At 67.0% G+C, this 55,790-nt stretch carries 55 protein-coding genes (1 of these 55 running past the window's edge); 33 read left to right on the top strand and 22 right to left on the bottom strand.

Annotation, left to right across the window (positions count from 1 at the left end; translation table 11 throughout):
* Nucleotides 1-883, top strand: partial view of a hypothetical protein gene (locus tag H6A21_RS00275; RefSeq protein WP_204559595.1) — the 3' portion only. Its footprint begins 383 nt before the window's first position; 883 of the gene's 1,266 nt are visible here — the last part of the coding sequence; the start codon falls outside the window, past its left edge; it ends in the stop codon at nucleotides 881-883.
* Between the two features lie 437 nt (nucleotides 884-1,320).
* On the opposite strand, the gene ilvC is transcribed toward H6A21_RS00275, so the two are convergent.
* The 5 genes from ilvC to H6A21_RS00250 form a co-directional block, all read right to left on the bottom strand.
* Nucleotides 1,321-2,316, bottom strand: coding sequence for a ketol-acid reductoisomerase (ilvC, locus tag H6A21_RS00270; protein WP_204559594.1), 996 nt, complete (start codon nucleotides 2,314-2,316; stop codon nucleotides 1,321-1,323).
* A gap of 103 nt (nucleotides 2,317-2,419) precedes the next feature.
* Nucleotides 2,420-2,905, bottom strand: coding sequence for an acetolactate synthase small subunit (ilvN, locus tag H6A21_RS00265; protein ID WP_204559593.1), 486 nt, complete (start codon nucleotides 2,903-2,905; stop codon nucleotides 2,420-2,422).
* Nucleotides 2,902-4,986 (bottom strand): biosynthetic-type acetolactate synthase large subunit, encoded by a 2,085-nt coding sequence (gene ilvB / locus H6A21_RS00260; protein ID WP_342636014.1) that lies wholly within the window; start codon nucleotides 4,984-4,986, stop codon nucleotides 2,902-2,904. Before ilvB ends, ilvN begins: the two co-directional genes overlap by 4 nt.
* Nucleotides 4,983-6,647, bottom strand: coding sequence for a dihydroxy-acid dehydratase (ilvD, locus tag H6A21_RS00255; protein WP_204559592.1), 1,665 nt, complete (start codon nucleotides 6,645-6,647; stop codon nucleotides 4,983-4,985). The genes ilvB and ilvD overlap by 4 nt, the downstream gene beginning before the upstream one ends.
* A gap of 385 nt (nucleotides 6,648-7,032) precedes the next feature.
* The gene (locus H6A21_RS00250; protein ID WP_239462522.1) at nucleotides 7,033-7,830 is read right to left on the bottom strand and encodes an ABC transporter ATP-binding protein; all 798 of its coding nucleotides are present in this window, start codon (nucleotides 7,828-7,830) and stop codon (nucleotides 7,033-7,035) included.
* A gap of 283 nt (nucleotides 7,831-8,113) precedes the next feature.
* On the opposite strand from H6A21_RS00250, the gene ilvA reads away from it, so the two are divergent.
* From ilvA to H6A21_RS00200, 10 genes are all read left to right on the top strand, one after another.
* Nucleotides 8,114-9,334 carry a threonine ammonia-lyase gene (gene ilvA / locus H6A21_RS00245; RefSeq protein ID WP_204559590.1) on the top strand — a complete coding sequence of 407 codons (1,221 nt, stop codon included), beginning with the start codon at nucleotides 8,114-8,116 and terminating at the stop codon, nucleotides 9,332-9,334.
* A gap of 140 nt (nucleotides 9,335-9,474) precedes the next feature.
* Nucleotides 9,475-9,948, top strand: a complete 474-nt coding sequence (locus H6A21_RS00240; RefSeq protein ID WP_204559589.1) for a universal stress protein — start codon at nucleotides 9,475-9,477, stop codon at nucleotides 9,946-9,948.
* A gap of 217 nt (nucleotides 9,949-10,165) precedes the next feature.
* Nucleotides 10,166-10,525, top strand: coding sequence for a desulfoferrodoxin family protein (locus H6A21_RS00235; RefSeq protein ID WP_204559588.1), 360 nt, complete (start codon nucleotides 10,166-10,168; stop codon nucleotides 10,523-10,525).
* Nucleotides 10,526-10,720: 195 nt separating this feature from the next.
* Nucleotides 10,721-12,706, top strand: a complete 1,986-nt coding sequence (locus H6A21_RS00230) for a nitrilase-related carbon-nitrogen hydrolase (protein WP_204559587.1) — start codon at nucleotides 10,721-10,723, stop codon at nucleotides 12,704-12,706.
* Nucleotides 12,707-12,838: 132 nt separating this feature from the next.
* A complete protein-coding gene (ruvC, locus tag H6A21_RS00225; protein ID WP_204559586.1) occupies nucleotides 12,839-13,363 on the top strand; it encodes a crossover junction endodeoxyribonuclease RuvC in 525 nt (174 codons plus the stop codon).
* Complete coding sequence (gene ruvA, locus H6A21_RS00220; RefSeq protein WP_204559585.1) at nucleotides 13,360-13,977, top strand: Holliday junction branch migration protein RuvA; 618 nt, start codon at nucleotides 13,360-13,362, stop codon at nucleotides 13,975-13,977. Before ruvC ends, ruvA begins: the two co-directional genes overlap by 4 nt.
* A complete protein-coding gene (gene ruvB / locus H6A21_RS00215; RefSeq protein WP_204559705.1) occupies nucleotides 13,977-15,053 on the top strand; it encodes a Holliday junction branch migration DNA helicase RuvB in 1,077 nt (358 codons plus the stop codon). Before ruvA ends, ruvB begins: the two co-directional genes overlap by 1 nt.
* Before the next feature lie 147 nt (nucleotides 15,054-15,200).
* Nucleotides 15,201-16,868 (top strand): formate--tetrahydrofolate ligase, encoded by a 1,668-nt coding sequence (locus tag H6A21_RS00210; RefSeq protein WP_204559584.1) that lies wholly within the window; start codon nucleotides 15,201-15,203, stop codon nucleotides 16,866-16,868.
* A 243-nt stretch (nucleotides 16,869-17,111) separates the two neighbouring features.
* A complete protein-coding gene (gene folD, locus H6A21_RS00205; protein WP_204559583.1) occupies nucleotides 17,112-17,969 on the top strand; it encodes a bifunctional methylenetetrahydrofolate dehydrogenase/methenyltetrahydrofolate cyclohydrolase FolD in 858 nt (285 codons plus the stop codon).
* 187 nt (nucleotides 17,970-18,156) lie between these two features.
* Complete coding sequence (locus H6A21_RS00200) at nucleotides 18,157-19,788, top strand: C69 family dipeptidase (RefSeq protein ID WP_204559582.1); 1,632 nt, start codon at nucleotides 18,157-18,159, stop codon at nucleotides 19,786-19,788.
* 3 nt (nucleotides 19,789-19,791) lie between these two features.
* Here the strand turns inward: H6A21_RS00200 and H6A21_RS00195 are convergent, their stop codons facing one another.
* A complete protein-coding gene (locus tag H6A21_RS00195; protein ID WP_204559581.1) occupies nucleotides 19,792-21,456 on the bottom strand; it encodes a helix-turn-helix transcriptional regulator in 1,665 nt (554 codons plus the stop codon).
* 543 nt (nucleotides 21,457-21,999) lie between these two features.
* On the opposite strand from H6A21_RS00195, the gene H6A21_RS00190 reads away from it, so the two are divergent.
* Both H6A21_RS00190 and H6A21_RS00185 read left to right on the top strand, forming a co-directional pair.
* Entirely contained in the window at nucleotides 22,000-22,479 is a 480-nt protein-coding gene (locus H6A21_RS00190) for a hypothetical protein (RefSeq protein ID WP_204559580.1), read from the top strand.
* A gap of 7 nt (nucleotides 22,480-22,486) precedes the next feature.
* Nucleotides 22,487-24,265 (top strand): ABC1 kinase family protein, encoded by a 1,779-nt coding sequence (locus tag H6A21_RS00185; protein WP_204559579.1) that lies wholly within the window; start codon nucleotides 22,487-22,489, stop codon nucleotides 24,263-24,265.
* Nucleotides 24,266-24,277: 12 nt separating this feature from the next.
* On the opposite strand, the gene H6A21_RS00180 is transcribed toward H6A21_RS00185, so the two are convergent.
* From H6A21_RS00180 to H6A21_RS00170, 3 genes are all read right to left on the bottom strand, one after another.
* Nucleotides 24,278-25,468, bottom strand: coding sequence for a helix-turn-helix domain-containing protein (locus H6A21_RS00180; protein WP_204559578.1), 1,191 nt, complete (start codon nucleotides 25,466-25,468; stop codon nucleotides 24,278-24,280).
* 243 nt (nucleotides 25,469-25,711) lie between these two features.
* Nucleotides 25,712-26,665: a tRNA dihydrouridine synthase gene (locus H6A21_RS00175; RefSeq protein ID WP_204559577.1), complete on the bottom strand. Its 954-nt coding sequence runs from the start codon at nucleotides 26,663-26,665 to the stop codon at nucleotides 25,712-25,714.
* 414 nt (nucleotides 26,666-27,079) lie between these two features.
* A complete protein-coding gene (locus H6A21_RS00170; RefSeq protein WP_204559576.1) occupies nucleotides 27,080-27,652 on the bottom strand; it encodes a GNAT family N-acetyltransferase in 573 nt (190 codons plus the stop codon).
* Nucleotides 27,653-27,953: 301 nt separating this feature from the next.
* On the opposite strand from H6A21_RS00170, the gene H6A21_RS00165 reads away from it, so the two are divergent.
* The gene (locus H6A21_RS00165) at nucleotides 27,954-28,796 is read left to right on the top strand and encodes a putative RNA methyltransferase (RefSeq protein WP_204559575.1); all 843 of its coding nucleotides are present in this window, start codon (nucleotides 27,954-27,956) and stop codon (nucleotides 28,794-28,796) included.
* 122 nt (nucleotides 28,797-28,918) lie between these two features.
* Here the strand turns inward: H6A21_RS00165 and H6A21_RS00160 are convergent, their stop codons facing one another.
* Complete coding sequence (locus H6A21_RS00160) at nucleotides 28,919-30,982, bottom strand: class I tRNA ligase family protein (protein ID WP_204559574.1); 2,064 nt, start codon at nucleotides 30,980-30,982, stop codon at nucleotides 28,919-28,921.
* 438 nt (nucleotides 30,983-31,420) lie between these two features.
* Between H6A21_RS00160 and H6A21_RS00155 the strand changes: the two genes are divergently transcribed.
* The 3 genes from H6A21_RS00155 (at nucleotide 31,421) to H6A21_RS00145 (ending at nucleotide 33,303) form a co-directional block, all read left to right on the top strand.
* Nucleotides 31,421-32,074: a DUF3267 domain-containing protein gene (locus H6A21_RS00155; RefSeq protein ID WP_204559573.1), complete on the top strand. Its 654-nt coding sequence runs from the start codon at nucleotides 31,421-31,423 to the stop codon at nucleotides 32,072-32,074.
* The gene (locus H6A21_RS00150) at nucleotides 32,071-32,655 is read left to right on the top strand and encodes an epoxyqueuosine reductase QueH (RefSeq protein ID WP_204559572.1); all 585 of its coding nucleotides are present in this window, start codon (nucleotides 32,071-32,073) and stop codon (nucleotides 32,653-32,655) included. Before H6A21_RS00155 ends, H6A21_RS00150 begins: the two co-directional genes overlap by 4 nt.
* Nucleotides 32,656-32,826: 171 nt before the next feature.
* On the top strand, nucleotides 32,827-33,303 hold the full coding sequence (locus H6A21_RS00145; protein ID WP_204559571.1) for a hypothetical protein: 477 nt from the start codon (nucleotides 32,827-32,829) through the stop codon (nucleotides 33,301-33,303).
* A 74-nt stretch (nucleotides 33,304-33,377) separates the two neighbouring features.
* On the opposite strand, the gene H6A21_RS00140 is transcribed toward H6A21_RS00145, so the two are convergent.
* Nucleotides 33,378-33,872, bottom strand: a complete 495-nt coding sequence (locus tag H6A21_RS00140; protein ID WP_204559570.1) for a hypothetical protein — start codon at nucleotides 33,870-33,872, stop codon at nucleotides 33,378-33,380.
* 4 nt (nucleotides 33,873-33,876) lie between these two features.
* Nucleotides 33,877-34,086 carry a helix-turn-helix domain-containing protein gene (locus tag H6A21_RS00135; protein ID WP_204559569.1) on the bottom strand — a complete coding sequence of 70 codons (210 nt, stop codon included), beginning with the start codon at nucleotides 34,084-34,086 and terminating at the stop codon, nucleotides 33,877-33,879.
* Between the two features lie 271 nt (nucleotides 34,087-34,357).
* Between H6A21_RS00135 and H6A21_RS00130 the strand changes: the two genes are divergently transcribed.
* Both H6A21_RS00130 and H6A21_RS00125 read left to right on the top strand, forming a co-directional pair.
* Nucleotides 34,358-34,819: a hypothetical protein gene (locus H6A21_RS00130; RefSeq protein ID WP_204559568.1), complete on the top strand. Its 462-nt coding sequence runs from the start codon at nucleotides 34,358-34,360 to the stop codon at nucleotides 34,817-34,819.
* A gap of 113 nt (nucleotides 34,820-34,932) precedes the next feature.
* Entirely contained in the window at nucleotides 34,933-35,598 is a 666-nt protein-coding gene (locus tag H6A21_RS00125; protein WP_204559567.1) for an alpha/beta hydrolase-fold protein, read from the top strand.
* Nucleotides 35,599-35,872: 274 nt separating this feature from the next.
* On the opposite strand, the gene H6A21_RS00120 is transcribed toward H6A21_RS00125, so the two are convergent.
* Complete coding sequence (locus H6A21_RS00120; protein WP_204559566.1) at nucleotides 35,873-36,223, bottom strand: DUF2200 domain-containing protein; 351 nt, start codon at nucleotides 36,221-36,223, stop codon at nucleotides 35,873-35,875.
* 236 nt (nucleotides 36,224-36,459) lie between these two features.
* Between H6A21_RS00120 and H6A21_RS00115 the strand changes: the two genes are divergently transcribed.
* Together H6A21_RS00115 and H6A21_RS00110 are read left to right on the top strand one after the other, a co-directional pair.
* A complete protein-coding gene (locus H6A21_RS00115; protein ID WP_204559565.1) occupies nucleotides 36,460-37,176 on the top strand; it encodes a TetR/AcrR family transcriptional regulator in 717 nt (238 codons plus the stop codon).
* A gap of 102 nt (nucleotides 37,177-37,278) precedes the next feature.
* Nucleotides 37,279-38,544 carry an MFS transporter gene (locus H6A21_RS00110; RefSeq protein WP_204559564.1) on the top strand — a complete coding sequence of 422 codons (1,266 nt, stop codon included), beginning with the start codon at nucleotides 37,279-37,281 and terminating at the stop codon, nucleotides 38,542-38,544.
* A 12-nt stretch (nucleotides 38,545-38,556) separates the two neighbouring features.
* On the opposite strand, the gene H6A21_RS00105 is transcribed toward H6A21_RS00110, so the two are convergent.
* From H6A21_RS00105 to H6A21_RS00080, 6 genes are all read right to left on the bottom strand, one after another.
* Nucleotides 38,557-39,282: an ABC-2 transporter permease gene (locus H6A21_RS00105; RefSeq protein ID WP_204559563.1), complete on the bottom strand. Its 726-nt coding sequence runs from the start codon at nucleotides 39,280-39,282 to the stop codon at nucleotides 38,557-38,559.
* Nucleotides 39,283-40,206 (bottom strand): ABC transporter ATP-binding protein, encoded by a 924-nt coding sequence (locus H6A21_RS00100; RefSeq protein ID WP_204559562.1) that lies wholly within the window; start codon nucleotides 40,204-40,206, stop codon nucleotides 39,283-39,285.
* A gap of 39 nt (nucleotides 40,207-40,245) precedes the next feature.
* The gene (locus H6A21_RS00095) at nucleotides 40,246-40,614 is read right to left on the bottom strand and encodes a GntR family transcriptional regulator (RefSeq protein ID WP_204559561.1); all 369 of its coding nucleotides are present in this window, start codon (nucleotides 40,612-40,614) and stop codon (nucleotides 40,246-40,248) included.
* A gap of 246 nt (nucleotides 40,615-40,860) precedes the next feature.
* Nucleotides 40,861-41,352, bottom strand: coding sequence for a GNAT family N-acetyltransferase (locus H6A21_RS00090; protein WP_204559560.1), 492 nt, complete (start codon nucleotides 41,350-41,352; stop codon nucleotides 40,861-40,863).
* 88 nt (nucleotides 41,353-41,440) lie between these two features.
* Nucleotides 41,441-41,860 (bottom strand): hypothetical protein, encoded by a 420-nt coding sequence (locus H6A21_RS00085; RefSeq protein WP_204559559.1) that lies wholly within the window; start codon nucleotides 41,858-41,860, stop codon nucleotides 41,441-41,443.
* A 228-nt stretch (nucleotides 41,861-42,088) separates the two neighbouring features.
* A complete protein-coding gene (locus H6A21_RS00080) occupies nucleotides 42,089-42,544 on the bottom strand; it encodes an MATE family efflux transporter (protein WP_204559558.1) in 456 nt (151 codons plus the stop codon).
* Between the two features lie 26 nt (nucleotides 42,545-42,570).
* On the opposite strand from H6A21_RS00080, the gene H6A21_RS00075 reads away from it, so the two are divergent.
* The 6 genes from H6A21_RS00075 (at nucleotide 42,571) to H6A21_RS00050 (ending at nucleotide 48,133) form a co-directional block, all read left to right on the top strand.
* Nucleotides 42,571-42,831, top strand: a complete 261-nt coding sequence (locus H6A21_RS00075) for a hypothetical protein (protein WP_204559557.1) — start codon at nucleotides 42,571-42,573, stop codon at nucleotides 42,829-42,831.
* Nucleotides 42,832-42,873: 42 nt separating this feature from the next.
* Entirely contained in the window at nucleotides 42,874-43,692 is an 819-nt protein-coding gene (locus tag H6A21_RS00070) for a MerR family transcriptional regulator (protein WP_204559556.1), read from the top strand.
* Between the two features lie 186 nt (nucleotides 43,693-43,878).
* Complete coding sequence (locus H6A21_RS00065; protein ID WP_204559555.1) at nucleotides 43,879-44,610, top strand: response regulator transcription factor; 732 nt, start codon at nucleotides 43,879-43,881, stop codon at nucleotides 44,608-44,610.
* Between the two features lie 146 nt (nucleotides 44,611-44,756).
* The gene (locus H6A21_RS00060) at nucleotides 44,757-45,758 is read left to right on the top strand and encodes an ABC transporter ATP-binding protein (RefSeq protein WP_204559554.1); all 1,002 of its coding nucleotides are present in this window, start codon (nucleotides 44,757-44,759) and stop codon (nucleotides 45,756-45,758) included.
* A 96-nt stretch (nucleotides 45,759-45,854) separates the two neighbouring features.
* Nucleotides 45,855-46,745, top strand: coding sequence for a hypothetical protein (locus H6A21_RS00055; protein WP_204559553.1), 891 nt, complete (start codon nucleotides 45,855-45,857; stop codon nucleotides 46,743-46,745).
* Between the two features lie 476 nt (nucleotides 46,746-47,221).
* On the top strand, nucleotides 47,222-48,133 hold the full coding sequence (locus tag H6A21_RS00050; RefSeq protein ID WP_342636013.1) for a HAMP domain-containing sensor histidine kinase: 912 nt from the start codon (nucleotides 47,222-47,224) through the stop codon (nucleotides 48,131-48,133).
* On the opposite strand, the gene H6A21_RS00045 is transcribed toward H6A21_RS00050, so the two are convergent.
* On the bottom strand, nucleotides 48,130-48,567 hold the full coding sequence (locus H6A21_RS00045; RefSeq protein ID WP_204559552.1) for a GNAT family N-acetyltransferase: 438 nt from the start codon (nucleotides 48,565-48,567) through the stop codon (nucleotides 48,130-48,132). The two genes, H6A21_RS00050 and H6A21_RS00045, sit on opposite strands and share 4 nt — an antisense overlap.
* Before the next feature lie 148 nt (nucleotides 48,568-48,715).
* Here H6A21_RS00045 and H6A21_RS00040 point away from each other — a divergent pair, with 148 nt between their 5' ends.
* The 6 genes from H6A21_RS00040 to H6A21_RS00015 all read left to right on the top strand — a co-directional run bounded on the left by H6A21_RS00040 (nucleotide 48,716) and on the right by H6A21_RS00015 (nucleotide 54,255).
* Nucleotides 48,716-49,177, top strand: coding sequence for a helix-turn-helix transcriptional regulator (locus tag H6A21_RS00040; protein WP_204559551.1), 462 nt, complete (start codon nucleotides 48,716-48,718; stop codon nucleotides 49,175-49,177).
* A 3-nt stretch (nucleotides 49,178-49,180) separates the two neighbouring features.
* Nucleotides 49,181-49,525, top strand: coding sequence for a hypothetical protein (locus H6A21_RS00035; protein WP_204559550.1), 345 nt, complete (start codon nucleotides 49,181-49,183; stop codon nucleotides 49,523-49,525).
* A gap of 125 nt (nucleotides 49,526-49,650) precedes the next feature.
* Complete coding sequence (locus tag H6A21_RS00030; RefSeq protein ID WP_204559549.1) at nucleotides 49,651-50,754, top strand: AI-2E family transporter; 1,104 nt, start codon at nucleotides 49,651-49,653, stop codon at nucleotides 50,752-50,754.
* A 287-nt stretch (nucleotides 50,755-51,041) separates the two neighbouring features.
* Nucleotides 51,042-51,680 (top strand): TetR/AcrR family transcriptional regulator, encoded by a 639-nt coding sequence (locus H6A21_RS00025; RefSeq protein ID WP_204559548.1) that lies wholly within the window; start codon nucleotides 51,042-51,044, stop codon nucleotides 51,678-51,680.
* Complete coding sequence (locus H6A21_RS00020; protein WP_239462519.1) at nucleotides 51,673-53,094, top strand: MFS transporter; 1,422 nt, start codon at nucleotides 51,673-51,675, stop codon at nucleotides 53,092-53,094. Before H6A21_RS00025 ends, H6A21_RS00020 begins: the two co-directional genes overlap by 8 nt.
* A 129-nt stretch (nucleotides 53,095-53,223) precedes the next feature.
* Complete coding sequence (locus H6A21_RS00015; protein WP_204559546.1) at nucleotides 53,224-54,255, top strand: hypothetical protein; 1,032 nt, start codon at nucleotides 53,224-53,226, stop codon at nucleotides 54,253-54,255.
* On the opposite strand, the gene H6A21_RS00010 is transcribed toward H6A21_RS00015, so the two are convergent.
* Complete coding sequence (locus H6A21_RS00010; protein ID WP_342636012.1) at nucleotides 54,242-54,787, bottom strand: nitroreductase family protein; 546 nt, start codon at nucleotides 54,785-54,787, stop codon at nucleotides 54,242-54,244. The two genes, H6A21_RS00015 and H6A21_RS00010, sit on opposite strands and share 14 nt — an antisense overlap.
* Nucleotides 54,788-54,822: 35 nt before the next feature.
* Nucleotides 54,823-55,790, bottom strand: a 968-nt coding sequence (locus H6A21_RS00005) for an IS256 family transposase (protein WP_204559545.1), incomplete at its 5' end; no start/stop codon positions are given.

Here is a 55,790-nt window from a genome sequence, read left to right as displayed (position 1 = left end):
TGCCGCAATCGAGCGCGAGCGCGATCGCACCTGGCAGATCCCGCTCGCCATCGCGACCCTCAAGGAGTTTTTCGGCGTGGCGCGCGTCGCCGATGTCGCGCCGTGCTGTCAGGAGCTGTTCGGGTTCGAACCGACCGTGCACGATGTTCTGGAAGCCATCAAGAAGGGCACGTGGTCGCTGCTCAACGACAGCTGCGGCATCCGCCGCATCGAGCACGGATGCTGGCCGAAGGACATCATCGATGCGAAAGGCTATATCGTTGCGTACGATCTGACCGATACGGCCGTGGAGACGTTGGCGCAGGAGCGCATGAGGTGGCATGCGAAGGTGGCGCCGTATCGGGCAGGCGCCGCGTGGATATATCGCTACGAGCCCGCGATCGACTACGAGACGTATCGCATAGCTGAGGTTAAGGCGCGCGACGAGTTCATCCAGACGCTTCTCGGCGCGCGAGCCAAAGGGGTTATCAAAGAGCCCGGCCGTATCGATCCGGCCGTCGCCACGCGGGGGCCCAGGGGATGGGAGCTGCAGCTGCCCGAGGCGCGGGCCATGCGCACCTGGCTCGATGCGCACGTTCCCGACGAGCAGGATGATTTCACGTATGCCGACGAGACCCTCGAGCGCTTGATCTCGGAGCGCAACCGCTCGGCGCAGCCCTGCAACATGATGGAGACGGCGCGCGAGCTCGGTCTGTTCTCCTGCACGTTCGACGTCAAGGAGCTGCTCGATCTGCTCGTCGCGCTCGAGGAGGCGCTGCCGAGTTGGCATCTGAACGGCTGGACGCCGCGCGACCTGCATGAGGCGATGGCGAGCGGTACGGTGCCCGCCAAGTGTGCCGTATCCGCCGCTGAGAGCGATCGGCTGGTGCGGGCTGAGGGCTAAATGCCAGGCGCATCACCGTTCGAAGCTGCGCTGAGTGACCGCTTTGTCCGTTGCATGGGTACCTGCAAACGAGGAGGGCCCACTTTCAGTACTTTTTCAGCGCCTGCTCGAGTGGCCGGCGCAATGGGGCACAATCGCTTCAACAAAACCGCAGGTCAGAGGCTTACTCAAAAATGGTTCAAGCGCGTGTACTCGGACGGTGGCGAAAAAAGTACTGAAAGTGGGACCTCCTCGTTTCCGATGCGCGGAAATCCTGCAAATCGGCACCGCGAGCACGCGTGTAAGGGCGCATCGCTGCCCGTGCCGCCGCAACAAGCGTCACTTTGCCGTCCGGACGCCACCGCTCTACATGGAAAAGCCCCGCCTGCGCGCTCGGACTGAGCGCAGGCGGGGCTTTCTGCGGGCGATGGGCTCACCGTGTAGATGCAGCGGGGCGCTTACTTCTTGATCCAGCTGAACATGGAGCGGATCTTCTCGCCGGTCTTCTCGATCTCGTGCTCGTTGATCTTCTCGCGCTGCTCGAGCAGCCACTTGTGGCCGTTGTTGCAGTCGTCGACGAACTCCTGGGCGAAGCTGCCGTCCTGGATGCGCGCCAGGATCTGCTTCATGGCCTTGCGGCTCTCCTCGTTGATGATCTTCGGGCCGGCGTAGTACTCGCCGTACTCGGCGGTGTTGGAGATGGAGTAGTTCATGAAGTGGATGCCGCTCTCGTACATGAGGTCGACGATCATCTTCATCTCGTGATAGCACTCGAAGTAGGCCAGCTCGGGCGGATAACCCGCCTCGGTCAGGGTCTCGAAGCCGGCCTTCACGAGCTCGACGAGGCCGCCGCAGAGCACGGCCTGCTCGCCGAAGAGGTCCTCTTCGGTCTCCTCCTTGAAGGTGGCCTTGATGATGCCGGAGCGGGCACCGCCCACGCCCCAGCAGTAGGCGAGCGCGATATCCCAGGCGTCGCCGGTGGCGTCCTGCGCCACGCAGGCGAGATCGGGCACGCCGGAGCCCTCGACGAACTGGCGGCGCACGATGTGGCCGGGGCCCTTGGGCGCGCACATGATGACGTTCACGTCCTCGGGAGCCTTGATGTAGCCGTAGTGGATGTTGAAGCCATGGGCGAAGGCGAGGGTGTCACCGGGCTTGAGGTGCGCGGCGATGTGCTCCTCGTAGACCTTGGGCTGGGTCTCGTCGGGTACGAGCATCATGATGAGGTCGGCTTCCTCGGCGGCGGTGTCCATGTCGCACACCTTGAGGCCGGCCTCCTCGGCCTTCGCCCAGGAACTGGAGCCCTCGCGCAGGCCGACGCGCACGTCGCAGCCGGAGTCGAGCAGGTTCAGCGCATGGGCATGGCCCTGGGAGCCGTAGCCGATGATGGCGATCTTCTTGTCCTGGATCACCTGGGGGTTGCAGTCGCTCTCGTAATAGATCGTTACAGCCATTGTTGTTCTCCTTCGATGTCCGTGGCCGTTGTAACCAGAGTAAGAAGCCGCGCGTCGCGCATCCGCGTGCGGGCGGGCGCGGCACGGGGTTGAAACAAATGCGCTAGCGGTCGCTCGCGCCCCTCGACATCGCGATCTTGCCGGTACGCGTGAGCTGACGGATGCCGTAGCTGCGGAAAAGGTCCTCGAGCGCGTCGAGCTTGCTCGCCGTGCCCGTGGCCTCCACCGTGAGGGAGTTCTTGCCGACATCCACAATGTTCGCGCGGAAGATGCTCGCGATCTCGATGATCTCGTGGCGCCGCTCGGGCGTAGCGATGACCTTGAAGAGCACGAGCTCGCGCTCGATGGCGTCGGTGTCGGTGAGGTCCGAGATCTTGAAGACGCTGACGAGCTTGTGCAGCTGCTTGGTGATCTGCTCGTAGCCGACCTCGTCGGCATCCACGATGATGGTCATGCGGCTCATGGTGACGTCCTCGGTGGGAGCCACCGTGAGCGAATCGATGTTGAAGCCGCGGCGCGACACGAGGCCGGTCACGCGCGAGAGGACGCCGGGTTTGTTCTCGACGAGAACGGACAGGATGTGCTTCATGCCCGATCGCCTCCCTTCGAGACGGATTCATCTGCGACGATGTCGGCGGTCGCGCCGGCGATGCGCGTGTCGGCGTCGTGGTCGGTGAGCGGTGCGGGCTCGGCGATGGTCCCCGCGTGCTCGCCGGCGGGGCTCATGCCCTTCTCCGTCACGCGGACGCCGCCGAGCGTCACGTCGATGGCGCCGATGATGTCATCGATGGCGGCGCCGGGCGCGACCATGGGGTAGACGGTCTGCGCCGTGGGGATGACCACGTCGAGCAGGTAGGGGGTGTCGGCGGCGAGCATGCGGTCGAGCGCGGCGTCGATCTCGTCGGGGCGGCTGATGCGCTCGGCGGCCCAGCCGTAGGCCTCGGCGAGCTTCACGAAGTCGGGGTTCGCCGTGAACTCGGTGCAGGAGTAGCGCTCGTGGTAAAACAGGCGCTGCCACTGGTGCACCATGCCCAGGGCGTTGTTGTCGATCAGCAGGACCTTCACGGCGGCGCCGTTGCCGATGGCGGTCGCCATCTCCTGCACGTTCATCTGGAAGCTGCCGTCGCCCGCCACGCACACGACCTGGCAGTCGGGCCGGCCGATCTTGGCGCCGATGGCCGCGGGGAAACCGAAGCCCATGGTGCCCAGGCCGCCGCTCGAGATGAAGGTGCGGGACTCCTCGCGATGGATATGCTGGTGCGCCCACATCTGGTGCTGGCCGACCTCGGTGGTGACGACGCTCGCGTGCGGGTCGAGCTTGGCCGAGAGGCGCTCGAGCACGATCTCGGGCGCGATGCGGTCGGGGTAGTCCTCGAAGTCGGCGGTGTAGAACGGCCAGCGCTCGCGCCAGCCGAGGCAGGTCTCGACCCACTTCTGGCTCACGGGCGCAGCGCCGATCTTGGCGATGCGGTCGTTGATGGCCGCCACCACGACGCGCGCATCGCCCACGATGGGGACCTGCGGGTCGCGGACCTTGCCGATCTCGGCCGGGTCGATGTCGATGTGGATGACCTTCGCATGCGGCGCGAACTCGGAGAGCTTGCCGGTCACGCGGTCGGAGAAGCGCATGCCCACGGCGATGATGAGGTCGCACTCGGTGACGGCCATGTTGGCGTACTTGGAGCCGTGCATGCCCACCGGACCCAGGTTCAGCGGGTTCGAGCAGGGCATGGCGGCTTTGCCGAGCAGCGTCGTGACCACGGGGATCTGCATGGTCTCGGCGAGCTCGACGACCTCGTCGCACGCATGCGACGACACGACGCCGCCGCCGACCATGAGCAGGGGCCGCGTCGCGTGGCAGATGAGCTCGACGGCCTGCTTCACCTGCTTGGCGTTGCCCTTGTAGGTGGGTCGGTAGCTTGGGATGCTGATCTTGTCGGGGTAGTGGAAGACCATCTGCTCGCCGGCAAGATCGGAGGGCACGTCGATGAGCACGGGGCCGGGCCTGCCGGTCGCGGCGATATAGAACGCCTCGCGGAACGTGTGCGTGAGGTCGTCGTTGGACTGTAGCAGGAAGCTGTGCTTCACGACGGGCATGGTGATGCCCACGATGTCGGCCTCCTGGAACGCGTCGGTGCCGATGACGCCGCGCGTCACCTGGCCGGAGATGACCACGAGCGGCACGGAGTCCATGTAGGCCGTGGCGATGCCCGTGACCGTGTTCGTGGCGCCCGGTCCGCTCGTGACCAGCGCGACGCCCACCTTGCCGGTGGCGCGCGCGTAGCCGTCGGCCTCGTGGACCGCGCCCTGCTCGTGGCGGGCGAGGATGTGGCGGATCTTGTGCGAGTCGTAGAGGGCGTCGTAGATCTTGATGGCCTGGCCGCCGGGGTAGCCGAAGACCGTGTCGACGCCTTCGGCCTCGAGGCTCGCGATGATGGCCTGGGCGCCGGTCATGGTCTGGCCCTCTTTGTCGGTATGGCTGCCCGGACCGAACGGCTCGCCGGATACGGCGCGCTGCTTGCGGGCGAGCCGGGCCTCGCGGCTCATGTCGGTCGCCTGGTAGGCGCCGGCCGCGGCGCTCGTGCAGGCGTGCTGGCGGATGTCGTCGGGCATGTCGGGAGTGCGCGGGCTGCCGGCGAGGGCGCCCTGGGCGCGGGTGGTGTCACTCATGAGAGGTAGGCCCCCTTGTCAGCGCTCGTGACGAGCTTCGCGTAGCGCGAGAGCACGCCGGTCGTGTACTTGGGTGCGGGAGGCTGCCAGGCGGCGCGGCGCGCTGCCAGCTCGTCGTCGGTGAGGCGCACGTTCAGCGTGCCGGCCTCGATGTCGATATCGATGATGTCGCCCTCCTCGATGAGCGCGATCGGGCCGCCGGCCGCCGCCTCGGGGCTCACATGCCCGATGCACGGGCCCTTGCTCGCGCCGGAGAAGCGGCCGTCGGTGATGAGGGCGACGGACTTGTCGAGCCCCATGCCGCAGATGACGCTCGTGGGCGTGAGCATCTCGCGCATGCCCGGGCCGCCGGCCGGACCCTCGTAGCGGATGACGACGACGTCGCCGGGGTTGATCTTGCCGCCGAGGATGGCCTCGCAGGCGCTCTCCTCGCTGTCGAACACGCGCGCCGGGCCGGAATGCGCGTACATCTCGGGGGCGCAGGCGCTGCGCTTCACGACGCCGCAGTCGGGGGCGAGGTTGCCGCGCATGACCTTGAGGCCGCCGATGGGGGAGTAGGCGTTGTCGACCTCGCGCACGATCTCGCCGTCGGCCGCCGGGCATTCGGCGATCCAGTCGGCCATGCTCCCGTGGCAGGTGCGGGCGTCCTCGCGCAGAAGCCCCGCGCGGCCGAGCACGCCGATGATGGCGGGGATGCCGCCCACGGCGTTCAGGTCCTCGATGTGCAGGGGGCCGGCCGGCGCGATGCGCACGATGTTCGGGGTCTTGTCGGACACGCGGTCCCAGTCCTCCATCGTCACCGGGCAGCCGGCGGCGTGCGCGATGGCCGTGAGGTGCAGCATCGTGTTCGTGGAGCCGCCGAAGGCCATGTCGAGCACCATGCCGTTGTAGACGGAGGCCTCGTTCAGGATGTCGAGGGCGCAGGTGCCCTCGCGGACGAGGTCCATCACCTTCATGCCCGTGCGCTTGGCGAGGCGGATGCGCTCGGAGTACACGGCGGGCACGGTGCCGTTGCCGGGAAGCGCGAGGCCGAGCGCCTCGGCCAGACAGCAGATGGAGTTCGCCGTGAACATGCCCGAGCAGCTGCCGCAGGTGGGGCAGGCGGTGTTCTCGAGCCAGGCGCACTCCTCGGGCGTCATGGTGCCGGCGGTCACCTGGCCCACGGCGTCGAACAGGCTGTTCAGGTCGGTCTCGCGCCCGCACTTGTCGCGGCCGGCGAGCATGGGGCCGCCGGACACGAGCATGGTCGGGATGTTCAGGCGCGCCGCGGCGATGAGCATGCCGGGCACGATCTTGTCGCAGCTGGGGATGAGCACCATCGCGTCGAACTGATGGCCCTGGATGGCGCACTCGACGGAGTCGGCGATGACCTCGCGGCTCGTGAGCGAGTAGCGCATGCCCTCGTGGTTCATGGCGATGCCGTCGCACACGCCGATGGTGTTGATCTGCAGCGGCGTGCCGCCGGCCATGCGCACGCCCGCCTTGACGGCGTCGGCGATCTGCTGCAGGTGGATATGGCCGGGGATGACCTCGTTTTGGGCCGAGACGACCGCCACGAGCGGCCGCTCGAGCTCCTCGTCGGTGAGCCCGTCGGCTTTCAAAAGGCTTCTGTGGGGCGCTCGCGCCAGCCCCTTCTTGATGGCATCGCTTCGCAGCTGCATCCGATTCCCCCTCGCGTCGTGCGGTTTGCTTCACCAGGATGTGCGAAGGCGAGGGTGCATGCCCTGCGGGATGCCGATGACGGTGGCGTCCGGCGCGGCGTAGTTGCGCACCGGGCCGCGCGCGGGGATCTCCCGCCGGGCCGGCACGTGTTCTGCCGAGCTGCTCGAGGGTATGTTCCCGACCGCACGCCGCGGGTTCTCACGCTTCCCGCTCGCTGTGGTGCGCCCGTCCGGTACTCGCCCTGTCGTCGCATTTCCTAAGTTTTTCGAGTATCGCCCCGCAACGAATCTGACGCAAGGACGAAATCCGCACGAAACACTTTAGTCGGCAGAAGCGTCCATTCGTTCGGCGAACGGCGTGTCCCCGATGAGGACACGCACAGAATCAGTAGCGGCCGCGCATGGAGTACCAGCCGTCGTGCTCGTCGACCTCGAGCGGCACGCCGAACAGCTCAGACATGGCCGGGCCGCGCAGAAGCTCCGCCTTGGGACCGTCGGCCACGATGGCGGCATCCTTGATGAGCAGGACGCGGTCGATGGCGGGGATGATGTCCTCGGGGTAGTGTGTGACCAGCACGATCGAGCGGCCCTCGTCGGCGAGCAAGCGCATGGTGTTGCGCACGTGGTACATACCCTCCGGGTCGAGGCCGGTGCATGGCTCGTCAAAGATGAGGATCTTCGGGTCGCTCATGAGCTCGCGCGCGACGAGGACGCGGCGGACCTGGCCGGTGGAGAGCGTCATGACGTCCCGGTCGGCGAGCTCGGCGATGCCGAGACGCTCCATCGCGTCGTATGCCTGCCCGCGCGCCGCGTCGTCGACGGCGGTGCGCTGTGGCAGACCGAGGGTGCCGAACAGGCCGCCGCATACGATCTCGAGGGCGGGCAGGTGCACGCGCACCTGGTCGTGCATGGTGGCCGACACGATGCCGAGCGCCTGCTTTATCTCGGAGAGCTGCGGGCGCGCAGCTCCGCGGAAGCGCACGGGCGGCTCGTCGCGGTGCAGGGGGAACACCTCGCGGGTGAGCAGCTGGATGAACGTCGACTTGCCGGCGCCGTTCGGGCCGAGCAGCGCCACGTGGTCGCCCTCGGCGAGGTCGAAGTGGTCCACGGAGAGAATCGTTCGCCCGCCGCGGACCACCTTTGCATCGCGCAGCTGGAACAGCGGTGTGGCAGCGGTCTCCATGGCATCCTCCATATGTCGCGGGCGTGTAGTCAATCCGCGTCATGCTACGCCAACGCGGGCGCCCGGGAAAGAGGCGAAACATTGATTTAGCGTGCGCGCGGGCGCCTCTCCGGGGCTGACCGGCTCCGGATGTCGCGGGGCGGGCGGACGCGGTTCTCCCTTTGCGCGCCCGAACGGTAGGCAGCCGGGGAGACCCTCGCTTCTGCAGGCGCGCTGTCGGGGGAATCTGCTATGCTGCTTTACCATAAAAAAGTACACGCTGCACGATGAAAGGTGGGAAGCCATGGCGGAAATGCTCACGCTCGATGCGTTCGAGGAGGCGTCCGAGAAGGTCAAGGAGGTCACCCAGAAAACCGAGCTCGTCGAGAGCCCGCACTTCAGCCAGCTGACCGGCAACCGCGTGTACCTCAAGCCCGAGAACATGCAACGCACCGGCGCCTACAAGGTACGCGGTGCCTATTACAAGATTAGCACGCTCACGCCCGAGGAGCTCGGCTGCGGCATCATCACGGCGAGCGCCGGCAACCATGCGCAGGGCGTGGCCTTCGCCGCAGCGCGTGCGGGCGCCAAGGCGGTGGTGGTCATGCCCACGACCACTCCGCTCATCAAGGTCGAGCGCACCAAGGGCTACGGCGCCGAGGTCGTGCTGTACGGCGACGTGTACGACGAGGCCTGCGACCACGCCCTCGAGCTCGCCGCCGAGCACGGCTACACGTTCATCCATCCCTTCAACGACCCCACGGTCGCCACGGGCCAGGGCACGATCGCCATGGAGATCGTGCAGGAGCTGCCGCTCGTCGACACCATCCTCGTGCCCGTGGGCGGCGGCGGCCTTGCCTGCGGCGTCTCCACGTTCGCGAAGCTCTACAACCCGAAGATCCGCGTGATCGGCGTGGAGCCCGCCGGCGCCCCCTCGCTCACCGCGGCGCTCGAGGCGGGCCATCCCGTGAAGATCCCCACGGCGAACACCATCGCCGACGGCACGGCGGTGCTCGAGGTGGGCGATGCGGTCTTCCCGTATTTGCAGAACAACCTCGACGACGTCATCTGCGTGCCCGACGACGAGCTCATCGTGTCGTTCCTCGACATGGTGGAGAACCACAAGATGATCGTCGAGAATTCCGGCCTTCTGACCGTGGCCGCCCTGAAGCACCTGCCGGCGGAGAACCGGCGCGTGGTGTCCATCCTCTCGGGCGGCAACATGGATGTCATCACCATGAGCTCCGTGGTCCAGCACGGCCTCATCCAGCGCGACCGTATCTTCACCGTGAGCGTGCTTCTGCCCGACCGCCCGGGCATGCTCGTGCGCGTGGCGAGCGCCATCGCCGAGCAGAACGGCAACGTCATCAAGCTCGAACACAACCAGTTCGTGAGCACGAACCGCAACGCCGCGGTGGAGCTGCGCGTGACCATCGAGGCCTACGGCACCGACCACAAGCAGCAGATCATCGCTGCCCTCGAGCAGGCGGGGTTCGCCCCTCAGCTCGAGCAGACCATGCTGTAGGCGTGCCGCTTCCCGTCGCAGCCGCGGCGCCTCGTGCCGGTCGGCGGCCGAAACGGGCCATTGCCGGCGGGCGGGCGCGCATGTGCGCGCGGGCGGGTATACCTCTGGTGAGGCTCTCATGACAAGGGAAAGGAGCGGCTATGTTCTTCAAGAACGTCATGGTTCCCTACGATGAGTCCGAACACGCGACGAGCGCGCTTCACATCGCGTTCGGCATGGTGGGCGACGATCCCGGCGCCCAGATCCATGTCGTGATGATCGTCGGCGCCGGGGCGGTGCCCGCGCCCTCGCTCGTGGGCGGCGCCTTCGACACGCCCATCGACACCGGCAGCCTCATGGAGTACGACAACATGATGGGCGCTCTCGTCGAGCGCACGCGCAGCGAGATCGAGCGTGTGGTGGAAGACGCGCGCGACGGCGCCCAGTGCAAGGTGAACGTTGTCGTCCGCACGGCATCCGCGCCGGTCGAGGGCATCGCCGAATACGTGGCGGACCATTCCATCGACTTGGTGGTCATGGGGCGCCGCGGCCTGGGCGCCCTGCGCGGCATGCTCGGCAGCGTGAGCTTCGGCGTGCTGCGCTCGGTGGACGTGCCCGTGCTCACCGTCAAGTAGCGCGCAAAGCTCCCGCCCTTGGGGCGGCGGCATCACAGACGCCCCCATCCTCCTCGTCCGCCCGCGGCCGTTCGCTGCGGGCGGACGGCTTTGTCTTGGGGTCCGGGTATGGCGCTTGTGGGCTTTAGGGCGCCTGTGTATGCCCCAGCATCAGGCTGGGCATAATAAGCCACGTTTCAAGAACATGATTGAGCGAGCACATAGATGGGAGAGCATCATGGCAACGTTTTACACCGACGGTAACGGCGCGTTTCTGGCAGATGTGAAGGGTGGCAAGGCCCCCGAGGGCTTCACCGCGCTCGAGGCGAACACGACCGACGCGGCGACCGAGAAGCACGTCCCCGCCGTCGAGCTCCAGCGCGACGGCCACATCGTCTTCGCTAAGGTCGGCTCCACCGAGCACCCCATGACCGAGGAGCACTACATCGAGTGGATCGCGCTCGAGGCCGATGGCCGCCTGGAGATCCATTACCTGAAGCCCGGCCAGACGCCTGCGACGTTTTTCGCCGGCGGCGTGAAGACCGGTACCGTGTACGCCTACTGCAACCTGCACGGCCTGTGGAGCGCGAACTTCTAAGGAAGCTCGGGGCATTCCCGATACCGCGCGTCGCCCGCGTGCCGCCTGAGGCGCGCGGGAGGCATATTCCCCGTGCATGACGGGACGTTCTCGCCCGTCCGCGACATCCGCCGCGGACGGGCGACGTGTTTGACGCCATGCCGGCGCGCGGACGGGTATCATGGGGGAGGAAACGACGGATCGAGGAGACTCGCGATGAAACTTGCGCTCGCGCAGATCGATGTGCGCCTGGGTGATATCGAAGGTATCTGCTCGCGCATCGGCGATCAGGCCGTTCTGGCTTCCAGCCAGGGTGCGCAGCTGCTCTGCTGCCCGACCCCGATGTTTTGCGGCATGCAGCCGACCTCGCTGATCGAGTACCCCAACTACCTGCATGACCTCTTGCGCTGCCTGAGCGCGCTCGCCGAGCGCCTGGAGGATGCCGACATCTCCTGCCTCGTGCCCGCGATCGTGCCCATCGGCCCGTCGCCGTTTCTCGAGACGTTCCTGGTGCGCGAGGGCCGGGTCGTGCCCCTGCGCTCGCTGATCGGGGTTCGCCACGGCAACCTCGACGTCGGCACCTGGGAGTCACCGGTGTTCGATATCGACGGCGCGCGCGTCGCGGTGGTGCTCGAGCTCGAGCGCGACCTCCCGCAGCTGCCGCGCGGCTGCGATGTCGCCGTCTACCTGCCCTTGGGTGGGTTCAACGCCCAAAACGAGCAGACGAGCGCGGTCGCGGCCGTGGCGGACGGCTACTTCTCCGAGGCTGCGGCGCGTGCGGGCGTCTGGCTGGCGTACATGGCCCCGGTGGGCGCCTATGACGACGTGGTCTACACGGGCGGCTCGTTTGTGATGGACGAGGCGGGGCGCGTGGTCGCCGCATCGCCCTGCTTCGAGGAGGACCTGCTCGTGCAGGAGGTCGTCCGCGGCAGCGTCGTGCCGGCGATCGACACCCATGAGCTGCCGAGCTTTCAGCGAGAGGAATGGGTGTGGGAGGCGCTGCGCCTGCACCTGCGCGACACCGTCGAGGCGAACGGCTATCCGCGTATCGCGATGGCGCTCGAGGGCGACCTTCCGTCCTCGCTGCTCGCCGTGCTCGCGGTCGATGCCGTGGGGTCGCGCAACGTCATCGGCGTCGCGTTCGAGCGCTCCGAGGTCTTCACACCCCAGCAGGAGGCGGCGGAGTGCGAGCGGATGGAGCGGGTGCGCCAGCTCGCGGCGAATCTCGGCATCCGGCTCGTCGAGCGCGCGCAGGGCGATGTGTCGCGGTGGATGGACCGCGATGTGCCCGCCCGCGACGCGGGCCGCCTGCGCGCGGGTATCGACGCGCTGTACCTTTCCGACGTGGCGCACGAGCTGGACGCCTGCATCGTCACGGCGCTCACGAAGACCGACGCCGCGATCGCCCCGGACGCCTGCGTGCGCGCCGGCGCCCCGTTCGCGCTCGTGGCGCCGTTCGGCGACGTGTACCTCACCTACCTCGAGTTCCTCGCACGCTACCGCAGCCGCACCTCCGCCGCAATTCCAGCCGGGCTCATCTCGCTCGCCTCGATTCGCCAGAGCATGGACCGCATCCTGTTCGATGCAGCCGACGTGGCGGGGCGCGACCCGATCGCGCGCGAGCGCATCGCACAGATCTTCGCCCGTCTCGAGCCCGCGCAGATCGATGGGGCGCTCGAGGCGCACGTCGACCGCAACCAGACGCTCGAGGACATCCCGCTGTCGGCGATCAGTCCTAAGGCGGTGTCGCTTTTGATGCTCATGACGCGCCGCGGCGAGCAGCGGCGCCGTTCGCTGCCGATGACCCCCTTCGTCTCGGAGCGGAGCTTCAGCGAGCGCGTCTGGCCGGCGACGCTCGGATGGTCTGACCTGGGCCGCGGCGGCGAGGACCCCTTGAGCCTGGAAGGGTTCGTCGCGGCGGAGCAGGAGCGCCTGGAGGAGCTCGGCGAGGAGCACGGTGAGCGCGTGCGCGGCGAGATCTTGGGCCTTCTGGGGGATCTTCTGGGACTTTCCCCCGATCAGCAGCAGGAGCTCATGAGCGAGGAGGGCCAGCGCCGCATGCGCGAGAGCGCCATGCGCTTTGAGAGCCAGCTGCGCCAGATGATGGAGTCCGCGGGCGAGGATGAGATGGGGGGCGCCGGCCCCGCCGCTCCGCCGTCGGGCGGCGCCGTGCACCACTACCCCTTCTTCTCGCAGAACTGATCGGCGCGCTATCGGCGTGCGATGAGGTGAGGCGCTGCGCCGCCTGCGCGCAGCCCTGCGCTTGCGTGCCGCAGGTCCCCATGATAGAGTAGAACAGATGTTCGAGACGGGGCGCGAAAGGGGGAGGTGCTCATGGTTATCTTGGGTATCGATCCCGGACTGGCGAATACGGGCTGGGGCATCGTCGAGGAGCGCCGGGGCGAGGTGCGCTGCCGGGCCTACGGCTGCATCCAGACCTCGGCGGGTAGCGATCTCGCCGTGCGTCTGCGCCATATCGCCGACGATCTCACGGCGGTGGTGGAACGCTACCGGCCGCGGGAGGCGGCGGTGGAGGGCGTCTACTTCGGTGCGAACGTCCGCTCCGCCATCCCGACCGCGCATGCGCGCGGCGCGGCGCTCGTGGCGGTGTCTCTCTGCGGCGTCGAGGTGGGCGAATACACGCCGATGCAGATCAAGCAGGCGGTTGTGGGCACCGGGGCCGCTGACAAGGGTCAGGTCATGTACATGGTGCGCAACCTGCTCCATCTGGATCACGACCCGCGGCCCGACCACGCGGCCGACGCGCTCGCGTGCGCCATCTGCCATGCCAACCAGCGCCGCACCGGCGCACTGTCCGGCTGGTCCTATGTAGAGGAAAGGGGAAACGGCTACTCATGATCACCCAGCTTAGCGGCACCCTCGTCGAGGCCTCGCCGAGCGCCGCCGTGCTCGATGTGGGCGGCGTCGGGTTCGATATCGGCATCTCGGGCACGACCGCCGCATCGCTTCCCGCCCTCGGCCAAGCCTGCCGGCTCTACACGCGCCTGCAGGTGCGGGAGGACGCGCTCACGCTCTTCGGGTTCACCTCGAAGGAGGAACGCACGATGTTCGACAGGCTCGTGGCCGTCTCGGGCGTGGGCCCGCGCCTGGCGCTCGCGGTGCTGTCGAAGTTCACGGTGGGGCAGCTCTACACCGTGGTCATGGCGGAAGACGACAAGGGCATGGCGACGGTTCCCGGCGTGGGAAAGAAGACCGCCCAGCGCCTCATCCTGGAGTTGAAGAGCGTGTTCGCGAAGGACCACGGCCTTTTGGCGGCAGACGTCCCGGCGGCAGGCCAGCTGCCGCTCGGCGCCGGTCCCGCGCCGTCCGCGCTTGACGATGCGCGCGCGGCGCTGCTCTCCATGGGCTTCACGCCCCAGGAGACCGATCTTGCGCTTGACGGGCTCGACGGCGCCCAGCGCGTCGAGGAGCTGCTTGCGGCCGCCTTGAAGCGGTTGGGGATGGATGCATGATGTGGGAAGCCGATTCATCTGTTGACCTGTGGGCCGATTCGCCCGCGAGCCGTGCCGCCGACGCCTCGAGCGAGACGGGGCGCTTCGTGACGGGCAACCTCACCTCCGAGGACCTGGATGTCGAGCGCTCGCTTCGCCCCCAGCGCCTGGAGGACTACTGCGGGCAGGACCATATCAAGCAGGGCCTGAAGGTGCTCATCGAGGCGGCGAAGTCGCGCGGCGAGTGCCTGGACCATGTCATCTTCTCCGGCCCGCCGGGCCTCGGCAAGACGACGCTCGCCACGGTGGTGGCCAACGAGATGGGCGCGCAGATCCGCACGACCTCCGGCCCGGCCATCGCGCGCACCGGCGACCTTGCGGCCATCCTCACGAACCTCCAGCCGGGCGACGTGCTGTTCATCGACGAGATCCATCGCCTGAACCGGCAGGTGGAGGAGATCCTCTATCCAGCGATGGAGGACTTCGCGCTCGATATCGTCATCGGCAAGGGTCCGGCCGCGCGCTCCATCCGCCTGGACATCCCGCACTTCACGCTCGTGGGCGCCACGACCCGCTCCGGCATGCTGACCGGTCCTCTGCGCGACCGATTCGGCATCTCGTTTCGCCTCGACTACTACTCGATCGAGGACCTTGCGGACATCGTGGTCAGGTCGGCGACGATTCTGGGCGTGGAGATCGACCGCGCGTCGGCCTGCGAGATCGCCTCGCGCTCACGTGGCACGCCGCGTCTGGCGAACCGCCTGCTCAAGCGCGTGCGCGACTACGCGCAGGTGCGCGGCGAGGGGCATATCGACTACCCGATCGCTCGCGAAGCGCTCGAGTTCTTCGAGATCGACGAGCTCGGCCTCGATTGGATGGACATCCGCATCCTGGAGACGCTCGTGAAGACGTTCCGCGGTCGTCCCGTCGGCCTGACGACGCTGGCGAGCGCGGTGGGCGAGGACCCCAATACCCTCGAGGACGTCTATGAGCCCTATCTGCTGCAGTGCGGCCTCATCGTCCGCACGCCGCAGGGCCGCGTGGCCACGTCGGCCGCGTTCGACCATCTCGGGGTGGAGATGCCGAGCGGCGCGTAAGCCTGCGGGGCGCGCGGGTGGCTCGCTTAACAACTTGTATGGACCTCTCTGTGGTTTCTGATTGACCGGCTGCGGGCGAGCTGCACGCAGCCGGTCGAGTTCGTTGTATGCTAGATGCCTATCGGCCCCGGCGTTTAGGAGGTTCATATGCTGTCAGACATCGAAATCGCGCACTCCGTCAAACCGCTACCCATCGCAGAGGTCGCTCGCGAGGCGGGTGTGGACGAGAAGTACGTCATCCCGTACGGCTTCGATAAGGCGAAGATCGACTACGCGCTGCTGAACGAGCCGACCGACCACACCGCGAAGCTCGTGCTCGTGACGGCGATCAACCCCACGCCGGCAGGCGAGGGCAAGACCACCACGACGATCGGTCTGGCCGACGGCCTGCGCCGTCGCGGCGTGAAGAGCGCCGTGGCGCTGCGCGAGCCCTCGCTCGGCCCCGTGTTCGGTGTGAAGGGCGGCGCTGCGGGCGGCGGTTATGCGCAGGTCATCCCCATGGAGGATATCAACCTGCACTTCACCGGCGATTTCCATGCCATCGGCGCGGCGAACAACCTGCTTGCAGCCATGCTCGACAACCACATCCAGCAGGGCAACGCCCTCGGCATCGACCCCAAGCGCATCACGTGGAAGCGCGCCGTGGACATGAACGACCGCCAGCTGCGCCACATCGTGGACGGCCTTGGCGGCCGCGCTCAGGGCGTGCCGCGCGAGGACGGCTTCGATATCACCGTCGCCTCCGAGGTCATGGCGATCCTGTGCCTGTCCACCTCCATCACCGATCTCAAGACCCGCCTGGGCGAGATTGTGGTCGGCTACACCTACGACGGCCGCCCCGTGCGCGCATCCGAGCTCAAGGCGAACGGCGCCATGGCGGCCCTGCTCAAGGACGCCTTGAAGCCGAATCTCGTGCAGACGCTCGAGCACACGCCCGCCTTCGTGCACGGCGGCCCGTTCGCCAACATCGCGCACGGCTGCAACTCCATCATGGCCACGCGCATGGCCATGCGCTTCGGCGACATCGCCATCACCGAGGCGGGCTTCGGCGCCGACCTGGGCGCCGAGAAGTTCCTCGACATCAAGTGTCGCATGACCGGTCTTGCGCCCGATGCGGTGGTGATCGTCGCGACCGCCCGCGCGCTCAAGTACAACGGCGGCGTCGCCAAGGCCGACCTCAACGAGGAGAACCTCGACGCGCTGCGCGCCGGTCTGCCGAACCTGCTGCGCCACGTGGGCAACATCCGCGACGTCTACGGCCTGCCGTGCGTCGTGGCCATCAACCGCTTCCCGTCCGACACGGAGGCCGAGCTCGCCCTCATCGAGGAGGAGTGCACGAAGCTCGGCGTGAACGTGAAGCTCTCCGAGGTCTGGGCCAAGGGCGGCGAAGGCGCGCTCGAGCTCGCCGACGAGGTCATGCGCCTCGTGAACGAACCGAACGATTTCCACTTCTCCTACGAGACCGGCACGGATATCGCCGAGGCCATCGAGGCCGTCGCGACCAAGATCTACCATGCCGACGGCGTCGACTTCACGCCGGCTGCCAAGCGCCAGATCGCCCAGCTGCGCGAGAACGGCTTCGGCAACCTGCCCGTGTGCATCGCCAAGACCCAGTACTCCTTCACCGACCAGGACAAGATCCTGGGCGCGCCCGAGGGCTTCCGCATCACGGTGCGCGAGGTCAAGGTGTCCGCCGGTGCGCACTTCGTGGTGGCGCTTACCGGCCAGGTCCTCACGATGCCGGGCCTGCCGAAGGTTCCCGCCGCGGAGAACATCGACGTGGACGAGAACGGCGTGATCTCCGGCCTGTTCTAACCTGCAGGTCTGCAGCCGCACGGCTTGTGCGGGGCGGCCCGGGCGCTATGCTCGCCCGGGCCGCCCCGTCGCTGTTGCCGCGTGCGGCAGAGGCCATGGAGCGAGGCGGTATCCGGCGGGGAGCTGTCATGCGGGCGCGCTTCCCATCGTTCACCTTTCGTAAAACCCTGCGGGGCGGCCCCGATGCGCGCGCGATTCGTAGTAGGCTAGAGTCCGTTTCGAATCCAGACGAAAGGATTGTCCGTGGCGACGATTATCGATGGCAAGGCGTTGGCGGCGAAGGTGCGCGAGCGCGCGGCGGAAGAGGTGGCGCGGCTCGCCGGGAGCGGTATCGCCTGCGGTCTTGCGGTGGTGCTCGTGGGCGACGACCAGGCGTCGGCCACCTACGTGCGCTCCAAGCTGCGCGATTGCGAGCAGTGCGGCATCCCCTCGCACGACTACAAGCTGCCGGCTGAGACCTCGCAGGCCGAGCTCATGGACCTCATCGGTCGCCTTAACGCCGACGACGCCGTGGCGGGCATCCTCGTCCAGATGCCGCTGCCGGCCCATCTCGATACCGAGGCGGTGGTGGCCGCCATCGACCCGAACAAGGATGTCGACGGCTTCCATCCCATGAACATGGGCAGGCTCGTGCGCGGCCTTGCCGGTCTGCGCCCCTGCACGCCCGCCGGCATCATGGAGATGCTCGATGAGTATAAGATCGACCCGGCGGGCAAGAACGCCGTTATCGTGGGCCGCTCCTCGATCGTGGGCAAACCCATGTCGCTCATGCTGCTCGCCCGCAACGCGACGATCTCGGTGGCGCACTCGCATACCGATCCGCGCGAGCTTGCGCGCATTTGCCAGAGCGCCGACATCCTCGTCGCGGCGTGCGGTGTGCCGAAGATGATCAAGGGGCCGTGGATCAAACCGGGCGCGACCGTCATCGACGTCGGCATGGATCGCGACGAGGCGGGCAAGCTGTGCGGTGACGTGGATTTCGCCTCCGCAGAGCTCGTCGCGGGCGCCATCACGCCCGTGCCCGGCGGTGTGGGCCCCATGACGCGCGCGATGCTGATGAGCAACGTGGTCATGGCTGCCAAGATGCAGCATGGGCTGTAGCCGCCAGGAACACGACGCAGGCGCGGCGGAACGCTCGAGGGCGTTTCGCCGCGTTTTTGCGTAGGGGGTAGGTGAGGCCCTTGCGCAAGAACCCTGATGCTTCGACGGTTTGCTGTCCGGTCGAGGGGGTACACTGAGGGCGGATGACCAACGTCGATGCCGGCTGCGCTGGCGCAAAGGAGGAGCTATGGCATGCACGACCATCTTGGTGGGCAAGCTCGCGAGCTATGACGGATCCACGATCGTGGCGCGCAACGAGGACTCGCCCGGCGGTCAGTTCGAGCCCAAGCGCATGGCCGTGATCGAGCCTGCGGACCAGCCGCGCACCTACACGAGCGTCGAGAGCCATCTCACCATCGAGCTGCCCGACGACCCCATGCGCTACTCGAGCGTGCCCGACGCGCTGCCGGGCCACGGCATTTGGGCGGCGGCGGGATTCAACACCGCCAACGTCGGCATGTCCGCCACCGAGACCATCACCTCCAACGAGCGCGTGCTGGGCGCCGATCCGCTCGTCGTCTACCAGCCCGCCCAGGGCAAAGAGGGCGAGGAGGGCTACGTGCCCGCCGTGCCCGGCGGTATCGGCGAGGAGGACATGGTCACGCTCGTGCTCCCGTACATCCACTCCGCCCGCGAGGGCGTCGAGCGCCTGGGCGCGCTGCTCGCGCAGTACGGCACCTACGAGATGAACGGCATCGCGTTTTCCGATGCGGACGAGATCTGGTGGCTCGAGACCATCGGCGGCCACCACTGGATCGCCAAGCGCGTGCCCGACGACGCCTACGTGACGATGCCCAACCAGCTCGGCATTGACTACTTCGACCTGGCGGATGCCGAGGGCGAGCAGGCCGAGCACATGGCGAGCGAGGATTTGCGCGAGTGGATGGATGCCAACCACCTGAACCTCACCATGCTCGCGCCGCACGTGGTCGATGACACGCTGGACGACATCTACGACGAGCTGGCCGGCGTGCTCGTCGATGTCGACGACGATGCGCTGGACGAGCTCGACAACCTGGTGGACGACGTGCGCGAGGGGCTGCTCGCGGGCGATATCTTCAATCCGCGCGAGGCGTTCGGCTCCCATTCCGATTCCGACCACGTGTACAACACGCCGCGCGCCTGGTACATGCAGCGCTGCCTGAACCCGCACGACGGCTGGGACGGCCCGGAGGCGGCGTATGGCCCCGAGGCCGACGACATCCCTTGGAGCCGCGTGCCGGAGCGCAAGGTGACCATCGAGGACGTGAAGTACGTGCTGTCCGCCCACTACCAGGGCACGCCGTTCGATCCCTACGGCCGTCGCGGCACCGAGGCGACGCGCGGTGCCTACCGCCCCATCGGCATCAACCGCAACGGCCAGCTCGCCGTGCTGCAGATCCGTCCCTATGTGGCGCCCGAGCTCGCCTGCGTCCAGTGGATGGCCTTCGGCTCGAACGTGTTCAACGCGCTCGTGCCGCTCTACGCCAACGTGGAGCACATGCCGGAGTACCTGGAGAACACGACCGCTCGCGTGACGTCGGAGAGCTTCTACTGGGCGAACCGCCTGATCGCCGCGCTCGCCGATGCGCGCTTCCACGAGAACTCGGCGCATGTCGAGCGCTACCAGGAGAAGATCGGCGGCATGGCGCATCGCCTGCTGCGCGAGACCGACGCCGCGGTTGCCGACCTTCCCGCCGAGGAGGTTCCCGCGGCCTTGGCTGCGGCGAACGACCGCATGGCCGCCGACCTCAAGCGCGAGACGGAGGATCTGCTGGGCAAGGTGCTCTACACGACGAGCCTCGCCATGAAGAACGCCTTCGCGATGTCGGACAACTAGGTTCTATAGCTGTAGAGGCGTGCCGCCGGGTGCAGGGTGAGATGCCCTGCGCCCGGCGTTTTCTTGGGGCGGCGAGGGGTGGCGCGTGGCGGATAGCTTCTCTTGCGCATGATGCCGCATCGGCATCAGCCTGTCGTCGTCTCGTTGTCCTTCACCCCGATCTCCTGCAGCAGATAGCTGTTCAGTTCGGTGATGCCTGACACGCCGAGTGCGGAGTAGACGTGGGACCGTAAGGTAGCAACCGAAGAGGGGGTGAGGTGCTGCCGCTTGGCGATGGCGGCGACCGGAGCCCCCCTTGAGCGACTCCATCACGATGTCGATCGATGGCGTGTTGAACCCCTTGCCCGCCAGTATGTGGCGCATACGCTCGCTGTATCGCTCGCGTGAGGTGCCGGATCGCCGCTCGCTGTCAGCCAGCTGGCGCAGCGTGAGCACACGGTCCGCTAGCATCAGGGCACCGAGCGTGCAGAGGGCGATGAGTGCGATCTGCTCGCCTGCGTTTCTGTCGAAGGGGTTTGCGGAAGAGATGAGGAAACCGGTCCACCCCAGGGTGGCGGCAACGGCGAGCAGCTGGCAGACGGTTCTTCGTTTTGAGTCGTCGGGCGCTGCGGACGATGTGGCTTTGGATGCTCGGGCAAGCGCGAAGACGGCAAACAGCAGACATGCACCGATTGCCAGGGCCATGCGGTACGGCTGGTGGAATGCCGAAAGGAGCATGGCTGCCGCGAGGTAGGCGAGCAAGGGCGGGAGCAGAAACACCCGACCGCAATTTCGCTGGATGTCGATGGCGGAGGGGTGCCGCACTTCAGCGCACGCATCAGCGCCGAGGTCATGGCCCTGATCGGCATAGGGCTGAAGGCGAGCGCCCAGTTCCTCCTTGGAGGCGACACCGAGTTTTCGGTATGCGCGCGACCGATAGGTGGCGCCGGTGGCCGGAGCGATGCCCAGAAGCGCGGCGATCTGCTTTTGCGTCTGCCCGGCAAGGGTGTGCCCGATCACATCGATCTCCCGCTGCGAGAGGTTGTCGGCGCCTGGAAGAGATAGAAGGACGTTGAGGGAGTCGAGCTCATTCTCGGTTGTGCGTGAAACGATGGCATGGGAGCGCCATGCGGCGAACGTTGCTCCTGCGCAGCAGAGTATCGGCACGAGGAGCGATACCAAGATGGAGCCTGATGATGAGGCCATCAGGGGAACAAGATGACGTTCAACCAGGTAGGATCCGAGCATAACAGTTGCTTCTCCGACGAGCGTTGCCGTGATGGGGGAGAGGGCGAACCTGCCGCTTCGGCGTGTGACGGCGGCGGCGCCAGCTAGCAGCGCCCCGCAGATGAGGCGGATGAGAAACGCTGCGATCTCGCCTGTTGCAGGGTCGGGGGTGGGGAAGCGTGCCCTGAGGCAGATGCCTGCACAGGAAAGCGAGGCGCCGCCGAGCGCGAAGACGGCGAGTATCGCGAGGTGCCAAGCGGCTGCTGAGCGGGAGGACGGCTGCGCCGCTGACGTTTCAGCGTCTGCAGGCTGATGGGAGCCCATAAACGCCGTACCCCACAGCATGAACGCAATGGCGATCAGGGCAGTCTCAACGGTTTCGATGCGCCCGTGATAGCCGGCTCCCCACGCGGGCGTCGTTCTGATGATGGAAAAGGAGATTTTTCCCAGGCAACCACGCAAAGGACGGATGCTGCCAGAAGGACGCGCACGTGCGTGCCGGGGCGCGTGCGGCTGGGGCGGCCCGACGGGGTCGCGGGGCCGATTGCGATCAGCGCGAAGACGGCGAGTATCGCGAGGTGCGGTACAAACCCGCCCAATCCGAACGAAGCTGACGAGTACGTGCTCGATGCGGCTTGGTGGGGAGCGGCAAACAAGAACGGCCCCGTTGCTAAGAGGGCGATGCGCCAAGGTGCGGAGAGGACACGGCGGGCTGTCCTTCGGACCGGTGCGGTGAGGCCGGCCGATTCATGGCGCCTCCAAAGTAATCAAGGGACGGTGCATGGCTACATGATGGGGCGCGAGCGCGAATCTGTCGGTCAACAATGACGACAATTCTTGTGTTGGCAGGCGCTGTCGGGCATCAGACGCCTGTCGCACGGGTTCCTACGGTTGCCATATGGCGCTGCAGCCGCACGTTCAGGCTCGGCGCGCGCAGGTCCGATGCCGTATGATGTGGGTATAAGGATTCCAATGGCGGAAAACCCGACGCAAGGAGGCGTCTTCATGGCTACAAAGTTCGAGGACCTCGTCAACAACATGGTGAACATCGGTTTCGGTGCGGCGGCACTCACCGCCGAGAAGGGCAAGGAGATGCTCGACACCCTCGCCTCCAAGGGCGAGGAGGTTCGTCGCGACTCCGAGACGCCCGATTTCGCCCGCTCGATGTCCGATATTTTCGAGCGTGCCGGCGGCATGTTCTCCAACGTGACCGATCGCTTGAACACGCAGGGCGAGACGGTTGCCGAGCGCATTCTGGACGAGCTCATCGTGGCGCGCGTGCGGCCGATGACCAAGGCCGAGCGCATCGGCTTTCTCGCGCACGTCCGCGATCTCGTGGACAGCGCGGACGACGCGACCGTGACGGTGAAGGTCGAGTCGGTCGAGGTCGATGAGGAATCGGCTGCGGACGAGGTGGCCGATGAGGTCGCCGACGAGATGGTCGACGAGGCTGCCGCGGAGACGGCGAAGGCGGAAGACGAGTAGCGTTCATATGGCACAGGCGGGAACGGACAACGGACAGAACGGTGCGCGCTGGGACCCTTTGGATCCCGATGACACCATCGTCTTCGCGAACGAGGAGGAGCGCATCGCGCGCGGGCTGCATCGGCACCCGCGCGCGGTCGACGAGATTCCCGAGGAGCCCGACGTCATGGCGCCCTCCGAGGAGTTTCAGCTCACCGCCAAGGGTCGTCGGCGCCGTATCGCCGAGATCTTCAGGCTCGTGCGCAAGTACGAGGTGTGGAACAACGTCACGCCCGTCCGTCTGCGCTGCATGCTCGAGGAGCTCGGCCCCATGTTCGTCAAGATGGGCCAGATTCTCGCCAACCGCTCCGAGATCCTGCCCCAGTCGTTCTGCGACGAGTTGCGCCGCCTGCGCACCGACGTGGAGCCGGTCCCGTTTTGGGTCGTGCGCGACTGCCTGGAGGCCGAGTACGGCCGGCAGGTGTCCGAGGTGTTCGAGTGGATTGACCGCAAGCCGCTCGGCAGCGCCTCGCTCGCCCAGGTGCATCGCGCGAAGCTGGTGAGCGGCGAGGACGTGGCCGTCAAGGTCCAGCGCCCCGGTGCGCAGCAGGTCATGGCGCAGGATATCGACATCATGCGCTCCGTGGTGCGCACCGCCTCGCATTTCGTGAAGACCGACCAGTTCGTGGATCTGCAGGGCGTGGTCGAGGAGCTGTGGCAGTCGTTTCGCGAGGAGACGAACTTCCTCATGGAGGCGCGCAACCTCGACGACTTCTACGCGTTCCACAAGAACACGCGCGGAATCTCCTGCCCGCGCTCCTATCTCGAATACTGCACCGAGCACGTCGTCGTCATGGACTACATCGACGGCATCTCGATCGCCGAGCCCGAGACGCTCACAGCGGCGGGCTATAGCCTGAAGAAGATCGGCGCCCGGATCGTGGAGGACTACTCCACCCAGGTGCTCGATGACGGCTTCTTCCACGCCGACCCGCATGCCGGCAACATCATCCTGAAGGACGACGTGGTCTATTTCATCGACCTCGGCATGGTGGGGCGCATGTCGAACCACGACCGCACGATCGTGAAGGACATCATCTTCTCGGTCGCTGAAAACGACGTGCCGAAGCTCAAGGACTCGCTCATGCGCTTCGCCGTGACGCGCGGCGACTCGGCGGAGCTCGACCATTCGACGTTTCTGTCGGACCTCGACTTCATCGTGGCCGATTTCGCCGGGCTTGACCTGAAGGACCTGGATATCGGCGAGTTCCTGACGTCGCTTGTGAGCCTTGCGCGCAAAAACGACGTCGAGCTGCCGAGTGTGGTGACGATGTTCGCGCGCGGCATGGTGACGCTTGAGGGCCTGCTGTCCGAGTACATGCCCGATGTGAACATGATTGAGATCATCTCGACGCACATCAGAAACGAGAAGAGCAGCTTCACGCGCGCCGCCGAGACGGCTGAGGAGCTAGCGCACGCCTCGGTGCGCGCGACGAAGGGGCTGCTCGAGGCGGCAGACCAGCTCGGGCTTGCGTCTCGCATGCTCACCCGCGGTCAGCTGAAGATCAACACGCAGGTGCTCGGCAGCGAGAAGGTTTTGCGCCAGGTGGGCGGTATCGTGGACCGCATGTCGATGGCCATCGTGATCGCCGGCCTGTTCATCGGCTCGTCGGTGGTGTATTACGCCAAGATCGAGCCGGTCATCTTCGGCATTCCCGTCATCGGGTTTTTGGGATACTTCTCCGCGCTCGTGCTCGCGCTCATGCTCGGCCGCGAGATCTGGCGGAACTCCCACAGCAGGCGGTAGGGCGCCGGGCTCTCAGCCCTCGCGATGCGGTGCCGGCGTGCGCGCCAGCTGCTTAGCCACCTCAACGATATGTCGGTAGCGCGCATCGTCGCCCGCGCATGCGCGCCAAGCGGGTGAGAGCGCCTGCTCGGCGATGCCGCGGCGCATGCTCTCGCGCAGCGCTTCACCTTGCTGCTGCTTGTGCGCAGCCCACGCCTCACCGGAGCGGCTCGGATCGAGGTATCCGGCAACGTGGTCCCACAGCGGGCTTGCTGCCGCCTCCCCGGCGTCCGAGGCGGCCTCGACGGCATCGAGGGCCGCGGCGAGGGCATCGAGTGCGTCGTGCTGCTCGCCGGCGTCGCGGAGCACCTCGGCCTTCTCGAGTGCCATGGTTGCCGGGTACCAGGGGTTGATACCGCCCATGTCGAGCATCTGGAAGATCGCCGTCGCGGCAGCGGCGGCCTTGCGCGCGAACGCGGTGTCGCCTCGCGTCCCCATCTCCTGCACGAGGGAGGAGAGGATGAAGTTCGCGGCGCGCAGCCGCTCGGTCTGCAGCAGCTCGAGCGCGGCGTCGTCTCGGCCGAGCTTGCGCTGGGCTGACGCGAGCAGCATCGTCGGCGCGCCCGCATCCTGATGGCGCACGAGCGGCTCGAGTACCGCGGCGGCCTCATCGTAGCGCTCCATCTGGAAGAGCGTCGTGGCTTTCTGCTGCTGGGCGAGATAGAGGGCCGCCGGATCCGCGGCGATGTCGAGTGCGCGGTCGAGCAGGGCGAGCGCTTCCTCGGCGAGGGCGCTGCCGTCGAGCTCGGTGCCGCACGCATCCGCCTGCGCGAAGGGCGTCGCCATGCCCGCCGCCCATATCGTGAGCAGCGACGCAAGCATCAGCAGCAGATTGACGTCCGAATAATGGTCGGCGGCGAGCGCACGCAGACGCTCGTGCGCCGCGACCAGGTCGTGCGCGCCCAGCGCGTAGACCTCGGCATAGAGCGCGGCGGACTCCTGCTCGCTCAGCTTGTCGCGCCAGTCGAACAGCTCGTCGAGCGTGAGCGAGAAGATCGCGGCGATGCGCGGCAGCAGGCTCACATCCGGCAGGCTCTGCCCCAGCTCCCACTTCGATACCGCCGCCTTCGAGACGCCGAGGTGCTCGGCGAGCGCCGCCTGGGTCATGCCCGTCCGGCGGCGCTCGCGCGCGATGGTCCGTCCGATGTTGATCGTTTCGTCCATGGTGTTCCCTCCGCGTGACCGGTTGTCGCTGATGGCATGCCGCCTGCTTTCAGTATGGGGTCTCGCAGCGGCGGAAGCAAAGGAGTCCCGGTTGACGTTTCGGCGGGAACGTCAACCGGGGCGAGCGGTGCCATCCCAGGGACAGGCGCCCCGCGCAGCGCACGGGTGCGGGGGTGCCGTGTCCGCGCCTGGCAGCCTGGCTGTGCGGCGGGTTGGCGGCCTATGCGGGTATCTGCGCAGGCGTCACGGACGGAACCGCGCGACGTCCGCGAGGGGCTCGCTGTTAAAGATGCACGATACGGCGGCCTGATAGTCATCGACGCGGCGCACCTTGCGCACGGCGCGATGGACCGAGAGCGGGTCGGCGAAGGCGAATCGGGCGTAGGACCACCACTCCTTCATGCGGAACACCGCGTTGCCGCCGATCTCTGCCCGATACGCGTCGAACAGCCCGTCGTGGAAGCGCTTGAGCTCGCCGGCCGTGGCGGCGGCGCCCCCGCGCAGCATGCGGGCGAGTGCCGGGTTGGCGAGGATCCCGCGGCCGAGCATCACGTGGCGCGTCGCGGGATAGGTGGCGACCAGGGCGGTGTAGTCGCCGACGGTGAAGATGTCGCCGTTGTACGCCACGGGGAACGGGGCCGCGGCCAGGGTCTTGCCGTACGCCTCTTGGCGCGGCGTGCCCTGGTAGCGATCCTTCTGGACGCGGGGGTGCACGATGAGCTCGGCGATGGGGCGGCGGCAGTACACCTCGAGGATCGCATCGTATTCCTCATCGCTCTCGACGCCGATGCGCGTCTTGACCGACACCGGGATGGGAGACCGCTCGCACACCTGGTTCAGAAACGTGTCGAGCTCTTCCAGGTGGCGCAGGAAGCCAGCGCCCTTGCCCTTGGCGACCACCGTTCCCGAGGGGCACCCTAGGTTCAGATTGACCTCGCCGTAGCCCATCTGCGACAGCAGCTGTGCCGCCCAGATGAACTCATCGGCATTCTTCGACATCAGCTGCGGGACTACGGTGAGGCCCCGGTTGTTCGCGGGATCGATCTCGGCCTTGATGCGCCCTCCGAACGAGGAACCGACGCGCGGCGGGGGAAGGAAGGGGGTGTAGTACCGGTCGAGCGCGCCGAAGCACTCGGCGTGGACCGTACGGAAGAGGTGGCCGGTGATTCCCTCCATAGGGGCTAAGGACACGATCATGGATGTTCAATCTTTCAGCTGATGGGCGGATGCTGTCGGCGGCGTGTTCACGCGCGTAAGCGGAAGGGGTGTGCGCATGATAACGCTTTATGGTATCGGAAAGAGGAACGGGCGCACCGGGCGCTCGGGCGCGGGGCGGTTTGCGCGATGTGAGATGCCTGCGCGACATCGAAATGTGGGAAAAGGGGGTCGGTAATATCTCGAGGGCCCACTTTCAGTACATGTTTTCGATTCCCAGTTGAAGGGAACTCGTAAAACATACAATACAGTATATGTAACACTACGTATACTGCCGACTCGAGTCATCGAGAGGAAGAGAAGTACTGAAAAGGGTCCCTCGAGGTGGTTCATCGCCTCAAAAACGTGGTCTGAGGCCGTGTGTCCGTTCACAACGGCCGCGCAGAGGCGATGGCGCTATTTTGCGCACTTCGTGACGAGCTTTTCGTAGGCGATGCGGGTGAGATCGGTCTCGTCATCGCCCTTCTGGGTGAGCTCGATGGGCGCGATCTCGCAAAAGCCCTGCTTGGCAAGGAAGCCCCGCATGGCGCGGTTGCCCGGGTGGGTGTCGATGCGGATGCTCAGGGCGCCGCGGTCGCGGGCGATCTGCTCGGCTGCGGTGAACATGGCGCCCATGACGCCGCGCCCGAGCGCCTCGGCGGCGGTGGCGCTGCGGTGGATGGCAAGATACGGGGCCTCGCCGTCCTGCTCGCACGGGTTGTCCGTCAGCCAGGCGATGCGTGCGCGGCAGTATTCCGGATCGATGCCGGAAAGCAGCGCCAGCGTTCCCACGAGCGCACCATCGGCGTCCTCTGCCACATAGCACGAGCCGGTGGCGATATCGGCCTTCACGCTCTCGATGTTCGGGTAGCCATGCTGCCACTGCTCGATGCCGAATTGGGCGATTGTGCGCTTACCGTCCTCGAGAATCTCCGCCACGCGTTCGGCCTCCTCCGCGCGCGCTGGGCGTACCTGCAGCATGCTCGCCATACCTGATCCTTCCACCCGCCGGACGAAACCGACATCTTGTTGCCAACAAAACTTCTCGATTATGCCCCAAGCGCCCCCACGGGACCAGAGCGCGCCCGTCCCTGCAAAACCTCGACACGCGCGACGTGGGGGCCTGCGGCATGACGCGCTCGTGCGGGCGCTCGCCGGCCCCGTCCGTCCGTTTCGTTTCATGCCATAATCGACAGGTGGCCCTTGGTTGGGAGGGACTGTTCGGTCTTATGGCCCAGACGCGGCGAGACCGTTTTCGTTTCATATCGCATGCGAAAGGTTGGTGCGTCCGATGAATCCCGCGCGTATCGAGAAGTTCGCCGGTGTCGCCGAGCTGCTGCGCTGCCCGCTGTGCGGCGCGCGGATGCACGTGCGCGACGCGAGCCTTCGGTGCGAGGAGGGCCACGGCTTCGATATCGCCGCCAAGGGCTATGTCAACCTCATGCGCCGTGCCGTGCGCGACGAGTACGATGCGGGCTTCTTCGATGCCCGGTCGAAGATCCTTGCGGCGGGATTCTACGGCCACGTTCTCGAGGCGCTCGAGGACGTGCTCGCCTCAACGAACCTTGCCGGCCCCATGCTCGACGCGGGTTGCGGTGAGGGGTACTATGCTAAGGCCCTGGCTGAAGGCGTCGACGTGCCCATCATCGGACTCGACACCTCCCGCGATGCGATTCTTCGCGCCGCGCGCGGGGGCAATCGCGTGTGCTGGTTCGTCTCGGACGTGGCGAACCTTCCCGTGCGCGACGGCGCGCTCGGGTGCATCCTCAACATCTTCACGCCGGCAAACTACGCCGAGTTCACGCGTGCGCTTTCCACGGATGGGATGCTTGTCAAGATCGTGCCGGGCCCCGGGCACATGATCGAGCTGCGCGAGCTCGCGGGCGAGCGCCTGCGCCATGCGCACCACTCGAACCGGCGGGTCGTCGAGCATCTCGAGCGCCATATGGTCCTCGAACGGCGCGTGCGCGCCTGCGCCACCTGCGATGTTGCGCCCGACCAGGTGGCCGATCTGCTGCGCATGACCCCGCTGCTCTTCGGGGTGGACGACACGCAGCTGCCGCACGACCGGATCCGCCGTGTCACCGTCGACGCAGAGCTGCTCGTCGCCCGTGCGGGGCATGCCGACGCATGACGGATACCTCTATGCGGACCGCCCCGCAGCGGCTGCCATGATGGCATGTCGCGGCGGGGCGGTCTGTTGAGGCCGGATAGGGGAGCGCGCCGTTGCTGGCTGGGAGCGCGGCGGCAGGGGCGCTACTGCTGGCTCGGGTGCTTCTCGAAGAAGTCGAAGCGCGGCGGCAGCGGGACCACGCGGTGGCATCCGGGCTGCTCGCCCAAGCTCGCCACGAGCTCGTCGCAGGTGTCGAAGATGTGGTCCCACGAGAAGAACGTATCCGGGTCGATGGCAAAGTGCTCGCAGATGAGCTCGCAGCCTGCGGGCACGATGCCGTGCATGAGGACGGTGGCGACGCGCAGCTCGTGGAAGGCGTTCACGAGCGCCCGCGCCATCGCGTCGTCGTCCTCGGCGTTCTTGGCAGCCTTGCTCGCATCGCTCCAGCGCTTGTTCGCGGCGCGCAGGTACTCGTCGCACACGCCGAGCGCATGGTGGAACTCGAAGGTGTGCATGGCCTGCTCGAAGGCGAGGACGGCCTGCTCCGCGGCGTCGATAACCTCGGCGTCGGGCGTGCCGGCGGGAATGCAGCCGGTACGGTAGGCGGCGTCGTCGCCCTCCTTTTCCGCCACGCCGTAGAAGCAGGAGCGCGCCAGGCGGTTGAACACGCCGGTGAGCAGCGCGCCCTCCTTCAGAACGGGATCGATGACGCGCTTGTCGTCACGGGCGAGCAGCGGCGTGCCGTCGGGGTTCTTGCCGGTCTCGCGCGTGTCGTAGGCCTTCGGGGAGAAGCTCACCGGCTTCTCGCCCAGGCCGAGCGACAGGAAGTGGGCGCGCAGCTGCTCGGCGGTGTAGTGCTCCAGCAGCTCTGAGGCGGGAGGCGGCGGGGTCTGCGAGCTGGAGCTCGCCTTCTTGCCCATGTAGAGCACGTGGTAGTTCGCCACGAGCGTCGACTGCTGCATATGGCAGCCGAGGGCCTCCCACAGCGCGGTCTGCGCGATGCCGTAGAAGTAGATGTTGTCCTGGCCGATGAACTGGTAGGCGTGGGCGTCGTCGGCGCACCACCAGTCGCGCCAGTCGAGGCTTGCGTAGCGGTTGCCGTCGCCTGCGCGCTCAGCCTCGGAGAGCACGGTGCGGGTGAAGCTGATCGGGGCCCAGAGGCTCTCGGGCCACACCCAGCAGGTGAGACCGGAGCAGCCGCACTCGTCGGGCACGGGCACGCCCCACTCGATGTTGCCGGTGATGCGGAAGGGCACGAGCGCCTTGCCGGAGCGGAAGCGCACGCCGCCGGCAGCGAGCACCTCGTGCGCCTCGTCGCGCTCCTCCCAGCTCGGGAACGTGACGGTAAACGAGCTCTTGTTGCCCTCGGGCTCGGTTACGGTGTGGGCGGGCAGCTTGTCCTCGATGGCGTCGAACGCCTCGCGGAACTTGTTCTGGATGTAGATCTGCGCGGGCAGCAGCCACTCCTCCATGGTCTTCACGACCACGGGGCGCACGGTGTCGTCGGCCTCGAGCTTCTTGGTGTAGTCCTTCAAAAAGTCGAGGTAGGCGGGCAGGTCGAAATAGATGTTGTCGACCGGGCGGAGCTCGGGGGTCTCGCCGGTGAGGGCGGACTTCGGCGCGATGAGCTCCTCGGGCTCGTACTGGTGTCCCAGGTCGCATTCGTCAGCATAGGCCTTCTCGGACTTGCAGCCCTGGATGGGGCAGCGGCCGATGACCTGGCGTCCGTTCAGGAACTGACCGGCCTTCGCGTCAAAGAACTGCTTCGTTGCGCGCTTGTGGAGCACGCCGCGCTCCATCAGGCGCTCGATGATCTCGGCGGTCGTTTGGTTGTGGATGGGGGCGGCGGGCGGAAGCGCCGAGCCTGCGAACAGGTCGAGCTGCATCTCGAAGCCGTCGATGGTCTTCTGCTGCAGGTCGTGGTTTTTCTGCACGTAGTCGGTGAGGGTGCACGTCTCGTCGCAGGACGCCATGAGCTTGCGATGGCCCTCCATGATGGGGGAGCCGTAGCAGTCGGTGCCCGACACGAAGATCACGTTCTGCTTGCCCAAGCGGTCACGCAGGAAGCGCGCGAAGAAGTCCGCGGGGACGAACACGCCGCCCACGTGCCCGAAATGCAGGTTCTTGTTGCCATAGGGCATGCCGGCTGTGACGACGGCGCGGTGCGGCCAGGCGGGGCGGTTCTCTTTGGTGAGCTTGTGCGCCATGAGCACTCCTTGTCGCTGACGGATGGATCGGATTCGTTCGGTCCCCCATTATTGCACACGCCGGAGGTGCAGCAGGTCGCGGTACCGATTCGCAAAAAATCGCGTCATGCGGGGCGCGGGCGGCGCGGTGCGGATCGCGATGCGATCATGTAGGCGCCGTCCGCGATGGGGGCGTCGGGCCGGCGGCGCCCCGGCACCTCGCAGTTGCTCCGTATCGCCGATATTAGGCGGCTCAGATTTGCCGTCGCGGATATCGGGTGATGCGCGGAATCCCGTACCTGCGCGTTTCCGTGCGCAGAGGTGCCGATTTCCCGGGATGCTCTCGAGAGGGGCCTAATATCGGCGCTGAGGAGCAGCTGACGCGTGCGGGTGCGCCTTTGCGGTGGTGGCCTCGGCCGGCTGGGCGTTCGCGTGCGGTGCGCATGCTAAGCTTGTGCCATGAAAGAGATCGCATCCATACGCACCTTTGAGGACGAGGGCTTCCAGCGGCGCATGGTCCGCGCCTCGATGGCGGTGGTCGGCCTCGGCGCGGTGCTGGGCGCGGCGTGGTTTGTGCTCGGCGTACCCGCCCGCCTCGGCCTGCCCGCGTCCGAATTCGCTGCCGTCATGATTGAAGGCGTGGGCCCGCATCTGGGGTTTCTGCCCCCGCAGACGCTCTGGCTTGCGCTCGGTGCCGTGGGGTGCTTCGCCTCGCTCGGAGTCCACGAGCTCGTGCACGCCGTCTTCTTCCGGGTATTCGCGCCGGCGGGTACGCACGTGACGTTCGGGGCGAACTGGAAGGCGGGCATGCTCTACGCCTGCGCCGAGGGCATCGTGTACACGCGTCGGCAGTACCTTATCATCGCGCTCGCGCCGACGGTTGCCGTGACGGCGCTTTTGCTTGCGCTCGGCACGGTGAGCGGCTGGCCGCTTTTGTGCTACGGCATCGCGGTGCTGCACCTGTCGGGCTGCACGGGCGATTGGGGATACGCCGAGGCCATCTGGCGCGACTCCCGTATCGCGTATTGCGAGGACACCTCGTGGGGTGTGCGCCTCTTTGCGGACGATGACGCGGATACCGATGAAGCTGCGAGGGGAAAGGGTGCCCAATGACGAGGCTTCTTCTGCATGCTTGCTGCGCGCCGTGCTCGCTCGAGCCGGTGCGGCTGCTTATCGAGGAGGGGTTCGAGCCCACAATCTGCTGGACGAACCCGAACATCCAGCCGCGCGACGAGCACGACCGGCGCCTGGCGGAGCTTCGCCGGTGGACGGCGGCAAACGGCATTCCGCTCATCGAGGCCGACGAGGATTACGGCGCGTGGGAGCGCGGTGTGGCGCCCATCGGGGCGCGCGAGCGTGAGCGTCGCTGCCGTGCCTGCTACGCGCTGCGCCTTGCCGAGGCGGTGCGCGTGGCGCGCGCCGAGGGCTTCGACCATATCGCCACGACGCTTGCCGTCTCGCCCTACCAGCTCTTCGATACCTGCAACGACGTGCTCACGCGCCTCGCCTCCGCGCAGGGGCTCACGCCGGTCATCCGCGATTTCCGCCCCTGGTATCCCGAGGCCACGCGCCGCTCGCGCGAGCTCGGGATGTATCGCCAGAACTACTGCGGCTGCCGGTTCTCCGCGGCGGAGGCGGCGCTCGACCGCATCCGCCTGCGCGAGGAGCGGCGCCTGGCGAAGCACGGTGCGTGATGCGGCCCCCGGGGTGCTGCGGTCCGGCGTGCGAATGATGGTGTTTTTCGGGGCCGCGACGCCGCGCGTGATAGGATGGAGCGCGCAACGCGCTGCGGGAAGGCATAAGTCCAGTTGCCCTCCCGCAGCGCGTTGTTTGCGGATATGGGGGCTGGGCACAGGAGGCGTACCGTGCCTGTCACTAAAGCCCAACGCATCGTGTTCTCCCTGCTCATGGCATTCGCGATGGTCTACGGGATGGAACTCTACAACCAGGCGCTGATGGCGGGAGGGCTGACGAGTGAGATGCTCCTTGCGCCCCTCGCCGACATCGTGCCGCTCATGGCGGCGGTCATCGCGCTCGAGACGCTCGTCGGGGGCCGCATCGCGCATCGCCTGACGTTCGGGCTGCTCGACCCGGCGAAGGTGCCGTCACTGCTCATCACCGTCTCCATGGGAGCGTTCACCTGCTGGAGCATGTGCCCGATGATGAGCCTCGTGGCGACGCCCGCGTTCAAGCAGCCGCCTGTCGGCGAGCTCGTGGCGACGTGGCTCCAGACCGTGGCGATGAATTTCCCCATGGCGCGGCTGTGGCAGCTGTTCGTGGCGGGGTCCGCCGTGCGTGCCATCTTGCGGCTGCTGCGGAAGACCCCGCTTCTTGCGGACTGATCCCGCCCGTGCGCATCCCGCGAGGGGCGGGCATGCCGCGGCTCGCCGGGGCGCCCCGTTCGGGGCACGGGCGGTCAGTCGGTCGCCTGGGCGCCGAACGCCCACCGGTAGCGGATTTTGATGGCGAGCAGGGCGAGGGAGAGGAAGACCGCGGTCGCCGCGGCCGCGAGCATGGCCTCTGTGCTCACGAGGGCGCCGACGAAGACGGCCACGGCGACGAGCGCAGGCAGGATCTGGACGAACGTGCGGGCGGCCTCGCGCTCCAGATGGGCTTGCAGCTCGTCGTTCTCCTTTGCGTGCAGGCGGCGGAGCGCGGCGTCGTCGGCAAGGGCGCGGCGCATCTCGGCGGCCCGCTTCACGGTGAGCGCCCCGGCGACGGCGAGCAGGCCCGACACGCAGCCGATGACGAAGCTCGTTGAGGCGGCGTCCCCCCGGATGGCGGGTAGGGTCCCGGTCATGTCGAGGATGATCAGGGCGCAGGCGGCGCAGACGATGATGGCGATGCTCGCGATTTCGCGACGCAGGCGTCTCCGTACATCCTCGCGCAGGGTTTCGATGGTGTTCCTCATGATGTCACAGCTCCTCGTCGATCTCCGAGAAATCGAAGACCTCCTCGATGGTGAGTCCGAAATGGCGGGCTATCTTGTAGGCGAGCGGCAGCGAGGCGGTGTAGCGCTCCACCTCGATGGACGTGATGGTCTGCCGCGTGGTGCCCACGGCCTCGGCGAGTTCCGTCTGGCTGATCTTGTGCTGCCGGCGCAGCTCTCGGATACGCGACTTCACGGGCGGCTCCTTGGGTCGACGGACCGGGCGTCATCTCGAAATGACAAGCATGCTTTGCAAGAAAAGTATAGTATGCTTTGCATCTTTAGACAAGTAGACTTTGCAAAGCAGAGGCATGCGGGAGGCGCCGTGCGCCGGGTGCCGCGCGCGGGGCGCTTTAGCATGATGAAGTGTTTCTTAATTCGCGCCGGCGATACGCGAAAACCCGCGGGAACGGGTATATGCATCCCATTGAACGCGCGAAGGCGTCGCCCCGGCAAAGGAGATCTTGATGAGACGGCATGCGAAGGAGAAGCCCCCGAAGCGAGACGAGGGCTCGGCCACAAGATCGAGCCGGGCCGCCTGCGTCACGCGCGGACAGAAGGTGAAAGGCGCATCCCAGATGGCCGCGGGGGCCGTGCTCGCCGCGGCCGGTGTGCCCCTGTGCGTCCTGCCCGGACCCGGCGTGGCCGCCATCGCGGGCGGCGCGGCGCTGGCGAGCAGGGGTCAGCGCGTCTATACGGGACGGCCTCCCTCTCCTGTCGAGCGGCGCCTGGATGCCGCGGCCGAGAAGATGGGCGCGGTGGCAAAGGAGCAGGCGGGGCGCGCGGCGCGCGCCGCCGCGCGGGAGGTGCCCAAGGTGGCGGCAGCCGCCGCGCGCGCCGCCGGTCGCGGAGCGGTCGCGGTCGCCAAGGGAGCGGTCGCGCTCGCCGCAAAAGGCGCCCGCGCCGTCCGGGACCGGGCGCGGCCGTGATTCAATGATGGGCGTCGAGTGGATTGGGCCTCTACCGGGATATTGGCGCCGTCGGTCCGTCCACCGTGCCCGTGCGGCGCGGTCGTCCAGGTTGATCTGGGAGGTGGGACCTCATGGGATATATCGATATCAGCAACGTCGAGGTGTTTCGCGGCAGCGCGGGCGACACGTCGCCGGTCATCTACGTCATCGACTCCCCGGAGCATCCGGCGGGGCTCGCCGCGATCGCCCGCGGGCGCGGCGCGACCGTCGTGAGCGTTCCGGTGCGCGACTGGAACGACAGCCTCACCCCGTGGAAGGCTCCCGGCCTGCGGCGCGGGGCGCCGCGGTTCGGCGGCGACGCGGTGTCGACGTTCTACGAGCTGCGAGACACCGTCATACCCCTCGTGGAGGAGCAGGTCGGCGCCCGGCCGTCGCACCGCGCCATCTGCGGCTACTCGCTGGGCGGCCTGTTCGCCCTGTTCGCGTTCACGGGCGATCGAGTCTTCTCGGCGTGTGCGTGCCTGTCGGGGTCGCTGTGGTACCAGGGCTGGGTGGACTACCTGGGGGCGGCGCCCTTCGAGGGCGCTGGCCGCTATGCGTTCTTCTCGCTCGGGAAGAAGGAGCCGAAGGCCGGGGCGCCCATCATGCGGAGCGTGGCGGACGACATGTCCGCCTGCGCCGAGATCCTCCAGCGGCACGGGTGCACGGTCGACTGCTCGATCGGTCCGGGCAACCACATGCAGCACCATCGCGAGCGCTTCGAGGAGGGCCTGTCCGCCCTCGAGGTGCATCTGTAGCGAGCGATGCGGGATCGGCCACGCTGCGTTGCGCGTCTGCCCCTCAACGTTTCCATCCGCATAGCTTCTGCGTCTTCGCTCCGGTAGCCATCCGATGTCGCCGGCTTCCGCAGGGCGACCAACTGTTCAAAAGTCTCGCTAAGAGAACTCCTAAGCGAGACTTTTGACAAGTTGGTTGATGGTGGGGCGGCCTGCAGAGCGCTTGGGGCGCACCACGGTTATGAGGCGAGGGCCGCTGCGCATTCGAATCGACGCGTGCGAGCACGTGCTGCGGCTAGGCGCGCAGGATTGTCTCCATGGCGCGGCCGCGGGCGAGTTCGTCGACGAGCTTATCGAGATAGCGGGCATCCTGCTCGACGGGGTCCTCGATGGCGGCGATGTCGACGCCGCAGATTTTTCCGCGGATGAGCGCGCGGTTGGGGTTCATCGCGGGCGCCTCGTCGAAAAACTCCTGGTAGGTCAGGTCGCGCTCCAGTTGGCGTGCAAGGCCGTCCCGGTCGTAGCCGGTAAGCCAGCAGGTGACGGTGTCGACCTCTTCGCGGGTGCGCCCGCGGCGCTCTGCCTTTTGCACGAGCAGAGGATAGACCTTCGTGAACGACATCTGGGCGATGGGCGTGCGGGCCATGGGCGTTCCAATCTGCGTGCGCGGTACTGCATTGCGTGATGATGCCTCCATTATGACGAGGGAGAGGCGCGCAGGGCGCGATCGCGTCCGCATCCGCGCGGCGAGCGTCGGCGGATGCGCCTGTCGCGCTGCCGGTCAGGGCACGGTGACACGGGAATCTGATGCTCGGCGGTCCGCCTTGTGCAAGATACATGCCGTTGGTATGATAAGCCCATCGACAGGAGTGGGGGGAGACCATGGCGCGCAACAAGTACCCGGAGGAGACCGTCAAGCGGATTCTCGACGTGGCCGAGGAGCTGTTCATGACGAAGGGCTACGAGCAGACGACGATGGCCGACATCGTGGACGACCTCGGCGGCCTCACGAAGGGCGCCATCTACCATCACTTCAAGAGCAAGGAGGATATCTTCGAGGCGGTGTTCGAACGGGCGAACCGGCCCATGGTCGAGCAGGTCGAGCGGATCGCCTCCGACACGACGCTTTCCGGTCTCGAGAAGATCCGCGCGTTCTACACCACCTCGGCGGACGGTCCCTCGGCGGAGCTCTGGCACGCCATGAGGCCGTCGCCCGACCCGATCAAAAACGACCGGCTTCTGGCGGCGGAGTACCGCGACCTGTTTGACACGGCGCATCGCTACATGGAGCCGGCGCTTACCGAGGGCATCGCCGACGGCTCGATTACGTGCGAGCATCCGCGCGAGGTCGCCGAGGCGCTCCTTCTGTTGTCCAACCTGTGGATGGTGCCGCTGTTCCATCCGTTTTCCGATGAGGGAGAGTTCGCACGGCGCAGCGCGGTGTTCGCGCGCGTCGCTGACGCGCTGGGCGTGGGAGCGATCTTCGACGTCCAAGATCCGGATGGCGTCGCGATGTGGAACAACGCCTGGGGCGAGCGGATCCGCGCGCTCAACGAGGACGAGGGGGCAGATGGCGCCGCGGGCTCCGAGCCGGCGTAAGGCTTCTGCGTCGGGGTCGCATGGCCACCTGAGACGAGCCGCTTCGTGCGGCTTTTCTTCGACCCATTAAACATACCGACCATATGTATGAAAGGAGTAACGATGGGAACCAAGGATGCCAAGCGGACGGGGGAGAAGCGAAGGGGTCGCACCGGCAAGCGCGCCGCGAACCCGCGCTTCGTCGCGCTCATGGGCTCGCAGGGACTCGCGCTTCTCGGGTTGGAAGTCCTGCAGTTCGCGCTGCCCCTGCACCTGCTGAACCTCACGGGGTCGGGCGCGCTGTTCGGCGGCGTGGTCGCAGTGGGGTTCGCCCCCTATACGCTGCTGGCGCCGGTGGGCGGCATCATCGCCGACCGCACGCGCAAGCGCGGCGTCATGGTCGCCGTGAACGCGGTGCTCGCGGCATGCATGCTCATGTTTTGGCTCGTGGCCGAGACGCCGGCGGTCATCGGGGCGACAATCGCCGTCCTCATGGTCGCCTTCGCCGCGCAGGCGCTGCTGCAGCCCTGCGTGCAGTCGGCGATTCCCTACCTGGTGGCGACCGATGAGCTGGAGCGCGCCATCGCCCTCATGAACCAGGTGGGCATGCTCACGGGTATCGGCGGGCCGGTGCTCGGCGGCATGGTGTTCGGCTTCTTCGGCGTCGAGCCGATCGCGGTCGTGTCGGCGGGGCTCTTCGCGCTCGGCGCCGTCGTAGCGTGGGCGCTCGTACGCGTTCCCTACACGCCGCCTGCGCGCACCGCCGGCGCGCTCGTGACGGCGCGCGCGGACATGGCCGAGGCGCTGGGCTTTCTGCGGGGCCGCCCCGTCCTGTGGCGCACGATCATGGCGGCGACGCTGCTGAACCTGTTCGGCTCGTCGTTTTTCAACGTCTGCTCTCCCTACATCGTGACCGAGACGCTCGGCCTGTCGAACCAGCTGCTCGGCGCCCTGCAGGCGGCTCTCGCCATAGGCGGCCTTGCGGGCGGCGGCCTGATCGCGGCGTTCCCGGGGCGCCTCTCCATACGGGTCGTGCCCGCGCTGCTGGTGGGCATCGCGGGCACGCTTGCGGCGGCGTCTGCGGCGGTCGCTCTTCCCGTGGCGCCGCTGCTCGCCTTCGCCGCGCTCGTCACGATCTTCGCGGCGACGATGGCGCTTTGCACGGCCATGAGCATCGTGGCGACAACGTATCTGCAGGTGGAGAGCCCTGAGACGCTCGTGGGTAAGGTCATGGCGCTCACGTACATGCTGGCGAACTGCGCCACGCCGGCGGGCCAGCTCGCCTACGGCATCGCGCTCGATGCCGTCCCCGCCTGGGCCATCGGCGCGGTGGCTGCGGCGATGATTGTGCTCGTGGCGGCGTGGCTGCGGCGCGGGTCGCAGGCGTGACCAGAGGAGGCCCTACAGCTCGCGGCGGTCGTAGAGCGCAAGGGAGATGGCGGCGGAGATGCCGAGGATGATCGCGGAGACGGCGAGGGCGACGACCAGGCTGACCGCTGCGCCGACGGGCGTCTCGATGAAGGCGAAGATGCCGCGGATGGTGTCGGCGATGCCCGCGAAGTTGCCGAGACCGCCGGTCGCGCCGAGGATGATCGCGGGGCTGATGAACAGAAGGACGCTGATCATCGGGATCCACTGCGTCGCCTTCGTCTGGCCGAAGCGCAAATAGATCGGCGTCTCGATGGCCGCCACGCCGGAGCCGACGATGGCGCACAGCGCGCAGGAGAATACCATGGCCTGGATGTTGTCCTGTGTGAGACCGAGCGTTGCGGACAGGTCGCCCGGCAGCGGGGCCACGGTCGCGATAGCGGAGAGCGCCAGGGCGCCAATCATGCCCGCGGCCATGCCGATCAAGCCGATCGTCGCGATGGCGCCGTAGCGGGCGAGTACCACCTCGTGGCGGTTGAACGGCATGGCAAGGCGGTAGAGGCCCCAGTTGTTCTGCTCATCGTAGGCGGAGGTCGCCAGCGCCCCCATGATGAAGTACATGCAGGTGAGGACGCCGGGTGCGCCCGCGAGGCTCTGCATGCCGACGCAGGTGCACGCTGCGACGAAGATACCCAGGCCGAACAGCTGGCGGGTGTAGTTGCGGATAACGGCCATCTCTACTTGGTATGCGCGCTTCATCTATCGCACACCGCCTTTCAGGGTGAGGGTGAGGTAATCGTCGATCGTCATGTGGTCGACGGGGATGTTCGGGAAGTTCTCCGCGAACGCGAACCGGTCGGGCACGAGCAGGTCGATGCCGTAGTCGTGCTTGCGGTAGCGGATCTCGCGCTCGGGGATGATGCCGCTTGCGCAGATGGTCTCGAAATCGCAGGCGCGGCAGCGGGCGATGCCCATCTCGTCGGTGATCTCGTCCTTCGCGAGGTTGAACACGATGCGCCCGTCCTCGATGCACACGACGCGGTCGGCGATCTTCTCGAGGTCGCTGGTGATGTGGCTGCTCATGAGGACGGCGTGGCCGGGTGCCTCCACGAAGCCGCGCAGCAGGTCGAGCACCTCGTCGCGGGCCATGGGGTCGAGGCCGGCTGTGGCCTCGTCGAGGATGAGCAGGCGCGCGCCGTGGGAGAGCGCGCAGGCGAGGCTGAGCTTCATGCCCATGCCGCGGGAGAGGTCCTTCACCTGCTTGGCAGGATCGAGGGCGAACGCGCGCGTGAGCCGGTTGAAGATGTGCTGGCTCCACGTGCTGTAGGCGAGGGCGTGCACGTGGCCGACGTCGGCGACGCGCAGGTGCCCGGGGACGGAGACGGTGTCGAACACGACGCCGATCTCCTCCTTCGTGCGGGCGCCTGCCGACGTGTGGCCGAGGTCGTGCGCGTCGGTGCCCAGGACGCGGGCCTCGCCGCCGTCGAGCTCGATGATGCCGAGCAGGGCCTTGATGGTCGTGGACTTGCCGGCGCCGTTCTGCCCGACGAAGCCGACGACCTCGCCTTCGTCGACAGTGAGGTTGACGTCTTGCAGCGAGAAGCCGTCGTAGTGCTTGGTGAGGCTGCGCGCGTCGATAAGGGGCGCGGCGGGGATGGTGCTATCGGATGCCATCGGTGACATGGCGGGTCCTTTCTGCAGGTAGATGCGCTGGTGTTGCAGTTACTCCAGCTCAAGCGCGAACATCTCGGCGAGCTCGTCGTCGGTGAGGCCCATGGCCCGCCCGGCGTCGATGGCGCGCATCATGTGCGCCTCGACCTGGCGGAGCTGCTCCTCCCGGATGAGCTCGGCGTTGCCGCCGGCCACGAAGCTGCCCTTGCCCTGAACCGTCTCGATGAAGCCTTCGGACTCGAGGTCGGCGTAGGCGCGCTTCGTGGTGATGGCGCTCACACGCAGGCTGTTGGCGAGCGCACGGATGCTCGGGAGCTGTTCGCCCTCGGCGAGTTCGCCCGCGAGGATCGCGGCCTTGATCTGGTCGCAGATCTGCTCGTAGATGGGCTTGCTGCTGGCGTTCGAGATGATGATTTCCAAGTTGCGTGTCCTTTCGTGCGTCCCGCGGGAGGCGTCCCTTTCGCGGGGTGCCGCACGCCCGGGCGTCCCCGTCGCGTGGCTGGGACGGCAACGGACGTCTTCGCGTCGTCCCTGTGGGCATACTGTATATACCCGATAGCTACAGTATATACACACCTATGCACAGTGGCAAGCGACGTTGGAAAAATGTTGAGGGCGCTGCATGCCCGGGCGGCGAGGCTAGCGTCGGCGTTCCCGTGCAGGCGTTTACAGCTCTTTTGTGTAGAAGCGGTCCATGGTGGTATGCATGGTGGCGACGGGCTGGTCGATACGCTGGTAGCCGGCGCGCTCGTACAGGCGAATCGCCTCGTGCAGGTTCGTGTGCGTCTCGAGGTAGATGCGCCGGTACCCGAGCTCACGGGCGCGCTGCTCGACGGCATCCATGAGGGCGCGGCCCAGGCCCTGGCCGCGCACGTTCTTGTCCAGGTAGATTTTCTGCAGCTCGCAGCAGGAGTCGAGCCCGGTGAATTCAGCGAGGCCCGCCCCGCCGACGATGCGTCCGGCATCGGCATCTTCCGCGACGAAGTAGGCGCGTCGTCGGGGAGCCGCCGCGTAGAAGGCGCTCAGGTGGTCGAGCTCCGGGTCGAAATAGGCAGTGCCCGGGATGTCCAGGTGATAGGCTTCCAGGCAGGTGCGGATGATGGCGGCGATTGCGGTGTCGTCTTGCGCGGTGATGGGGCGGATGGCGATAGCGTGCATGGGGCCTCCTGCGTGACGTGTCGGAGGTTTCATTGTCGCACGCACCGGCGGCAGCACCCCTCGGCGCCGGTGCGCTCCGTCACAGAGATCATCGAGCGTCGTGCTTGCCTGCGCTTTGCTGCGCATGAGGGCGGGCGGCAGGCATGTGCGGGTTGTGCAGAGCCCGTTCGGCCTGCTTCAAGCGCTCGACGGCGGCAAGGGTGCTCGCGCCGAGGTCTTCTTGGGCGGCGTCAGAGGTCGAGGCTGCCGAGACGGCCCGCTGCCGGGCAGCGCGTTTCCGCTTGTTTTCTGCCATGCGCTTGAACGCCGCGCGTTGCTTGCGCAGGACCACGACGAGCGCTGCGACGAGGATGATCGCGTAGCCGATGCCGCCGAAGTCGAAGTAGGTGATCGCGCCCGCGGAGGTGACCTCCTGTTTCAGGCCCATCTCGGCCCAGGCGCATGCGGGCGCGAACAGCGTTGAGGCGATGCCGACGAAAGACGCAAGCGCAGATATCAGACCTCTCATGGCGGCACCCCTTAGCAATCGTCCAGCTTGAAGCATCGTACCGTAGCCGCGCGCGCCGCGGGGCATCATTTCGGCGGGTATTTTTCCCGGCTAGGGGCGCGCGGGGCGGCGACGCAGCTCGTCGAGGTGGATTTCTGCCCGTGCGTGCCAGAACATGATGATTGCGAGCAGGCCCACAACGGCGCTCATGACGGGGAAGTTCAGCCAGATGCCCGTAAGGCCCAGAGGTCAGAACACGGCGATGAGGACAAGCGGCACGACGAGCGCCGTCGAGAGCGAGAGGATCGAGGCGGGCAGCGCCATCTCGAGTGCGAGCAGGCAGGCCTGCGCCGCATAGGAGAGCCAGCGCGTGAGGTACGTGAGCCCGAAGATCCGAAGCGCCTCCACGGCCATGCTGAGCGCCTCCGCGTCGCCCCCTGCGATGAACAGCGACGCGATGGGGCCGGGGGCCGCGATGATGGCGGCGCCGCACACGACGGACACCGCGAAGGCCGTCCCGAAGCACCAGCGCTCGATAGCCCACACGCGGTCGAATCTCCTGGCGCCCCAGTTGTAGCCGACCGACGGCTGCAGTGAGTCGCACATGCCGTAGAGCAGCGGCTGCACGAAGCCGTCGACATACATCAGGACGCCCCAGGTGGAAACGGCCGTCTCGCCGCCCAGGCGCACGAGGATGATATTCATGATGATGGACAGGGCGCGCCCCCGCGATGTTGTTCAAGAAGGTCGGCGCACCGCAGGAGACGATCTGGCGGATGACAGCGCCGGTGGGCCGCGGGCGCGTGAAGCGCAGCGTCGCCTTGCCGCGGAAAAACGGGATGAAGGCGATGAGCGAGCCCACGAGCATGGCCGTCGAGTACGCCCCGGCAGCGCCCTCGACGCCCCAGTCGAGGGGGCCGAGCAAGGTGAATTCGAGCGCTGTGCCGATGACGACGAACACCACGTTCACGCCGAGGCTGCCCTTGATGTAGCCGCAGATACGCAGGAAGTTATCGACCGCGAACAGAATGGTGGTGACGGGCGAGTTCGCGGCACTCTGCCAGACGACGAAGAACACGTTGATTCACTACGACGAGCTGGGGCTGCTCCACCCATCGTCGCGCGGGGCGAACGGGTACCGCGATTACTCGATAGCCGACCACTCCCGGTTCGTTCTCATTCGCGCGCTTGTGGAGTCGGGCTTCAGCCTGGCGCAGGTGCGCGCCATGCTTGATAGCCCTGAGCCCTCGCAGCTTCAGGAGCTCGCGCAGAAGAACCGCCGCGAGCTCAGGCGACGCATAGATGATCTGCGCCGATCGGAGCGCCTGCTTGCGGAAGTGGAGCGCCAGGTGGCCGAGGCGCAGCGCGTGGGAGACAGGCCCATGGTTGCCGTCGAGCAGGACCGGCTTCTGTTGCTTGCCAAGGACGTGCGCGGTCTTGTGGACGATGGCAGCTGGGAGGCCCAGGCGGCGCGTGATGCGGGCATGTTCGAGCGCCTCTCGTCGTTTGGCGTGGAGGCGACGATCGCGCCGTACGGGGCGACGGCGCACCTCGATGCATCCGGCTCTCCCGTGTATGAGGATCTGTTCTACCTGCTTCCGTCGTGGATCGACAGCGATGATGAGCTCGCGTCCGCATCCGACGTGCGCCTTGTGACATCGGGGCGATTCGCGAAAATCGGGTACGCCGGGGCCTACAGCGAGGTCTCGCGCGCCTATCGGGCGCTGTCCTCATTTTTGGAGGAAGGCGGCCTTGAGGCCGAGGGCCCCATCTACGAGGTGAGCCAGACCCGTCTGCTTGATACCGATGACGCGCACTGTCGCTGCGTGCTGAGCGTCCGCGTGCGTGAGTGACCGGGTTTTTTCGATGGTGCACGTGCGGCGGACCGTATCTACCTATCTATTGGGCGCGGGCGCGACGGGAGCGTGCGTTGGGCTTCGGTTTTCCGCTCTCTGGTGCATCCGCGCTGTCAAATCGCCGTGGCCTGCGTCACAATGATGGCCGAAGGGCCGCCGCCTATTGATTGCGAGGAGTTGGATATGCCGGGAATTCGCGTGCTGATCGTCGAGGACGATGCCGATATCAACCAGATCGTCGCGATGCATCTGGCACGGCAGGGCATGACCTGCACGCAGGCGTTCTCTGGCAGCGAGGCAAGGCTTCTTCTGGGTGCGGGCGACGGGTTTCCCTTTGACGTCGTGGTGTCCGACCTGATGCTTCCCGGGTGCTCCGGCGAAGAGCTCGTGGGGCTCATCCGCGAGCGCGACCCGCGCGTGCCCATCATCGTGATCTCGGCACGCACGGCGACATCCGACCGCATCGACCTGCTGAAGCTCGGGGCGGATGACTACCTGGTGAAGCCGTTCGACCTCGACGAGCTCGTGGCGCGCATCGAGGTGCAGCTGAGACATCGCGGCGGCATGTCCGAGCCGGCTGGCACCGGCGGCGCTCGGGCGGCGGACGAGGCGGCGCCCCTGCGCTTTCGCGCGTGGGAGCTTGACCCGGAGGCGCGCGCGTTCTTTGCGGCGGGCACGCCGGTTTCGCTCACGCGCATCGAGTTCAACATCCTCCAGACCATGATGGAGCATCCGCGTCGCGTGTTCTCCAAGCAGGAGCTCTTCGAGCGGGCGTGGGGCGAGCCGTATTCGGCTGACGACAACACGGTGAACGTGCACGTGTCGAACATCCGCGCGAAACTCAAGGCCAGCGGCACCGACGGCTACCTCAAGACCGTTTGGGGCATGGGCTTCAAGCTGCAGCACGACAGCTGAGGCGGATGCGTCGCCCCTCATCTTTAAGCTTTCTTAACGGTTGGAGAAGACTTGCTCAAACGCCGGCTCCCATACTCATGCATGAGCAGCGGGGACGACGCGACTCGGATGGCCCCGCTGCCAGGATGCACGAGATAGGAGCAACCATGAACGTGATCGAAATCCGCGGCCTCACCAAGCGCTACGGCAAGATGTTCGCGGTCGACCGCCTGGACATGCATGTCGCCGCGGGCGACATCTACGGCTTCGTGGGCAAAAACGGGGCCGGCAAGTCGACGACCATGAAGATGGTCGCGGGGCTGGCGACCCCCAGCGCGGGCGAGCTCAAGCTGTTCGGCGAGAACCGCACGCAGGTGGCGCACAGTTTCTCGGGCGCGCCCTCGCGCATCGGCGCCCTCATCGAGGAGCCGGGCGCGCTCCCGAACTTCTCCGCTGCGGAGAACCTCATGATGAAGGCGCTCGCGATGGGCGTGGTGCGCCCGCGCTTGCAGGTGGCCGAGCTGCTGGCCCTCGTGGGGCTCGAGGACGCCGGGCCGCGCAAGGTGAAGAAGTTCTCCCAGGGCATGAAGCAGCGCTTGGGGCTCGCGCTCGCGCTCGTGGGGTCGCCCGACCTGCTGCTGCTCGACGAGCCGTTCAACGGCATGGACCCCGAGACGACGCGCGACCTGCGCCGCGCACTCGTGCGGCTGAATCGGGAGCGCGGCGTGACGATCGTGATCTCGAGCCATGTGCTCGACCAGCTCATGCGCGTGTGCACGCGCTTCGGGGTCATCGCGGGCGGCCACATGGTGCGCGAGTTCTCCGACGAGGAGCTGCATGCATCCTGCGGAAGCTCGGTGCGCGTGAAGACGGCGGACCCTGCCCGGGCGCTTGCCATTCTGGAGGAGCATCTGCCGGGCGCGACGTTTCGCGTGGAGCCCGACGAGGCCATCGTGGTCGGCGGCGGGGCGCGTGCGGCGGCGTCCGCGTTCGGCGGCGCGGCGAGCGACCCCGCGTCCTCGGGCGCGCCGACGGTCGAGGACGTGTCGCGCGCGCTGCACGATGCGGACCAGGTGGTGCTCGAACTGTCGGTGCTCGAGCGCGACATCGAGGACTACTTCGTGGAGCTCATGGACGGCGCACCCGCTTCGTCGGCGCCGCGCCCGTAAGGGGTGGCGCATGCCCGACATGCTGCTTAATGTCGCCATCCTCGGCGCAATCGCGTACCTTCTGCTCGCCTCTGACCGTAAAGGCAGGTAAGTATCATGCTGAATCTCATCAAATCGGACCTCTATCGCATCACGCGTCCGCGCGGCCTGCGCGGCAGCTTCTGGCAGTACGGGCTGGCGCTCGTCGTCGCCTGTGGCTTCGTCGCCGGTCTCGTCGTATTCGCGAACAGCCCGTTGTTCGCCGATATGACCGGAGACGTCATCACGATCGGCGAGGTGTTGACCCAACGCTCGATCACGGTCTACTTCGCCGACATGATGAACGGGCTCGTCCCGCTGTGCATCTCGTTCATGGCGGTGGAGCACGCGCTCGCCGAGCTGAAGAGCGGATACGCGAAGTCGGTGCTCTCGTCACGTTCGGGTCGTTTGTCCTACATCGCGGGCAAGATCGTGTTCGCCGGGGTTCTCGCCGCGCTCGTCCTGCTGTTCGCAACGGTGATCTCGCTGGTGTGCCTGCCGATCATGACGGGCGGCCGCGTCGCTTTCTCGACGTCGGAGGGGCCGCTTGAGATCATCGGCTGGTTTGTTGGCTTTTGGCTCAACACTTGGGCGCTCTCCGCGCTGTCGCTCGTGCTGGTGTACGCGACTCGCGTGAGCCCGGTGAGCTATATCGGTGCCTTCTGCTTCACCGCCTCGGTGATCCCGCAGCTGCTTATGGGGCTTGCGTACTCAAGCGGCGGGCTTCTGCGGTTCCTCGAACCGCTGGCACCCGTGTTCGAGACCCTCGCCGTGTGGATTCCCTCGAGCGCTCTGAACAACCTGAGTGGCGGAGGCCAGCTGTTCTTGAACAACTCCCTTGAGATCTGGGGTCCGGCGAGCCGCGCCTTCACCATCGATCCCGGCGTCCAGACGCTGCTCACGGGCGTCATCTGGATCGTCATCGCCAGCGTGGTTGTGCTCGCCATCGCCCGCAAGCGCGACATCTAGCGGGATGAGCCGGGCGCACTCCGCGCCCGGCGCCGCCGCGGTGGCCCTCGAGCGGCAGGGCTGCTGGCCGGCGGTATTTTAGCTTTCGGCGCCCATGCTGCCCGGCGTGGGCGCTGTGCTGGGTGGTTGACGGGCGGTAGTGTTCTTCCGGACAGACACCCAAGGGAGACAGCAGCGCCGCCATGTGCTCCGTATTGACGGTATTAGGCGACCTGTTGGGAGTCTTGCGGAACAAGCTCTTTCGAGGAGGCCGCTATCTGGGCAAATGATGCGCTCGGAAGGCGGGAAGCTGCGGGTGCCGAAATCGGGGCGCCTAAAACCGTCGTATACGAGCATCTCTCGGGAGCGGAGCCTCCTCGGCGGTGTTCGAGATTACGCGCCGCTGGATTTGCCCACGTGCAGGGACGGCGCGCGCCTGTTCAAGTAAGCTGAGAGAAGCTGCTCGCGCATATCGGAGCGCAGGAAAGGGGAGTGCCGTGGAAGCGGAGTTTGTCGCCATAGTGCTACTCGTGCTCGGCCTTGGTATGGGCCTGCTGCTCGCGAGCGTTCGCTACCTCGGCGAGATGCGCCGCATCGCTCGCTTCCTGCGCGGGCGCGATGCGGAGAGCAACGCGCGCGTGACGGCGGGTGGCGCGCCGGGCGTGACGGAGCTGGCGGATGCGATCAACGCCGAGCTCGACCGCAGCGCGCAAGCGCATATCGATGCGATGCGCCATCAGCAGGAGTTCCAGCGCGACCTGTCGGCGCTCTCGCATGACATCCGCACGCCGCTTACAGGTGCGAAGGGGTATCTGCAGCTCGCATGCGACGAGGACGATCCAGCGGTGCGCGCCCGGCACCTGGCCGCGGCGGCGAGCCGCATCGATACCACCACCGAGCTGCTGGACCAGCTGTTCGCCTACACGAAGTCGACCGACCCGGACCTCGCGCTCGAACTCGGGCCGGTGCCGCTCATGCCGTTTGTGGAGGAGATGCTGCTCGCACAGTACCCCGCCTTCGAGGCGCGCGGATGGGAGCCGCAGGTAACGTTCGAGGATGCAGCCGTCGCGGTCGAGGCGAACCGCGAGGCGCTCGCGCGCGTGTTCTCGAATCTGGTGGTGAATGCGTTGCGCCATGGCGCGGCGGCGCCGCGCGTGTTCGAGCGGCGCGTAGGCGAGCGGGCGGTGCTTGGCATAGAGAACGCGGTCGAGGATCCGGCGGCCATCGATGCCAGCCGCCTGTTCGACCGGTTCTACCAGGCGGATTCCGCACGTGGGGGCGCAGGCAGCGGTCTGGGCTTGTCGGTGGCGGCGAACCTCGCGCACGCCATGGACATGGAGATCGCTGCCGTGTTCGAGGGCGACATGCTGGTGATCACGCTCGCGATGCACCCGCTGGGCGGCGTCTAGGCGCGCGGTGCCGACCACGCCATCTCATACTCCGCGGCGCCGGTCGCCTCGTCGACGCTCTCGCTGCGCACCGTGAACCCCTCGCGTGTGTAGAACGCCACCGCGCGCGGGTTGTCGCGATAGACGTGCAGGCAAAGCTCGCCGTGCCGCCGTTTCGCCTCGCCAAGGAGCGCGTGCCCGATGCCTTGCGAGCGCGCGTCGGCGCGCACGAAGAGACCGGCGACGTAGTCTTCAGACAGTCCGATGAACCCGTCGACGGCGTGCGTGCGCGCATCCACATGGACCAGAACCTCTGCGCGCGGCAACTCGTGCCTGATGCGCTCGGCGGCGCGGCGCCAGTAGCCCTCCGGCACGAACGGGTGCGCCTGCTCGTTGCCGGCAAGCCACAGGTCCATGACGGTGTCGAGGTCCTCGGGGGTAAGCGGTCGAATCATGGGCGCTCCAAAAACGTCATGTGGGACACGGGTGGGTCATATTGTCGCACGATGCCAGCGGATTGGCGCAATTGCCAAACGGATTTGCTCGCCTGCGCGGGCGTGGCGCGCGACAATGGGGACGGTCCGAACGAGAAGGGAGCCGCCCATGATTTCCGACAAGCTCGCGGCGCTGCGCCGCCGCGCCGGAATGAGCCAGCAGGAGGTCGCCGCCGTCATCGGCATGAGCCGGCAGACAATCGCGAACTGGGAGGCCGGGCAGGGCGCGCCTGCACTCGACAAGGCGGCTGAGCTCGCGCGGCTCTACGGCGTGACCATCGACGACCTCGTAAGCGACGAGGTCGACGTGGTGAGTACTGGGCGCGGCGCGCGGGCGCGCGACCTGCACGTGCTGCGCGTGTTTGTCGGCCGGACGGTTCGAATCGCGTGCGCCGGTGACGACGGTCTGCTCGAGGGCGCGGAGGTGCTCGACATCTCAGGCGGGTGGATGCGCGTCTCCTGCATTCGGAAGCGTCCGCGTCTCGGCTCGCTCAAGGTCGAGCGCGAGCGCGTGGTGCGCTTGATCGACATCCGTGACATCGAGGGCATCGCGGCGGAGACGGAGGCGTAGACGATGGATGCGTTCAATGAGGTGTTCTATCAGGTAATCATCATTCTCACCTTCGGATTCGTCATCGCGCTGTTCGTCTGGATGCCGTCGAAGCGCGACCTGCGAAGGCTCGCTGCGCGCGATGCCGCACGCGATCTGGGGCTGCGCGGGCAGCTCGAGCGCCGGTGCGGCGAGACTGTCACGTTGGTTCTCGACGATATGAACGCCGCGGTCGGCGCGCCGGAGCTCGTCGGCACGCTCGAGGACGTGGACGACGAGTGGGTGCTCGTGGAGCGCGCCGGCGCACAGGAGGGCGCCCGGCTCGTGGCCGTCCGGCTGGAGAGCATCCGCGCCTTGGAGGAGAAGTGATTGCGCGGCCGCGGCCGACCGGGCGTCCGGCCGTATTTTCTTTACCGGACCAGATCGGGTGAGCGCCTGCCGTGCCAGTGGGTAAGATGGGGGGAGAATACAGCCGATTTTGCCGGGGAGGGCCCGTGAACCAACCGAGTATCCGTACCGTCGTCGCCATCGCCGTCGCGGCCTTCGGGGTATATCTCGCTATCTACTACTGGCCGAGCATCGCCGGATTCATCGGGCTGCTCGCGCAGGCGATGGCCCCGCTTCTGCTCGGTGCCGTGCTCGCCTACCCGCTGAACATCCTCATGGGCTTCTACGAGCGTCATTTCCTGCCGGCGAGCGAGAACCGCGTCGTTGCCCGCGTGCGCCCCGGCGTCTCGCTTGCGGCGGCGCTGCTCACGCTCGTGGCCATCGTCGCGGTGGTGCTGCGCCTCGTGGTGCCGCAGCTCATCGATTGCGTGAGCCTGCTTATCGACGAGTTGCCTGTCGCGTCGCGCGCTCTGTTCTCCTGGCTCGAGGACACGGGCTACGTCACGTCGGACTTCGTGGGGAGCGTGGCGTCCTCGCTTGAGGCCTTCGACTGGCAGTCGCTTGCGAGCACGGTCGCTGGCACGGTGATGTCCGGCGTGGTCGGGGCGGTGTCGGGTGTGGTGTCCGGTACGGCGACGCTCATCTTGGCGTTCATCTTCGCGCTGTTCATCCTGCTCAACAAGGCGACGCTCGCCCGTCAGCGCGATTTGCTGTTCGAACGCTACCTGCCTGAGTCCGCGCTGGTGCGCATCCGCTACGTGCTCGGTGTCGCCGACGATTGCTTCCACCGTTTCATCGTGGGTCAGTGCACCGAGGCCGTCGTGCTCGGCGCGCTGTGCGCCCTGGGCATGTTCCTGCTCGGGCTGCCCTACGCGCTCATGATCGGCGCGCTCACCGCGTTCACGGCGCTCATCCCCATCGTCGGTGCGTTTCTCTCCGGGGCCGTGGGGGCATTTCTCATCCTCATGGTGTCGCCCGTGCAGGCGCTCATCTTCCTCGTCTTCATCGTGGTGCTGCAGCAGCTCGAGGGCGACCTCATCTACCCGCACGTCGTGGGTTCCTCCATCCAGCTGCCGGGCATCTGGGTGCTCGCGGCGGTGACGATCGGCGGCGGCGCCTTCGGCATCGCGGGCATGTTCGTGGGCGTGCCCTTGGCGGCGTGCGCGTACCGTCTGCTGAGAAACGACGTTTACGGCGTGACCCCGCGGTAGGGGAGCTCGCTCGAAGCAGCTTCGTCCTACGAGCGCCGCTTTTGGCGTTGCGGCGTCGTTGCCCTGGGCACCGTTTCGCCGCGGGCGCCCTGCGGACGCAGTAGACCTCCGTGGCATTGTCTTCGTGCAGAAGGCACACGAAGACCGCCTTCGTGTGCCTTCTGCACGAAGACAATGTCGGCCGGTTGCATCCGGCCGCCGCGACAATGAAGAAAGAAAATGAATATTCGTGAAGAATCGTCGGGAAGCGTACCATGGCATGCAGTGGCAACGTGAAGGAGGACCGCATGCCGGCAATCTTTACCGATGAGGAGCGCGAGGGCCTGCGGCACACGATGCTCGATGCGGGCTGGACCTGCCTGCTCGAACGCGGATATCGCGCCATGCGCGTGGAGGACATCGCGCGCGAGGCGGGTATCGCGCCGGGGACGTTCTACGGGTTTTTCGCTTCGAAGGGCGATTTCGTGGCCGAGATGGTCGCCGAGAACCGCCGTGCGCTCATGGAGGAGCTCTATGGTCTGGTCGCGCAGGCGAGGCGGCAGGGGAGGGCGCCTGAACGCGCCGAGGTCGATGCCTGGATGCGCGCTGCCTGGCATAGCGACCGGGCGATCTTCCGCTGCGTCGACGTCGCCGACTTCCACAAGATCCGCCGCGCGCTGCCCGGCGATGTGAGCATGGGGCCCGAGCTTGCGGGCGGCGTGCTTTCGAGCGTGGCGGAAGCGATCGCGGCGGCGGGTGGCGCGCCGGATGCCGAGCTCGCAGCGTCGCTGCAGCGCGTCTGCGCGCTCACGCTGCTTGCGCGCGACGAGTTCTCGCCGGAGGTGCTCGAGCGCACGCTCGACGTGCTTATCGACGCGACGCTTGACGCTCTGTACGGGCGCACACAGGAAGAGGTAATCCAGAATCAGGGGGATGCAGATGAGTAAAGCGGGGGAGAGGGCGCCGCACCGCGGGTGGGCGCTGTTCGCCATCTTGTGCATGACGTTCATGGAGGTGCTCGACGGCACGATCGTGAACGTGGCGCTGCCCACCATGCAGGTAGAGCTCGGCGTCGAGGCGACCGAGATTCAGCTCGTGGCGAGCGCGTTTCTGGTCGTCACCTGCTCGTTTCTGCTTGTGTTCGGCCGACTGGGCGATATCGTGGGCAAGGTGCGCGTGTTCCAGATCGGCGTCATCCTGTTCACCGTCGGGTCTGCGCTCTGTGCGCTGTCCTCGTCGCTGCTGCCGCTCGTGGCCGCCCGCTGCGTGCAGGCGCTCGGCGTGGCCTGCAGCCTGGCGAACAACCAGGGCATCATCACGGAGCTGTTCGCCGAGAGCCGCGGCCGCGCCCTCGGCCTCGTGGCGACGTTCACCGCGCTCGGCGCCATGGCGGGGCCGACCGTTGGCGGCGTGCTCGTGTCGCTGTTCCCGTGGGAGTCGATCTTTCTCATCAACATCCCGATCGGCATCATCTCGTTTCTGATCGGGCTCTTCGCGCTGCCGAACCGGCGTCCTGTCGAGAAGCGCACGCTCGACGTGGTCGGTGCGCTTCTCGTCATCCCGGCGATCCTGCTCGTGTTCGTGGCCATCACGCTCATGGAGACCGAGACCGGCCCGCTTGAGTTCGGCCTGCTTGCCGCCGGTCTCGTGCTGCTCGTTGCGTTCATCTTCGTGGAGCGCCGCGTGGCCGAGCCGCTCGTGCACCTCGAGGTGTTTCGCAACGTGAGCTTCGACATCGACCTCATCGCGATGGTCCTCGTGTTCCTAGGTTTGTCCGGCGTGACGATGATCATGCCGTTCTACCTGCAGAACGCCCTTGGCCTGGAGCCCGGTGTGGCCGGCCTCGTCATGGCCTGCTACCCACTCGTGAACGCCACGATCGGTACGCTGTCCGGGGCGCTGTCCGACAAGATCGGCTGCATCAAGCCGACGATCGCCGGCCAGGTCGTGTTCGCCGCCGGTCTGTTCGGCCTGTCGTTTCTCGCGCTCGATACGCCCATCTCCGCGATCGTGCCCATGCTCATGTTCACCTCGCTCGGCAGCGCCATGTTCCAGTCGCCGAACAACTCGCTGATCATGGGCCATGCCGCGCCCGAGATGCTCGGCTTCGTGGGGTCGCTCGGCAACCTCATGCGCTACCTGGGGCAGTCGCTCGGCATCACCATCTCCACGGGCGTGCTCTACGGCACCATGAGCGCGGAGGCGGGATACCGCGTGACGAGTTTCGTGGCCGGGCGCCCGGGGCTTTTCATGGACGGCTTGTCGACGGTGTTCCATCTGCTGTCTGCGATCGTGCTCGTGGCGCTCGCGTTCTCGCTCGTGCGCACGCTCGTGATCGATCGGAAGGCCGCGCGCGCCTAGGCGCTCGGATGCGGCCCTGCTTCCGCTTCGCGCCCTGCCGCGGCAGGCGGCGCCGCTCGCTCACCTGGGCACCCCGCACGGGTATCATGAATCGAGAGGGAATGAGACGGGTGAGAGGGGGTGCGCGGCATGCGGGTGATCGTCGAGACGCAGCGCCGACAGCGCACCCGCCTGCGCGTGCGCATCCGGCGCCGGCTCGGCCGCGTCTTTCGCAGGCTGGCCGGCGTGCCGCTCGAGCGCGGACGCACGTCCGTCTCGGTGCGGCGCGTCTCGCCGGTGCGCACGGTGGTGCGCGGTCTCGTACCCGACCCGCTGCTCGAGAACCGCCAAGCACGCGCCATGGCGATAGGCCTTCTCATCGGTTCGATCCATGTCGTCTTCGCCCTCGCGAACATCATCATGGGGCTCATATCCCGCTCGTCGTGGATGGTGTCGGTGGGTATCGTCATCGCGGCGCTGAACGTGGGAAAGTCCTATCTGGCGTCCGGTGCGCTCATGAGCATCGCGCGCGTCTCGGATGCCGAGACCTACGACTCGCTTCTGCGGTGCCGCCGCGCGGGGATCGCGCTGGTGATCTTGGTGCTCGCGATGTCCTCCACGGTCGTGCGCATCGTGTTGGACGGTTTCGGCCGCAGGTATCCGGGCGGACTCATCTACGTGTACGCCGCCTACGCGTTCGTGCTGATCGTGGTGGCGCTCGTGAACCTCGTGCGCGCGCGGCGCACCGAGACGCTTGCCGTGAAGGGCGTGCGCGCGTTCAACCTGGCGAACGCGCTCATCTCGATCTTCGCGCTGCAGACGGTGCTGCTGACGCGCATGGACTTGGTGCACCTGCAGCTGCGGCTGCCGAGCGCTCTCGCCGAGGGAGGCGTCGGCGGTCTCGTGTGCATCATCCTCGTGGCGATGGGCAGCTGGCTGGCCGTCTCTGCGAGTTGCCGGATCGCGGCGCGTGCGCGCGGCGGCGTGCGCTGGCGCGCGCACGGTAGACGGCGGATGCGCAAGCGGAAGGTTGCGGGCGACCCCGAGCGCTTGGCTGCCCATACAAAAGCGCCGGGGCGCCGCTTTGCGTTGCGGCACCCCGGCGCCTCGTGCCCGCACGGGACGGAGCCGGGCGTTTCGTCTCGTCAGGGGCGAAAGGTCCGCACGGTTATAGATAGGTGACGGTCTGCTCAAGTATCTTGCGGCTCGAATGGTTCGCGAGCGGGCCCGCGCCCTCGGCGGCGAAGCCCAGGTCGAGCAGCATGAGGACCTCTTCGTTCTCAGGCAGGTTGAAGCGCTCCTTCAGCACGGCGGGGTCGACGTTGTTCACCCAGCAGCTGTCCACACCCTGGTCATAGGCGGCGAGCAGCATGTGCGTGGCGACGATGGTGGCGTCCTCGATGCCCGAGTCGCGCGCACCGCCCGGGTAGGTGAAGACGTTGCTCGCGTCGAATGCCACGAGCAGCACGGTGGGCGCGCCGTAGCGGCAGGGGGTGAGCTCGTCGACGGTGGCGAGCGCCTCGTCGCTCTGCAGCACGTAGATGTGCTGCTCCTGCAGGTTCTTGGCGGTGGGCGCCACGCGGCCCGCCTCGAGGATCAGCTCGAGCTGCGCGGGGTCGATCTGACGGCTGTCGAACTGCTTGCACGAATACCGACCGGTGATGACGTCGGTGAATTCCATTGCGGTCGCGGTACCGTCAAGATTCTTGCGCACTTTCCGACAGCCCCTAGGCCCGCCGTCCGGTACGGCTACTCATCCAGCAGAGTCACGTCCAGGTAGCGCCGGGAGCCCCAGGAGCTCTCCGCAACGTACTTGAGCCTCGCGGTCACGAGCATGAGGGCCGACCTGCCGTCGGGGAAGGTGCCGACCACGCGCGTGCGCCTGCGAATCTCGCGGTTGAGGCGCTCGATGGCGTTGTTGGTCCTGATCCTCCGCCAGTGCTCGCGGGGGAACCTGGTGTACGTCAGCGTCTCGGCGTAGCCGTCCCTGACGACCTTGGCGGCCTCCCCGAGCTTTGACGCCTCCAGCTCGGACGCGACCTCGAGGGCCTTGGCCTCGGCGGCCTCGCGCGACTCCATCGCGTGGATCGCCTTCAGCATGGCGGCGACCCTCGGGCGCCTGGCCTTCGGCACCCTCGCCAGAACGTTTCTGTAGAAGTGGACCGTGCAGCGCTGGTAGGCGGCCTCCGGGAAGACCTCGGCGATCGAGCCGACCATGCCGGCCGCCTTGTCTCCCGTGAACATGCGGACCCCGCGCAGGCCGCGCGACCTCAGCCAGGAGAGGAACTCCCGCCAGCACTCCGAGGACTCCGTGAAGCCCTCGGCCGCGCCTATGACCTCGCGGTAGCCGTCGTCGTTGACACCTATCGCCACCATCACGGCCACGTTCTCGTAGGAGCCACCCCACGACCTTTTGAGGTAGATTCCGTCCACGTAGACGTAGGGGTACGCCCGCTCGAGGGGCCTGTTCCTCCACGCCTCCACGGCCTCGAACGCCCTCTCGTTGAGGTTAGAGACGGTCGCCGCGGACACCGACGACCCCCACAGGATCTCGGAGACGTCCTCGATCCTGCGCGTCGAGACGCCCGCGAGGTACATCTCTATCATGGCCTCCTCGACCGAGGTCTCGCGGCGGCGGTAGCGCTCGATGATGGCCGTCGTGAACCTCATGCCCTTGAGCTTGGGCATGCGGATCGTCACCTCGCCGGACGACGTGG

The organism is Collinsella tanakaei (assembly GCF_016902615.1).
GTDB lineage: Bacteria > Actinomycetota > Coriobacteriia > Coriobacteriales > Coriobacteriaceae > Collinsella > Collinsella tanakaei_A.
Note: the sequence above shows the minus strand (reverse complement) of the source record. Positions and strands in the feature narration are given on the sequence as shown.

Bases quoted from the DNA above. Each gene is read 5' to 3' on its own strand.
- H6A21_RS00105 (WP_204559563.1), bottom strand. From the start codon at position 39,282: ATGAAGCGCGCATACCAAGTAGAGATGGCCGTTATCCGCAACTACACC.
- H6A21_RS00235 (WP_204559588.1), top strand. From the start codon at position 10,166: ATGGCAACGTTTTACACCGACGGTAACGGCGCGTTTCTGGCAGATGTG.
- ilvC (WP_204559594.1), bottom strand. From the start codon at position 2,316: ATGGCTGTAACGATCTATTACGAGAGCGACTGCAACCCCCAGGTGATC.
- H6A21_RS00015 (WP_204559546.1), top strand. From the start codon at position 53,224: ATGCGGGTGATCGTCGAGACGCAGCGCCGACAGCGCACCCGCCTGCGC.
- ilvA (WP_204559590.1), top strand. From the start codon at position 8,114: ATGGCGGAAATGCTCACGCTCGATGCGTTCGAGGAGGCGTCCGAGAAG.
- H6A21_RS00170 (WP_204559576.1), bottom strand. From the start codon at position 27,652: ATGGCGAGCATGCTGCAGGTACGCCCAGCGCGCGCGGAGGAGGCCGAA.
- H6A21_RS00045 (WP_204559552.1), bottom strand. From the start codon at position 48,567: ATGATTCGACCGCTTACCCCCGAGGACCTCGACACCGTCATGGACCTG.
- H6A21_RS00055 (WP_204559553.1), top strand. From the start codon at position 45,855: ATGCTGAATCTCATCAAATCGGACCTCTATCGCATCACGCGTCCGCGC.
- H6A21_RS00155 (WP_204559573.1), top strand. From the start codon at position 31,421: ATGAAAGAGATCGCATCCATACGCACCTTTGAGGACGAGGGCTTCCAG.
- H6A21_RS00090 (WP_204559560.1), bottom strand. From the start codon at position 41,352: ATGCACGCTATCGCCATCCGCCCCATCACCGCGCAAGACGACACCGCA.
- H6A21_RS00075 (WP_204559557.1), top strand. From the start codon at position 42,571: ATGTTGTTCAAGAAGGTCGGCGCACCGCAGGAGACGATCTGGCGGATG.
- H6A21_RS00110 (WP_204559564.1), top strand. From the start codon at position 37,279: ATGGGAACCAAGGATGCCAAGCGGACGGGGGAGAAGCGAAGGGGTCGC.
- H6A21_RS00130 (WP_204559568.1), top strand. From the start codon at position 34,358: ATGAGACGGCATGCGAAGGAGAAGCCCCCGAAGCGAGACGAGGGCTCG.
- H6A21_RS00125 (WP_204559567.1), top strand. From the start codon at position 34,933: ATGGGATATATCGATATCAGCAACGTCGAGGTGTTTCGCGGCAGCGCG.
- H6A21_RS00190 (WP_204559580.1), top strand. From the start codon at position 22,000: ATGGCTACAAAGTTCGAGGACCTCGTCAACAACATGGTGAACATCGGT.
- H6A21_RS00210 (WP_204559584.1), top strand. From the start codon at position 15,201: ATGCTGTCAGACATCGAAATCGCGCACTCCGTCAAACCGCTACCCATC.
- H6A21_RS00025 (WP_204559548.1), top strand. From the start codon at position 51,042: ATGCCGGCAATCTTTACCGATGAGGAGCGCGAGGGCCTGCGGCACACG.
- H6A21_RS00065 (WP_204559555.1), top strand. From the start codon at position 43,879: ATGCCGGGAATTCGCGTGCTGATCGTCGAGGACGATGCCGATATCAAC.
- ruvA (WP_204559585.1), top strand. From the start codon at position 13,360: ATGATCACCCAGCTTAGCGGCACCCTCGTCGAGGCCTCGCCGAGCGCC.
- H6A21_RS00100 (WP_204559562.1), bottom strand. From the start codon at position 40,206: ATGTCACCGATGGCATCCGATAGCACCATCCCCGCCGCGCCCCTTATC.
- ilvD (WP_204559592.1), bottom strand. From the start codon at position 6,647: ATGCAGCTGCGAAGCGATGCCATCAAGAAGGGGCTGGCGCGAGCGCCC.
- ruvC (WP_204559586.1), top strand. From the start codon at position 12,839: ATGGTTATCTTGGGTATCGATCCCGGACTGGCGAATACGGGCTGGGGC.
- H6A21_RS00240 (WP_204559589.1), top strand. From the start codon at position 9,475: ATGTTCTTCAAGAACGTCATGGTTCCCTACGATGAGTCCGAACACGCG.
- H6A21_RS00035 (WP_204559550.1), top strand. From the start codon at position 49,181: ATGGATGCGTTCAATGAGGTGTTCTATCAGGTAATCATCATTCTCACC.
- H6A21_RS00165 (WP_204559575.1), top strand. From the start codon at position 27,954: ATGAATCCCGCGCGTATCGAGAAGTTCGCCGGTGTCGCCGAGCTGCTG.
- H6A21_RS00020 (WP_239462519.1), top strand. From the start codon at position 51,673: ATGAGTAAAGCGGGGGAGAGGGCGCCGCACCGCGGGTGGGCGCTGTTC.
- H6A21_RS00200 (WP_204559582.1), top strand. From the start codon at position 18,157: ATGGCATGCACGACCATCTTGGTGGGCAAGCTCGCGAGCTATGACGGA.
- H6A21_RS00115 (WP_204559565.1), top strand. From the start codon at position 36,460: ATGGCGCGCAACAAGTACCCGGAGGAGACCGTCAAGCGGATTCTCGAC.
- H6A21_RS00160 (WP_204559574.1), bottom strand. From the start codon at position 30,982: ATGGCGCACAAGCTCACCAAAGAGAACCGCCCCGCCTGGCCGCACCGC.
- H6A21_RS00140 (WP_204559570.1), bottom strand. From the start codon at position 33,872: ATGAGGAACACCATCGAAACCCTGCGCGAGGATGTACGGAGACGCCTG.
- H6A21_RS00250 (WP_239462522.1), bottom strand. From the start codon at position 7,830: ATGGAGACCGCTGCCACACCGCTGTTCCAGCTGCGCGATGCAAAGGTG.
- H6A21_RS00080 (WP_204559558.1), bottom strand. From the start codon at position 42,544: ATGAATATCATCCTCGTGCGCCTGGGCGGCGAGACGGCCGTTTCCACC.
- H6A21_RS00180 (WP_204559578.1), bottom strand. From the start codon at position 25,468: ATGGACGAAACGATCAACATCGGACGGACCATCGCGCGCGAGCGCCGC.
- ilvB (WP_342636014.1), bottom strand. From the start codon at position 4,986: ATGAGTGACACCACCCGCGCCCAGGGCGCCCTCGCCGGCAGCCCGCGC.
- ruvB (WP_204559705.1), top strand. From the start codon at position 13,977: ATGTGGGAAGCCGATTCATCTGTTGACCTGTGGGCCGATTCGCCCGCG.
- H6A21_RS00230 (WP_204559587.1), top strand. From the start codon at position 10,721: ATGAAACTTGCGCTCGCGCAGATCGATGTGCGCCTGGGTGATATCGAA.
- H6A21_RS00120 (WP_204559566.1), bottom strand. From the start codon at position 36,223: ATGGCCCGCACGCCCATCGCCCAGATGTCGTTCACGAAGGTCTATCCT.
- ilvN (WP_204559593.1), bottom strand. From the start codon at position 2,905: ATGAAGCACATCCTGTCCGTTCTCGTCGAGAACAAACCCGGCGTCCTC.
- H6A21_RS00060 (WP_204559554.1), top strand. From the start codon at position 44,757: ATGAACGTGATCGAAATCCGCGGCCTCACCAAGCGCTACGGCAAGATG.
- H6A21_RS00175 (WP_204559577.1), bottom strand. From the start codon at position 26,665: ATGATCGTGTCCTTAGCCCCTATGGAGGGAATCACCGGCCACCTCTTC.
- H6A21_RS00085 (WP_204559559.1), bottom strand. From the start codon at position 41,860: ATGAGAGGTCTGATATCTGCGCTTGCGTCTTTCGTCGGCATCGCCTCA.
- H6A21_RS00040 (WP_204559551.1), top strand. From the start codon at position 48,716: ATGATTTCCGACAAGCTCGCGGCGCTGCGCCGCCGCGCCGGAATGAGC.
- H6A21_RS00150 (WP_204559572.1), top strand. From the start codon at position 32,071: ATGACGAGGCTTCTTCTGCATGCTTGCTGCGCGCCGTGCTCGCTCGAG.
- H6A21_RS00185 (WP_204559579.1), top strand. From the start codon at position 22,487: ATGGCACAGGCGGGAACGGACAACGGACAGAACGGTGCGCGCTGGGAC.